This window comes from Mediterraneibacter catenae, from assembly GCF_008691045.1.
GTDB lineage: Bacteria > Bacillota > Clostridia > Lachnospirales > Lachnospiraceae > Mediterraneibacter > Mediterraneibacter ornithocaccae.
The window spans coordinates 1-50829 of the sequence record NZ_VMSO01000017.1 but is presented as its reverse complement, the minus strand read 5'-3'; the positions used below and the strand labels follow the sequence as shown (position 1 = coordinate 50829).

Annotated in this window: 50 protein-coding genes; 4 read left to right on the top strand and 46 right to left on the bottom strand. The window is 47.1% G+C overall.

Annotated elements, in window-relative coordinates:
• Window positions 1–4 precede the first annotated feature (4 nt).
• The 8 genes from FNY66_RS11925 to mtaB all read right to left on the bottom strand — a co-directional run bounded on the left by FNY66_RS11925 (window position 5) and on the right by mtaB (window position 6688).
• A complete protein-coding gene (locus tag FNY66_RS11925; RefSeq protein ID WP_087151915.1) occupies window positions 5–1228 on the bottom strand; it encodes a peptidase U32 family protein in 1224 nt (407 codons plus the stop codon).
• A 2-nt stretch (window positions 1229–1230) separates the two neighbouring features.
• On the bottom strand, window positions 1231–1881 hold the full coding sequence (locus FNY66_RS11920; protein WP_150311294.1) for an O-methyltransferase: 651 nt from the start codon (window positions 1879–1881) through the stop codon (window positions 1231–1233).
• Window positions 1882–1969: 88 nt separating this feature from the next.
• On the bottom strand, window positions 1970–3640 hold the full coding sequence (locus FNY66_RS11915; protein WP_087151917.1) for a ribonuclease J: 1671 nt from the start codon (window positions 3638–3640) through the stop codon (window positions 1970–1972).
• Window positions 3641–3732: 92 nt separating this feature from the next.
• Window positions 3733–4197 (bottom strand): Fur family transcriptional regulator, encoded by a 465-nt coding sequence (locus FNY66_RS11910; RefSeq protein WP_087151918.1) that lies wholly within the window; start codon window positions 4195–4197, stop codon window positions 3733–3735.
• A gap of 56 nt (window positions 4198–4253) precedes the next feature.
• Entirely contained in the window at window positions 4254–4514 is a 261-nt protein-coding gene (locus FNY66_RS11905; RefSeq protein ID WP_087151919.1) for a DUF1292 domain-containing protein, read from the bottom strand.
• Window positions 4515–4562: 48 nt separating this feature from the next.
• Window positions 4563–5006: a Holliday junction resolvase RuvX gene (gene ruvX / locus FNY66_RS11900; protein ID WP_150311293.1), complete on the bottom strand. Its 444-nt coding sequence runs from the start codon at window positions 5004–5006 to the stop codon at window positions 4563–4565.
• Window positions 5007–5015: 9 nt separating this feature from the next.
• A complete protein-coding gene (locus tag FNY66_RS11895; protein ID WP_087151921.1) occupies window positions 5016–5279 on the bottom strand; it encodes an IreB family regulatory phosphoprotein in 264 nt (87 codons plus the stop codon).
• 77 nt (window positions 5280–5356) lie between these two features.
• Window positions 5357–6688, bottom strand: coding sequence for a tRNA (N(6)-L-threonylcarbamoyladenosine(37)-C(2))-methylthiotransferase MtaB (mtaB, locus tag FNY66_RS11890; RefSeq protein WP_150311292.1), 1332 nt, complete (start codon window positions 6686–6688; stop codon window positions 5357–5359).
• A 116-nt stretch (window positions 6689–6804) separates the two neighbouring features.
• Between mtaB and FNY66_RS11885 the strand changes: the two genes are divergently transcribed.
• The gene (locus tag FNY66_RS11885) at window positions 6805–7038 is read left to right on the top strand and encodes an HPr family phosphocarrier protein (protein WP_087151923.1); all 234 of its coding nucleotides are present in this window, start codon (window positions 6805–6807) and stop codon (window positions 7036–7038) included.
• 105 nt (window positions 7039–7143) lie between these two features.
• Here FNY66_RS11885 and thiI read toward each other — a convergent pair whose 3' ends face one another.
• The 15 genes from thiI to FNY66_RS11810 form a co-directional block, all read right to left on the bottom strand.
• On the bottom strand, window positions 7144–8334 hold the full coding sequence (thiI, locus tag FNY66_RS11880; RefSeq protein WP_150311291.1) for a tRNA uracil 4-sulfurtransferase ThiI: 1191 nt from the start codon (window positions 8332–8334) through the stop codon (window positions 7144–7146).
• Between the two features lie 44 nt (window positions 8335–8378).
• The gene (locus FNY66_RS11875; protein ID WP_150311290.1) at window positions 8379–9536 is read right to left on the bottom strand and encodes a cysteine desulfurase family protein; all 1158 of its coding nucleotides are present in this window, start codon (window positions 9534–9536) and stop codon (window positions 8379–8381) included.
• A 28-nt stretch (window positions 9537–9564) separates the two neighbouring features.
• The gene (locus FNY66_RS11870) at window positions 9565–10317 is read right to left on the bottom strand and encodes a 16S rRNA (uracil(1498)-N(3))-methyltransferase (protein WP_087151943.1); all 753 of its coding nucleotides are present in this window, start codon (window positions 10315–10317) and stop codon (window positions 9565–9567) included.
• A 17-nt stretch (window positions 10318–10334) separates the two neighbouring features.
• Window positions 10335–11288 carry a 50S ribosomal protein L11 methyltransferase gene (gene prmA / locus FNY66_RS11865; protein WP_150311289.1) on the bottom strand — a complete coding sequence of 318 codons (954 nt, stop codon included), beginning with the start codon at window positions 11286–11288 and terminating at the stop codon, window positions 10335–10337.
• A complete protein-coding gene (locus FNY66_RS11860) occupies window positions 11275–12177 on the bottom strand; it encodes a glycoside hydrolase family 25 protein (protein ID WP_150311288.1) in 903 nt (300 codons plus the stop codon). The genes prmA and FNY66_RS11860 overlap by 14 nt, the downstream gene beginning before the upstream one ends.
• Entirely contained in the window at window positions 12170–12607 is a 438-nt protein-coding gene (locus FNY66_RS11855) for an MOSC domain-containing protein (RefSeq protein ID WP_150311287.1), read from the bottom strand. Before FNY66_RS11855 ends, FNY66_RS11860 begins: the two co-directional genes overlap by 8 nt.
• A gap of 8 nt (window positions 12608–12615) precedes the next feature.
• Window positions 12616–13620 (bottom strand): GTP 3',8-cyclase MoaA, encoded by a 1005-nt coding sequence (gene moaA, locus FNY66_RS11850; RefSeq protein WP_150311286.1) that lies wholly within the window; start codon window positions 13618–13620, stop codon window positions 12616–12618.
• Complete coding sequence (locus tag FNY66_RS11845; RefSeq protein ID WP_150311285.1) at window positions 13617–14117, bottom strand: MogA/MoaB family molybdenum cofactor biosynthesis protein; 501 nt, start codon at window positions 14115–14117, stop codon at window positions 13617–13619. The genes moaA and FNY66_RS11845 overlap by 4 nt, the downstream gene beginning before the upstream one ends.
• 18 nt (window positions 14118–14135) lie before the next feature.
• A complete protein-coding gene (gene moaC, locus FNY66_RS11840) occupies window positions 14136–14663 on the bottom strand; it encodes a cyclic pyranopterin monophosphate synthase MoaC (RefSeq protein ID WP_150311284.1) in 528 nt (175 codons plus the stop codon).
• Window positions 14664–15045: 382 nt separating this feature from the next.
• A complete protein-coding gene (locus FNY66_RS11835) occupies window positions 15046–16866 on the bottom strand; it encodes an ABC transporter ATP-binding protein (RefSeq protein ID WP_150311283.1) in 1821 nt (606 codons plus the stop codon).
• Window positions 16859–19102, bottom strand: coding sequence for an ABC transporter ATP-binding protein (locus tag FNY66_RS11830; RefSeq protein WP_150311282.1), 2244 nt, complete (start codon window positions 19100–19102; stop codon window positions 16859–16861). The genes FNY66_RS11835 and FNY66_RS11830 overlap by 8 nt, the downstream gene beginning before the upstream one ends.
• On the bottom strand, window positions 19099–19545 hold the full coding sequence (locus FNY66_RS11825; protein WP_087151932.1) for a MarR family winged helix-turn-helix transcriptional regulator: 447 nt from the start codon (window positions 19543–19545) through the stop codon (window positions 19099–19101). The genes FNY66_RS11830 and FNY66_RS11825 overlap by 4 nt, the downstream gene beginning before the upstream one ends.
• A gap of 376 nt (window positions 19546–19921) precedes the next feature.
• Window positions 19922–20650: an ATP-binding protein gene (locus FNY66_RS11820; protein ID WP_150311281.1), complete on the bottom strand. Its 729-nt coding sequence runs from the start codon at window positions 20648–20650 to the stop codon at window positions 19922–19924.
• A gap of 82 nt (window positions 20651–20732) precedes the next feature.
• Entirely contained in the window at window positions 20733–21332 is a 600-nt protein-coding gene (locus tag FNY66_RS11815; protein WP_150311280.1) for a hypothetical protein, read from the bottom strand.
• 40 nt (window positions 21333–21372) lie between these two features.
• Window positions 21373–22221: a MerR family transcriptional regulator gene (locus tag FNY66_RS11810; RefSeq protein ID WP_150311279.1), complete on the bottom strand. Its 849-nt coding sequence runs from the start codon at window positions 22219–22221 to the stop codon at window positions 21373–21375.
• A gap of 211 nt (window positions 22222–22432) precedes the next feature.
• Between FNY66_RS11810 and FNY66_RS11805 the strand changes: the two genes are divergently transcribed.
• Complete coding sequence (locus tag FNY66_RS11805; protein WP_150311278.1) at window positions 22433–22942, top strand: GNAT family N-acetyltransferase; 510 nt, start codon at window positions 22433–22435, stop codon at window positions 22940–22942.
• Window positions 22943–23059: 117 nt separating this feature from the next.
• On the opposite strand, the gene FNY66_RS11800 is transcribed toward FNY66_RS11805, so the two are convergent.
• Window positions 23060–24235 (bottom strand): DUF4317 domain-containing protein, encoded by a 1176-nt coding sequence (locus FNY66_RS11800; protein ID WP_150311277.1) that lies wholly within the window; start codon window positions 24233–24235, stop codon window positions 23060–23062.
• Window positions 24236–24619: 384 nt separating this feature from the next.
• Between FNY66_RS11800 and FNY66_RS11795 the strand changes: the two genes are divergently transcribed.
• Complete coding sequence (locus FNY66_RS11795; protein WP_150311276.1) at window positions 24620–25930, top strand: MATE family efflux transporter; 1311 nt, start codon at window positions 24620–24622, stop codon at window positions 25928–25930.
• Window positions 25931–25944: 14 nt separating this feature from the next.
• On the opposite strand, the gene pflA is transcribed toward FNY66_RS11795, so the two are convergent.
• Both pflA and pflB read right to left on the bottom strand, forming a co-directional pair.
• The gene (gene pflA / locus FNY66_RS11790) at window positions 25945–26673 is read right to left on the bottom strand and encodes a pyruvate formate-lyase-activating protein (protein WP_087151939.1); all 729 of its coding nucleotides are present in this window, start codon (window positions 26671–26673) and stop codon (window positions 25945–25947) included.
• A 249-nt stretch (window positions 26674–26922) separates the two neighbouring features.
• On the bottom strand, window positions 26923–29181 hold the full coding sequence (pflB, locus tag FNY66_RS11785) for a formate C-acetyltransferase (protein ID WP_087151940.1): 2259 nt from the start codon (window positions 29179–29181) through the stop codon (window positions 26923–26925).
• Between the two features lie 328 nt (window positions 29182–29509).
• On the opposite strand from pflB, the gene FNY66_RS11780 reads away from it, so the two are divergent.
• Window positions 29510–29995 (top strand): GNAT family N-acetyltransferase, encoded by a 486-nt coding sequence (locus FNY66_RS11780; RefSeq protein ID WP_087151941.1) that lies wholly within the window; start codon window positions 29510–29512, stop codon window positions 29993–29995.
• A gap of 48 nt (window positions 29996–30043) precedes the next feature.
• Here FNY66_RS11780 and FNY66_RS11775 read toward each other — a convergent pair whose 3' ends face one another.
• The 20 genes from FNY66_RS11775 to FNY66_RS11680 form a co-directional block, all read right to left on the bottom strand.
• On the bottom strand, window positions 30044–31714 hold the full coding sequence (locus FNY66_RS11775) for a L,D-transpeptidase family protein (RefSeq protein WP_150311275.1): 1671 nt from the start codon (window positions 31712–31714) through the stop codon (window positions 30044–30046).
• Between the two features lie 765 nt (window positions 31715–32479).
• A complete protein-coding gene (locus FNY66_RS11770; RefSeq protein ID WP_150311274.1) occupies window positions 32480–33103 on the bottom strand; it encodes a cytidylate kinase-like family protein in 624 nt (207 codons plus the stop codon).
• Window positions 33104–33132: 29 nt separating this feature from the next.
• Window positions 33133–33843: an ABC transporter ATP-binding protein gene (locus FNY66_RS11765; protein WP_087152323.1), complete on the bottom strand. Its 711-nt coding sequence runs from the start codon at window positions 33841–33843 to the stop codon at window positions 33133–33135.
• A 13-nt stretch (window positions 33844–33856) separates the two neighbouring features.
• On the bottom strand, window positions 33857–34615 hold the full coding sequence (locus FNY66_RS11760) for an ABC transporter ATP-binding protein (RefSeq protein ID WP_150311273.1): 759 nt from the start codon (window positions 34613–34615) through the stop codon (window positions 33857–33859).
• Window positions 34615–35676 carry a branched-chain amino acid ABC transporter permease gene (locus FNY66_RS11755; RefSeq protein WP_150311272.1) on the bottom strand — a complete coding sequence of 354 codons (1062 nt, stop codon included), beginning with the start codon at window positions 35674–35676 and terminating at the stop codon, window positions 34615–34617. Before FNY66_RS11755 ends, FNY66_RS11760 begins: the two co-directional genes overlap by 1 nt.
• A 9-nt stretch (window positions 35677–35685) precedes the next feature.
• Window positions 35686–36570: a branched-chain amino acid ABC transporter permease gene (locus tag FNY66_RS11750; RefSeq protein WP_087152341.1), complete on the bottom strand. Its 885-nt coding sequence runs from the start codon at window positions 36568–36570 to the stop codon at window positions 35686–35688.
• Window positions 36571–36855: 285 nt separating this feature from the next.
• Window positions 36856–37488, bottom strand: coding sequence for a cytidylate kinase-like family protein (locus FNY66_RS11745; protein ID WP_087152325.1), 633 nt, complete (start codon window positions 37486–37488; stop codon window positions 36856–36858).
• Between the two features lie 159 nt (window positions 37489–37647).
• On the bottom strand, window positions 37648–39720 hold the full coding sequence (locus tag FNY66_RS11740; RefSeq protein WP_150311271.1) for an ABC transporter permease: 2073 nt from the start codon (window positions 39718–39720) through the stop codon (window positions 37648–37650).
• Window positions 39717–40481 carry an ABC transporter ATP-binding protein gene (locus FNY66_RS11735; RefSeq protein WP_087152327.1) on the bottom strand — a complete coding sequence of 255 codons (765 nt, stop codon included), beginning with the start codon at window positions 40479–40481 and terminating at the stop codon, window positions 39717–39719. Before FNY66_RS11735 ends, FNY66_RS11740 begins: the two co-directional genes overlap by 4 nt.
• Window positions 40482–40778: 297 nt before the next feature.
• On the bottom strand, window positions 40779–41771 hold the full coding sequence (locus FNY66_RS11730) for a sensor histidine kinase (RefSeq protein ID WP_150311270.1): 993 nt from the start codon (window positions 41769–41771) through the stop codon (window positions 40779–40781).
• Window positions 41768–42466: a response regulator transcription factor gene (locus FNY66_RS11725; RefSeq protein ID WP_087152329.1), complete on the bottom strand. Its 699-nt coding sequence runs from the start codon at window positions 42464–42466 to the stop codon at window positions 41768–41770. Before FNY66_RS11725 ends, FNY66_RS11730 begins: the two co-directional genes overlap by 4 nt.
• A 137-nt stretch (window positions 42467–42603) precedes the next feature.
• Window positions 42604–43437, bottom strand: coding sequence for a PRD domain-containing protein (locus FNY66_RS11720; RefSeq protein ID WP_150311269.1), 834 nt, complete (start codon window positions 43435–43437; stop codon window positions 42604–42606).
• A 69-nt stretch (window positions 43438–43506) separates the two neighbouring features.
• Window positions 43507–45708, bottom strand: coding sequence for a PTS transporter subunit IIABC (locus FNY66_RS11715; RefSeq protein ID WP_087152331.1), 2202 nt, complete (start codon window positions 45706–45708; stop codon window positions 43507–43509).
• Between the two features lie 472 nt (window positions 45709–46180).
• Window positions 46181–46606 carry a hypothetical protein gene (locus FNY66_RS11710; RefSeq protein WP_087152333.1) on the bottom strand — a complete coding sequence of 142 codons (426 nt, stop codon included), beginning with the start codon at window positions 46604–46606 and terminating at the stop codon, window positions 46181–46183.
• A 33-nt stretch (window positions 46607–46639) separates the two neighbouring features.
• The gene (locus FNY66_RS11705) at window positions 46640–47410 is read right to left on the bottom strand and encodes an SseB family protein (protein ID WP_087152334.1); all 771 of its coding nucleotides are present in this window, start codon (window positions 47408–47410) and stop codon (window positions 46640–46642) included.
• Window positions 47411–47511: 101 nt separating this feature from the next.
• Window positions 47512–47889, bottom strand: coding sequence for a diacylglycerol kinase family protein (locus FNY66_RS11700; RefSeq protein ID WP_087152335.1), 378 nt, complete (start codon window positions 47887–47889; stop codon window positions 47512–47514).
• Between the two features lie 15 nt (window positions 47890–47904).
• Entirely contained in the window at window positions 47905–49491 is a 1587-nt protein-coding gene (locus FNY66_RS11695) for an ABC1 kinase family protein (RefSeq protein WP_150311268.1), read from the bottom strand.
• Complete coding sequence (locus FNY66_RS11690) at window positions 49488–49814, bottom strand: hypothetical protein (protein WP_087152337.1); 327 nt, start codon at window positions 49812–49814, stop codon at window positions 49488–49490. Before FNY66_RS11690 ends, FNY66_RS11695 begins: the two co-directional genes overlap by 4 nt.
• Window positions 49815–49873: 59 nt before the next feature.
• Window positions 49874–50449 (bottom strand): inorganic diphosphatase, encoded by a 576-nt coding sequence (locus tag FNY66_RS11685; RefSeq protein ID WP_087152338.1) that lies wholly within the window; start codon window positions 50447–50449, stop codon window positions 49874–49876.
• A gap of 29 nt (window positions 50450–50478) precedes the next feature.
• Window positions 50479–50736, bottom strand: a complete 258-nt coding sequence (locus tag FNY66_RS11680) for an HPr family phosphocarrier protein (RefSeq protein WP_087152339.1) — start codon at window positions 50734–50736, stop codon at window positions 50479–50481.
• Window positions 50737–50829: the final 93 nt, after the last annotated feature.

Here is a 50829-nt window from a genome sequence, read left to right as displayed (position 1 = left end):
TTTCTTACTCTTTTCTGCGGAGTATATCGTATTTTTCCGGCGCTTCGCTCAGTTCCACCCACAGTACCTGTTTCGAATGGGGCGCGCTCTCCTGCTCTTCTCCGTCCTCGTTCATGATCCGCTTTACGGTCACTTCTACATTCTGCCCGTCCGGCTTCATAATCTCGATTGTCTCGCCGACTGAGAATTTATTTCTCTGCTCGATCCTGCACAGACTGTCTTTTGTTTCGCCTACTATGCCGAGATAGGTATACTCTTTATTGTATGTGTTGCTGTCGTAAATCTGCGTGTTCTCATCCGGTTTTCCAAAGAAGAAGCCTGTCGTAAACTGCCGGTAAGTACAGTTGGAGATCTGATCCAGATACCACGGCATATTCTTGCGGTACAGCTCAGGATCTTTCTGGTAATCGTCAATCGCTTTCCGGTATGTTCGCGCTACCGTCGCCACGTAGAGGGCAGTCTTCATCCGTCCCTCGATCTTGAGGCTGTCGATGCCTGCGTCGATCAGTTCCGGAATATGTTCGATCATGCACAGATCTTTGGAATTGAAAATATATGTGCCCCGCTCATTTTCATAGACCGGCATGTACTCTCCCGGCCTTGTCTCTTCCACTACCGCATATTTCCACCGGCACGGATGTGTGCAGGCGCCACGGTTGGCATCCCGCCCGGTAAAATAGTTGCTCAGCAGGCAGCGTCCGGAGTAAGAGATGCACATTGCGCCGTGGACAAATGTTTCAATTTCCAGATCCGCGGGGATATTCGCTCTCAGCTCTTTCAACTCTTCCATGGACAGTTCTCTTGCCGACACCACACGGCTTGCGCCCTGGCGGTACCAGAAATTGTAAGTCCCGTAATTGGTATTATTCGCCTGGGTACTGATATGCCGGTCTATCTCCGGACAGATTTCTTTCGCGATATCAAATACACCGGGATCGGCTATGATCAGCGCATCCGGTTTTATTTCTTTCAGCTCTTTAAAATACTCCCTTACTCCCGGCAGGTCATCATTATGTGCAAGGATATTTGCGGTTACATATACTTTCACCCCATGGTCATGTGCAAAAGCAATACCTTCTCTCATATCATCCATAGAGAAGTTTTTGGCTTTTGCGCGCAGGCCGAAAGCCTCTCCGCCGATGTACACAGCATCTGCTCCGAAAATGACCGCTGTCTTTAATACTTCCAGGCTGCTCGCCGGAATCAGTAATTCAGGATGTCTGCTCATTTTTATATCCTTTCCTGTTTAATACTCACTGCGACGCCGTCTCCCAGCGGAATGATCGATGTCACAAGATTGTCATTGTGTTTCAGTTCATAGAGATATTCCCTCATCCTGGCATGGATCGTCCGGTCCCTGCGCTCTACGGCAAACCTCGACTCGATCACATCCCCGTCCTGCATCACGTTGTCTGAGACAAGGCATCCGCCCGGAGACAAGAGCCGGAGCACGTCCGGGAGATAATGGATATACTGTCCCTTTGCCGCATCCATGAAGATAAAATCATAGGGACCGTCCAGTGTTTTCAGCACTTCTGCCGCGTCACCCTCGAGCAGCGTGATCTGATTTTCCTTCTCCGCACGCCGGAAGTTCTCCCTGGCAATGGGAATTCTCTTTTCATAGTTTTCAATCGTTGTGATCCGGCACTCTTCCGGCACATTTTCACTCATCAGCAATGCCGAGAATCCTACCGCAGTTCCCACTTCCAGGACTTGCACAGGCTTTTTCAACATCAGCAGCACCTTGAGAAAGCTCTGCATCTCCCTGCGTATGATCGGCACATCCGCCGCCCTGGCTTCGCTCTCGATCTTCTCCAGGAGTTCACTGTTCTTCGTATCCAGTGAATTGATAAACGTGACAATACGCTCATCTACTATCATAAAATCATACCCTTATCCGACACAGATGCACAGGGAACATGCCCTGTGCATCTGATCTGTTTCCATATTTTTCTGCGCCTTTGCGGCATTATACATCTACATCCATGATGATCGGAATCACCATCGGTCTTCTCTTCGTCTTCTTCCAGATATAATCATTCATCGCGTCACGGATCGTAAGTTTGATCTTGTTCCAGTCTGTATGGCGTCCGCTCAGGCATTTGTCAAGTGCATCTGACACTGCCTTTCGCGCATCCTCCATAAGCTGTTCCGACTCTCTGACATAGACGAAACCGCGGGACACGATATCCGGTCCTGCAAGCAGCCGGTTCGTCCTGCGTTCCAGTGTAAGGACCACGATGATAATGCCGTCCTCCGCCAGGTGCTGGCGGTCTCTGAGCACGATATTTCCCACATCTCCGACTCCGAGTCCGTCCACAAGTACTGCTCCTGTGTGTACTTTGTCCACAACTCTCGCCGACTCATCGTCGAGTTCCAGCACATCTCCGGACTGGATGATAAATACATTCTGTTTCGGGATCCCGAGAGATTTTGCCACCTCGGCGTTTGCTTTCAGGTGACGGTATTCACCATGCACCGGGATCGCATACTTCGGTTTTACAAGAGAGTAGATCAGTTTCAACTCTTCCTGGCAGGCATGGCCCGACACATGGGTATCCTGAAAGATAACTTCCGCGCCTTTAGCGGAAAGCTCATTGATCACGCGGGATACTGATTTCTCATTTCCCGGGATCGGGTTAGAGCTGAAGATAATCGTGTCATTTGGCTGAATCGTCACCTTGCGGTGGACATCAGCCGCCATTCTGGAAAGTGCGGCCATGGATTCGCCCTGACTGCCGGTTGTGATAAGCACCATCTTCTCAGGCGGATAATTCTTCATCTCATCGATCTCTATCAGTGTGTTTTCAGGCACATTCAGATAGCCCAGCTCAGATGCCGTGGAAATGATGTTGACCATACTCCGGCCTTCTACAACTACTTTTCTTTTGTATTTGTATGCCGAGTTGATGATCTGCTGGACGCGGTCCACATTTGATGCAAATGTAGCAATGATCAGCCTTGTGTTCTGATGCTCTGCAAAAATGTGGTCAAATGTGATACCGACAGTCCTCTCAGACTGCGTAAATCCTTTTCTCTCCGCATTTGTACTGTCGGACATCAGCGCAAGCACGCCTTTCTTTCCGATCTCTGCAAATCTCTGGAGATCGATGGCGTCCCCGAACACCGGTGTATAATCCACCTTAAAGTCTCCGGTGTGTACGACAACTCCGGCAGGCGAATAGATCGCCAGTGCGGATGCATCCTGAATACTGTGGTTTGTCTTAATAAACTCAATCCTGAACTTGCCCAGATTGATAGACTGACCATGCTGAACAACTTTGCGCTTTGTGCTGCGCAGAAGATTGTGTTCCTTCAGTTTATTCTCGATGATTCCCATGGTAAGTTTCGTTGTATAGATCGGAAGATTGATTTCTTTTAATACATATGGCAGAGCACCGATATGATCCTCATGACCATGGGTGATCACAAATCCTTTTACCTTGGACGCGTTGTCCTTTAAATAAGTCACATCCGGAATCACGAGATCGATCCCCAGCATGTCATCCTCCGGAAAGGCCAGACCGCAGTCCACTACAACAATACTGTCCTCATACTCAAAGGCAGTGATATTCATACCGATCTGTTCTAATCCCCCCAGAGGTATGATACGCAATTTTCCTTTTTTCTCTTTTTTCAATAAATAAGCACCTCCATTATGTTTTATGTATCACATTACTTTCGGGCGCAAAAAGAACAGCAGTATATCCAGGCTGCTTTCTCAAAAGACAGTTAATTCTCTTTTTCCATGCAATCTCTGCAGAAACCGTAGAACTTCAGTTCGTGATCCAGAACGTGAAATCCTGTTACCTCTTCAATATGATGTTCCAGATCATCCAGAAGATCATCCGTAAAAGGAATTACTTTATTACATTTCCTGCAAATCAGATGATGATGATTATGCTGCGCATCACCTCTTAACAGGTGACCGATCTCGTATCGTACACATCCATCATCAAGATTAATCCTGTCTACAAGCTGCATGTCCCAGAGAAGCTGCAGTGTACGATATACTGTAGCCAGACCAATATCAGGGTAATCCTGTGACACCAGCTCGTAAATGTCCTCCGCAGTCATATGCATGCCGCTGTTCTGCTCAAGCACTGTAAGGACAAGGATACGCTGGTGCGTAACTTTCAGTCCTTTTTCTTTCAGTCTCTGCTTAAGCAGATCCTCTGTTTTTCTCTGCTGTTCCATCCGCGTTCTTTCGTCTCCCCGCAGTAAATAGATCTATTGTAAAGGCCGAAAATGCCTTACATTTCTATATTTACGTCCTCTAGCAGCTCTTCAAATACTTTCGAAACTGCCAGAAGCTCTGTCTCGTCTTCGACGATTTCATAGACGCACTCTCCTTCTCCCTTCTTTCCTGTTTCTTTCAGGATCAGGCATTCCGCGTCGTCATCTTCGGAATCTGTAACGAGTATGTACTCACTTCCATTGATCATTGTCTCTTCAAGTACAAAAAATTCGTCTTCCCCGTTTCCATCTGCAAAAGCAAATCTTACTTTTTCCATAAAATATGCCCCTTATCTTCATTCTCCTGCTCAGAATGATCTTCCATCTTATTCAGATGCCATATCTGATCTTATATGCAGATGGTCCAGATACCCCTGCAGGATAAAAACTGCCGCTATCTGATCGATATGCTTTTTACGGTTTTCCCGTCTGACTCCGCTCTCAATCAGAGTTCTCTCTGCCTCTACAGTAGTAAGTCGCTCATCCCACATGATGACTTCAAGTCCTGTCCTCCTGTGAAGCATGTCCTTAAATTCCAGCGACTTTTCTGCCCGCTCACCGATATCATTGTTCATATGTTTCGGAAAACCAAGCACGATCTTCTCCACACTATATTCACTGATCAGTTCCTCGATACGGGCACAGGTCCTTCTCAGTTTGTTTTCCTCTTTACGGCTGATCGTTTCAATTGCCTGGGCTGTAAGTCCGAGCGGATCACTGATCGCAACCCCGACGGTCTTCGTCCCATAGTCAAGTCCCATAATTCTCATAATAACAGATTATTCCCATGAATTATGTTCGATATACGCTTTTAGAAGTTCCTCGACCAGTTCATCTCTTTCTACTTTCATCACAAGGCTTCTTGCCCCGTTGTAACTGGTAATATAGGTAGGATCACCTGACATAATATATCCGACGATCTGGTTGACCGGATTGTATCCTTTTTCCTTCAGAGCCTTAAACACGATCTCAAGGATATCTTTTGCCGAGATCTGCGGTCCTGGCTCTACCTGAAAGAATTGTGTATTGCTAAGATCACTCATCGTATCTTCCTCCTTCAAAGTATTATCCAATAACATAAAATCCCTATTTACAATAATAATATAATCCCTCACAAAATTCAATGCATAATTTGTGAAGCATTTTCAATTCGGACTTTGACGATAGTATTTTTTAAGTTTTCTTCAGATTGCAGCGCAATCTTTATATACTCTTTTGTATGACCGACCTGAACGTCTTTTCCGTCCAGCTGCGCATCTTCTTCTACAAGCACCTCTACTGTTTTTCCGATGAAACTCTGTTCATAGGCTTTTCTTTTCCGCTCTCCAAGCGCGATCATTTCAGCGCTTCTTGCAGCCTTGACCTGTTCATCGATCTGCCCGTCCATCCGTGCCGCTTTTGTCCCTTCGCGTCTCGAATATTTAAAAATATGGGTTTCATAAAAATCTACCTTATCAACAAATGCAAGGGACTCCCTGAACTCCTCTTCAGTCTCGCCGGGAAATCCGACGATCACATCTGTCGTAAGCGCAGGATGCTCAAAATACTTTCTCAGAATACAGCATTTTTCATAATACTCTGCACTTGTATATCTGCGGTTCATCCTCTTCAGGGTGGCGTCACATCCGCTCTGGAGCGAGAGATGAAAATGCGGGCAGATCTTCGGTATCTGACTCAGTTCCCGTGCAAACTCTTCCGTTATAATCCCCGGTTCCAGTGATCCGAGCCGGATTCTCGTAATACCATCCACCTCGTGTACAGAGCGTATCAGATCGAGGAGGTGTCTCTCACCGTCAAAATCGATTCCGTAAGAACTCAGATGAATTCCTGTCAGCACAATTTCCTGATATCCGTTGGCGGCCAGATTTTTCACTTCCCCGACCACATCCTCCGGCCGTCTGCTGCGCACCCTCCCTCTGGCATACGGGATGATACAATATGTACAGAACTGGTTGCATCCGTCCTGTACTTTGATATATGCCCGCGTATGATCTCCCGGTCTCGTCAGATGCAGAGTCTCATACTCATGTGTCTTATTGATATCTTCGATCTCTGCTACAGCACAGCGTGTCTCCTGTCCGTCTTCTGTCTTTTCATCGCCGGTGCTTTCCGCTGCACTATACTCTTCCAAAATCTTTATGAGATCCTTTTTGTGGTTATTTCCCAGCACGATATCAATACAGGGATCGATTTCTTTTCCCTCCTGGGCCTGGACATAGCATCCTGCTGCCACCACAATGGCATCCGGATTCATCTTTCTTGCCCGGTGAAGCATCTGCCGGGATTTCCGGTCCGCGATATTAGTCACCGTACAGGTGTTGATGATGTATATATCGGCTCCTTCCTTAAAGGGAACAATCTCATAACCGGCCTTTTCGAGCATCTCCTGCATGGCCTCTGTTTCGTATGCATTTACCTTACAGCCCAGGTTGTGCAGCGCTGCTTTTTTCATAATTATTTACCTCTTTTTTTCCTCTTGTTTCTTGACTTTTCCTGATGCATCCCGTAGAATATACATAAGGCATAAAGCCTTACTTTATTGTATGATTCAAGGAGGGACTATTTAAAATGAAAACCGTACAGATTTCATTAAACTCAATCGACAAAGTAAAATCTTTTGTAAACGAGATCACAAAGTATGACAATGACTTTGATTTAGTATCCGGAAGATATGTTATAGATGCCAAATCAATCATGGGAATCTTCAGCCTTGATCTTTCCAAACCGATCGACCTGAACATCCACGCTGACGGCAATGTTGATGACATCCTTGCAGCTCTGGACGCTTACATCATCAAATAATAAGAATAATTACAGTATATAAAAAGCTGTCTCGCTGCGAGGCAGCTTTTTATATTCTGCAGAATCTATAGGGAAAGCCATCGCCCCCTATAGATTCAAGCCTTATCACTCTCCGTATGCTACGGTGATCACTTCCATTGTCTCTATAGCTGTCTGTACAAGCTCATCGATTTTCTCTGCCAGATTCAGCTCTGACTTTGCAATCCGTTCCACATTCGGTTTTGTCACCGGATGTTTTGCCACAAAGATCGTACAGCAGTCTTCATACGGCAGGATAGAAGTTTCATAGGTATCGATCTTTTCTGATATTTCTACGATCTCTTTCTTATCAAATCCGATCAGCGGACGGTAAACCGGCAGAGTACATACTGCATTAGTCGCGGCAAGGCTCTGCATAGTCTGGCTCGCCACCTGACCAATACTCTCTCCCGTGATCAGCCCCAGACACCCGTCTTTCTTTGCAAAATGCTCGGCAATCCGCATCATATATCTGCGCATGATGATCGTCAGTTCATCGTGCGGGCATTTCTCATAGATATAGAGCTGGATGTCCGTAAAGTTCACGATATGGAGTTTGATCGGCCCTGCATAAGCTGATACATATCTGGCAAGATCGACTACTTTCTCTTTTGCCCGCTCGCTCGTGTACGGCGGCGCATGGAAATAAACAGCCTCGATCTCCACGCCTCTCTTAGCGATCATATAACCTGCCACAGGGCTGTCGATACCGCCGGATAAGAGCAGCATCGCACTGCCGTTTGTCCCTACCGGCATGCCCCCCGGACCCGGAATGATCTCGGAATATATATATACCTCCTCGCGGATCTCCACATTCAGCCTGATATCAGGATGATGCACATCCACTTTCATCCCCGGGTACGCATCGAGGACTGCTTCTCCCAGTTCGCAGTTGATTTCCATGGAATTCATGGGATAGCGTTTGTTGGCGCGTCTCGCCTCTACCTTAAACGTCTTATCCCCCTCAGGATACATCGGTCCCACATATGCCACAATATCTTTTTTCAGTTCTTCGATCTCCTTGACCGGTTTTCTCACGACAGGGCAGATTCCTACGATTCCGAACACCTTCTTCAGGCTCTCCACTGTCTCTTCGTAATCGTATTCGCCCTCACAGTCCACATATACTCTGCCGTGGCATTTGTGCACAATAAACTCTCCGTCCACATCTTTTAACGCATATCTGATCTGACGCACAAGGGCATCTTCAAACATGTAGCGGTTTTTTCCTTTTATCCCTATCTCACCGTACTTGATCAAAAATGAATGAAATGTCATATTTCTCTCCTTTGTTTACACTCTCCCTGCGTACAGTTCCCGCATCAGTGCCGTGTATATCTTCTAAGCATCGGTATACAATTATATAGTGTTTCCAGCGTATAGTCAATTTCTTCTTTGGTCGTAAATTCCGACATGCTGAACCGCAGCGTCGCATCCAGGTATTCCCTTGGAGCTCCGATTCCTTTGAGCACTCCGCTCACCGCCGGGTGATTTGATGAGCACGCTGACCCTGAAGACACATAAATTCCTTTATCTTCAAGCGCATGGAGGAGAACTTCGCTCCGTACACCTGCCACTCCGAGACTGATGATATGCGGAGCGCTTCCTTCGTCTGTAAAGCCATGTACGGTCGTGTTCTCGATTCCGGATATGCCCTCGATGAACCTGCTTTTCAGTTCCCGCATCAATGCTGTCTTTATCTCCAGATCCTGATAGATCATCCTAGACGCAAGACCGATGCCTGCGATCCCCGGTACATTCTCCGTACCTGAACGGATATTTTGCTGTTGTTCTCCGCCGAACATGACAGGTCTTATCTTTACTTTGCTGTCAATATAGAGAAATCCTATTCCCTTCGGGCCATGGATCTTGTGTCCGCTTGCCGTCAGAAGATCGATCCCCATCCGCTTCGGCCAGATACGGTATTTTCCGTATCCCTGCACAGCATCCGTGTGGAAAAGGATCGACGGCTTATAGGCTTTCACGATCTGTGCCGCCTCCTGCACAGGCTGGACCGTCCCTACCTCATTGTTTACATACATGACTGACACGAGGATCGTCTCCGGACAGAGAGCCTCTCTGAGCGCTTCGAGCTTAATCTTCCCTTTTGCATCCACCGGAAGATATGTCACCCGGAAGCCTTCTTCCTCTTCCAGATAACGCATTGTATTTAAAATCGCCGGATGCTCGATCGAAGACGTGATCAGATGATTTCCATTTCTTCTGTTCGCCCGCGCACAGCCGATCAATGCCAGATTGTCGCTCTCCGTGCCGCCGGACGTGAAAAAGATCTCTTTTGCATTGACTTTCAGAAGCTTTGCTATTGTCTCTTTCGACTCCCGGATATAATGCTCCGCCTGCACGCCTTTTCTGTGCATGGAGGACGGATTGCCATAATCGCGGCACATCACTTTATATACTAATTCCCCTACTTCCGGATAACACATGGTCGTAGCGGAATTATCCAGATAAACTTCCATTGCTTTCTTTCCTTTACACTATTCTTACTTATAAATTATGATTTCTGCTCTCCAGATGATACATGAGGATCGAGAGCGTTGTCAATCCCGCAGTCTCCGTGCGCAGGATACGCTTTCCGAGGGAGACCGGCTCTGCGCCTGTCGATTTTGCCTGTTCGACTTCCTCCTCTTCGAAGCCGCCCTCCGGCCCGATAAAGATGCCGATGGACTGTCCCGGCATGATATTTTCTATCACCTGTACCGTCCTTTCCATGCCTTCTTCCAGTTCATAGGGAATCATGACAAGGTCCAGACCAGATGCCGCATCAAGAGCTTCTGCAAAGCTCTTTACCGGCTGCACTTCAGGAATCCGGCTGCGTCCGGACTGCTCAGCGGCTCCTTTGGCGATCGCCTGCCAGCGTTCCTGTCTTTTCCTGGCCTTCTTCTCATCCAGCTTTACGATCGAACGTTTTGCCGAAAACGGGACAATACTGTACACCCCGAGTTCGACTGCTTTCTGTACGATCCAGTCCATCTTATCTCCCTTCGGCAGTCCCTGAAAAAGTGTGATCTGTGAAGGAAGTTCTGCTTCCGAATCCAGTTCTTTCAAAATGTCCAGTACCGCGGCGCCTTCCTCATAGGCACTTATACAGCACAGATAGACACTCCCGCTCCCGTCACTGACGCGGACATCTTCTCCTGTTCTCATCCTCAGAACATTTTTGATATGATTCACGTCAGATCCCCGGAGATATACCTTTCCATCCCTGATCCATGACGGATCTGCAAAAAACTGCTGCATGCCGTTTTCCTCTCCTGTCAGTTTTTTCGCGCTGTCACACAGACCCATTCTCCCTGATACGTCACGTCAAGGACTTCAAGCCCAGCAGCCTTTACCGCATCGGTCACAGTCTGCTCTTTATCGTCAATAATACCGCTTGTAATATAGATACCGCCGGATTTCATCTGATTTACGACTACCGGCGTAAGCTGTACCAGGACGTCTGCGAGAATGTTGGCCACGACAATATCGTAACACCCGTATCCGACTTTATCCTGTACCGCCTTATCGTCGATAATATTTCCGATCATCACCTCATACTGATCCTTTGCTATGCCGTTTACTTCCATATTCTCATAGGTGGCTTCTATAGCACAGGGATCGAGATCTGTTCCCACAGAATACGCCGCCCCGAATTTGAGGGCCAGCATACCGAGTATTCCGCTTCCGCATCCCACATCCAGAATCCTTGTTTTCTCTGTCACGTACTTGCGGATCTGACGGATACAGAGCTGGGTTGTCTCATGCATCCCCGTACCGAACGCAGTACCAGGATCGATATGGATCACCATCTTGTCTGTATCTTCAGGTTTTACCTGTTCCCATGACGGAATGATAAGTATATCATCCACATAAAACTGATGGAAATACTGCTTCCAGTTATTCACCCAGTCCACGTCCTCTGTCTCGGACTCATCGATCCGGCACTCTCCCACATTTACATATGAAGACATTGCTTCAAGCTCTTGTCTGATCTGTGAAAGAATTTTCTCTTTATCCTCCTCGGGCTCCAGATAAAAGCTCAGATACGCAACTCCGTCGTCCGCTTCGATCTCAGGGAGAATATCTACAAACATCTGCTCCTTGTCCGACTGTGTCAGAGGCACTTTGTCTTCAATTTCTACCCCCTGGATTCCAAGATCCATCAGCATACTGCTTACGATATCCTCCGCCTCAGTCGTTGTCTTTAACCGAAATTTATTCCATTTCATTGCTTTTTTCTCCTTTCTGAAACCAGAGATTCAAGTCTACGTTTGCATTGATCCCCGGCACTGCGCCTTCCTCACTGTACTGCCATATTTTGTAGTCATACGGACACTGCGGCACATCATGGTAATCCGCATACCAGAAATCATATCCCGAAAGTTCTGACATATCAAGCGTAAATGCCATCCACTTCATATTAGAATATATCATAGGATCATACCCGGCATGTTCGACAGTGTCACAGAACACTTTACAGTAATTCGTAAATTCCTGTTTTGTGTTATTGTCAGTACGGGCAGTATCCCACTTGATTTCCTCCGTATCATACACAACAGGACCTGTAATCTCATAAGGTTTTAAATGTTCCAGGACGAAATCCGCTTCCTCTACAGCCTCCGCCGCGCTTACAGCCTGAGAGAAAAAATATACGCCCACATCAAGTCCGGCGTCAAGTGCTCCTTTTATGTTGTCCTCATACATCGCGTCAAGGACAAGCTCCCCGCTCTCTCCATACGCACGATATCCCAAGCGGATAATAACGAATTCCACTCCACTGTCACGCACCTGTTTCCAGTCGATCTCCTCACCCTGAAACTCTGATACATCGATGCCGAAACGTGCGGTCACTCCGTTCTCTTCATCATAAAAGCTCTTATATCCCGTTGTTTCATCGGTTTTGAGATGTTCAAAATCATACGTGCACTTTGGCACATCGGACAGAAGCGGAGCCTCATAAGTATTCTCTTCCACATCCTGAAACGTGTAATACGCCCCTTCCTCTGTCATATGGATATCCTCTCCGCCGTCTGCAGAGCTCTCCTCAACCTCAGCTTCACAGCCGCACATAAGAAATGCTGTTATGACAAGCAGTACGAACGACTTTAACTTACTCATCTTCCGCCACCTTCATCTCGTCCCCGATCCGGATCTTACCTCCCCGGATCACCCTGGCAAAGACTCCTTCCCTTGGCATGATACAGTCGCCCATCTTCTGGTAAATCTGACAGCTGTGATGACATTCTTTCCCTATCTGGGTCATCTCGAGAATGACTTCGCCGCAGCAAAGTCTCGTCCCTACAGGCAGAGAACGAAAGTCTATGCCCTCCACCACCAGATTTTCCCCGAAGGCGCCATCCTCCACTTCTGCTCCTCTTGCACGGAACTCCTCTATCTTATCATAAGAAAGCAGACTGACCTGGCGATGCCATTTTCCTGCATGAGCGTCTCCTGCTATACCATAATCCTCTATAAATTCAGCCTCTTTTACATTCGTCTTCTGTGTACCTTTCGCAGGACTTGTGCAGACTGTTATTACTTTTCCCATATTTATATCTATCCTCCGATCTGAGACATATCCCTCGTCTCAAGTTTTTCATCTCCACTCAAAGAGGCCGGTGTATCCGGACGTCCGTCAGCAAAATGATGGCAGGCCGGTTTCTCATATATTACACGTCTCATCTCCTGCCTTATCACTTCATCGTCCGCTCCGCTTCTGAGCAGCTTTCTCATATCTATGCCTGTTTCATACTGAAGGCATAATTTCAGACGTCCTTCCGACGTGAGCCGGACACGGTTGCATGTGCTGCAGAATTTATGCGTAACGGCATCAATAAAACCGATTTTCCCCTGAAATCCGGAAAACTGTACATATACGGCCGGTCCGTTCCCAAACTTTCCATTACAGCGCTCTGCCTCTCCAAAACGCTCTTTCAGTATATTGTATATCTCCTGTCCGCTCACTCCGCAGTACTCTTTCCCCAGTCCGATCGGCATCATCTCAATAAAACGGACATCCACATCCCGGTCCTTTGCCAGCGATGCAAGCTGTACATACGTTTCTTCCGGCATTCCCTTCAGAGGCACACAATTGACCTTTACCTTCAGAGCCGGATAAGAAAGAGCAGCGTCAAGCCCGGAAAGTACTTCCTCTATACCCCCTCTGCGGGTGATCTTATGATAATATTCCGGATCCAGAGTATCGATACTTATGTTAACTGCATCCAAGCCATTAGAAACTAATTCGTTTATATTATCTTTTAAAAGTATGCCATTTGTCGTAAGCGTAACCTGTTCTATCCCCGGTATTTTCTTCAGCATCCCGAGAAGTCCCGGCAGGCCGCGGCGCACAAGCGGCTCTCCGCCTGTCAGCTTGATCCTGCTGATTCCAAGCTCTGCTCCGATACCGCATATTCTCCTGATTTCATCGAAAGTAAGAATGTCACTGTGGCTGACGCAGGGGACACCTTCTTCCGGCATGCAGTATATGCAGCGGAGATTGCACCGGTCTGTCACAGATACTCTCATGTAGTCGATATTTCTGCCGAATTGATCTCTCATCTGGCACACTCTCCGTCCCGGCCGGTCAGAATAGCCAGGCCATGATCCAGCGACGGAAGCACCGCTTCCAGATTCTCTCTGACGGCTTTCGGACTTCCGGGCAGGTTGATGATCAGCGTCTTCCCGCGGATGACAGACACCCCGCGGCTCAGCATTGCGCGAGGAGTTATTTTAAGAGATGCAAGCCTCATTGCTTCCGCGATTCCCGGCGCGTTTCTCTGTGCGATATCCATCGTCGCTTCCGGTGTACAGTCTCTCGGCGAAAATCCCGTGCCACCTGTGGTGAAAATTATATCCATTCTTTTTTTATCACACAATTCACAAAGACATTTTTTTATTTCTTCTTTTTCATCTGGCAACAATATCGTTTCCTGCACATCGTATCCGCTCTCTGTGAGTATTTCACAAATAAGAGGACCGCTTTTGTCCTCTCTTTCTCCTGCATATCCTTTATCACTTAATGTCACAACTGCTGCTTTCCATCTATATTCAGCCATAATTTCATCTCCGTCCGCTCAAAGTATATTTAATTCTCTTTTCCCCTCCGGCAGCTTTACTTTATGAGAGTGAAGATTATTATATACATTTCCACTTTTTCCGCCCGTCTTCTGAACAAGATAGATCTCACCGATCTCCATAGTCTTGTCCATTGCTTTGCACATATCATAAATCGTAAGAAGGGCCACACTGACTCCTGTCAGAGCTTCCATCTCCACACCGGTCTTCCCTGTCACCTTCACCGTGCAGGCACAATAAATTGCGCACTCGTCTGTATCCATCTCAAAATTTATTTTGCAGTTGGTGATCGGCAGGATGTGGCACATAGGAATCAGATCAGAAGTTTTCTTGGCTCCCATGATCCCCGCTGTAGCTGCCACGCCAAGTACGTCTCCCTTGCCAACAGTCCCCGCTTTTATCGCATCAAAAACTTCGCGGTTTACAGTAATCTTTCCAGTTGCCGTGGCTTCTCTTACCGTTTCGGTTTTTGCCGTAACATCTACCATGACAGCCTTGCCGTTTTCGTCAAAATGTGTAAATCCCATGACGCTTATCCTTTCTTTTGTTTCGCGTAATATGTCGTAACAGTTTAGACTTTATATTGATCTTTTCAGAGATAACTTAAATATATCGGACTTCTGTCTGAGACATAATGTTTTGCATGTATTCTAACACACTTTTATATGAGATTCCATCCTCAATTTTGCTTCGGGTACAGTTAGCACGTCAATGCGGTTTTGTGCTCATCTCGCTGTGGGGCGTCCGCCCTATGCATGTTAGCGCGCAGGTTTGTTTCCCAATCGTCCGATCAGACCTCAGCTCGATTTCGCACTTCGTGCTTCATCTCGCTGTGGGGCGTCCGCCCTATGCATGATAAAAAGGGTGCCGCCTTCTGTAAGCTTTGCTTACAAGGCTGCACCCTTTCCATCATGCGCAGGTCTGATCTGTTGATTCAAACTGTGAATTATATAAGTCGGCGTAGAAACCGTTTTTAGCGAGGAGGGCTTCGTGTGTTCCCTGCTCGACGATATCGCCGTCTTTCATGACGAGGATCAGATCGGCGTCACGGATTGTTGACAGGCGATGGGCGATGATGAAACTTGTTCTTCCTTTCATCAGGTTATCCATTGCTTTCTGGATCAGCACTTCTGTTCTTGTATCTACGGAGCTGGTCGCCTCATCGAGGATCAGGATCTTCGGATCTGCGAGGATCGCACGGGCGATCGTCAGAAGCTGTTTCTGACCCTGAGATACGTTGCTCGCCTCTTCGTTGAGCTCCATATTATAGCCGCCCGGAAGTGTCTGCACGAAGCGGTGTACATGGGCCGCTTTAGCCGCCTGTATCACTTCTTCATCTGTGGCATCCAGTTTTCCGTACCGGATGTTCTCCATGATAGAGCCATGGAAGAGCCATGTGTCCTGAAGCACCATGCCGAACATTTCTCTGAGCTCGCTCCGGTTGAAGTCCCTGACGTCGTGTCCGTCGATCTTGATCGCTCCGCTGTTCACATCATAGAAACGCATGAGCAGCTTGATCATGGTCGTCTTTCCGGCTCCTGTAGGACCGACAATGGCAATCTTCTGTCCCTCTTTTACTTTAGCGGAGAAATCGTTGATGATGATCTTATCCGGGTTATAGCCGAAATGTACGTGATCGAACTCAACATTTCCCTGTAAACCTTCTACAGATACCGGATCCGGTACTGTCTGGTCTTCCTCTTTCTCCTCAAGAAATTCAAAGACACGTTCTGAAGCCGCAGCGGTAAGCTGAAGCATATTTGTCACCTGAGCCACCTGCTGGATCGGCTGTGTAAAGTTCCTTACATACTGGATAAAGGACTGGATATCTCCGACCTCGATCGCATTGCGGATTGCAAGGAATCCGCCGAGGATCGCGACTGCCACATAGCCGAGATTTCCGATAAACTGCATGACCGGCATCATCATCCCTGAAAAGAACTGGGATTTCCATGCGGAATCATAGAGTTTTCCGTTTATCGCATCAAACTCACCGATCACATCCTCTTCTTTATTGAATGCTTTGATGATGTTGTGTCCGCTGTATATCTCCTCAACCTGACCGTTTACATTTCCCAGATATTGCTGCTGTCCGCGGAAATATTTCTGGGAGTGCTTCATAACAAATGAGATCAGAATCACGGAGATGGGAAGGATCAGGACTGCCACAAGTGTCATCAGCGGGCTGATCGACAGCATCATGACGAGCACACCGATGAGCGTCGTCACGGAAGTGATCAACTGTGTCGCACTCTGGTTTAAGCTCTGTCCGAGTGTATCCACATCGTTTGTCACACGGGAGAGCACTTCTCCTACCGGTTTCGTGTCGAAATAATTCATCGGCATACGGTTGATCTTCTCGGATATTTCTTTTCTCAAACGGTACGTCGTCTTCTGGGAGACGCCCGTCATGATAATGCCCTGGATAAAGCTGCACAGAGCGCTGATCACATAGAGTCCCAGTGTGAGCAGGAGGATCTGTCCGATCTTACCGAAATCCATGCCGCTGCCTCCGGACACCTTACTCACCAGTCCGTTAAAGATCTCTGTCGTTGCTTTACCGAGTATCTTTGGTCCAAGGATATTGAAAACAGTTCCGCAGATTGCAAAAACTGCGACAAACAGCATATGGAACTTAAATGCATTCATATATTTGATCAGTTTCTTGATCGTGCCCTTAAAATCTTTTGCTTTTTCTCCGGCCGCATTGCCGCGCATCCCTCTAGGCATTGACAGACACCTCCTTTCCGTCTTCTGCTGCTTTTCCTGCCTTAAGCTCTGATTCGGAGAGCTGGGACGCCGCGATCTGCTGGTAGACTTCACAGTTCTTCAGCAGTTCTTTGTGAGTTCCGATTCCCGCGATCCGTCCGTCGTCAAGAACGATGATCTGTTCTGCATTCAGGATCGTACTGATACGCTGAGCCACGATCAGGACCGTGCTCTCCTTTGTCTTCTGTTTCAGCGCTTTTCTCAGCGTAACATCGGTCTTGAAGTCAAGCGCTGAGAAGCTGTCGTCAAAAATAAATACTTCCGGATGTTTTGCGATCGCTCTCGCAATGGAAAGTCTCTGTTTCTGACCGCCCGATACGTTGGAACCGCCCTGAGCGATCGGGCTTTCATATTTATCCGGTTTCTGGTCGATGAACTCTGTCGCCTGTGCGATCTCAGCCGCCTCAATCATCTCCTCCTCACTTCCGTGCGGATTGCCGAACATGATATTAGAAGCAATATCGCCCGAGAACAGGATTCCTTTCTGGGGGACGTATCCCAGCTTTCCCCTGAGTCCGTGCTGTGACACCTGCCGGATATCCACTCCGTCCAGAGTGATGCTTCCCTCAGTCACATCGTAGAACCTCGGAATCAGGTTGACCAGTGTGGACTTACCGCTTCCGGTGCTTCCGATGATAGCCGTCGTCTGTCCCGGCCTCGCTGTAAATGTGATATCATGGAGCACATTTTCATCCGCTCCCGGATACCGGAAGGAGACATGGTCGAAACGGAGCAGTCCCTTCTCCTCATTCCGGAATTCTTCCGGTTTCTCGGGATCATGGATCACTGTCTTACTGTCAAGCACTTCCTGGACACGGTCTGCTGCGACCGCAGCTCTCGGCAGCATGATCGACAGCATACACAGCATCAGGAATCCCATAATGATCTGCATTGTATACTGGATAAATGCCATCATATCGCCGACCTGCATCTCACCATTGTCGATACCGTGGGCTCCGGTCCACATGATGAGAACCGAAATACCATTCATGACAAGCATCATCACCGGCATCATAAATGTCATCGCCCGGTTTACGAACAGGTTCGTTTTCGTGAGAGCCCTGTTTGCATCATCGAAACGCTCTTCTTCATGTTTCTGCGTACTAAATGCTCTGATAACCGAGAGTCCGGTGAGGATCTCCCTCATGACCAGATTCACCTTGTCGACCAGAGTCTGCAGGATCCTGAACTTCGGCATCGCCACCAGGAACAACACAAGGATAACAAGCGCAATGATCACGACTGCCAGTGCAATGATCCATGACATTGACACATTCGTCTGGAATACCTGTATGATTCCTCCGATAGCAAGGATCGGCGCATACAGTACGATCCTCAGCAGCATGACAATGATGAGCTGAATCTGCTGAATATCATTTGTACTTCTCGTGATCAGGGAAGCTGTAGAAAAGTGGTCAAACTCATTGTTGGAGAATCCCACAACCTTGCGGAATACTCTTCCTCTTAAGTCACGGCCTGTAGCCGCACCTACGCGGGAAGCCATAAACCCTACGAGGATACTCGCCGCCATTCCAAGAAGTGCGAGCCCCGCCATCTTACCTCCTGTCGTGATAAGATAGGTGATCTGTATCTGATCCATATCCATACCGAGATTTTCATATGCACTTCCCACATAGCTGACAGCTGCCTGCTCCAGGATCGTCTCGGGGATGTCGTCCATCTGCTCTTCCATCTCCTGGATCATTGCCTCTTTCTGCTCTGCCGGAAGCATCTGCAGAATATCGAATACTTCCATGTCGTCCGATACCAGCTCCTGCGGCATAGCCGACTTTAACTGTTCTTCGATCTGCTGCGTCATATCGCTTCCCGACTCAAATCCCGCTGTCAGCATCATCGGGCCGGCAAGGATATCCGTGAGTTCTTCTGTGTCGTCCTCTGAAATATCCTCTTTCAGCACATAAGCCGCTGTATCATACGCGTCATTATCCTCTTCATAGGCATTCATCACCGTCTCCTGATTCTCAGAGGAAACAAACAGAAGCAGACGCTCCATCTCCTCCGATGAGATTGCCTCGGGTATCCGGTCTTCGATTCCTGCCTGCTGAATACCTACATTGACAATGTCAGACGTGTAGGCCGGCAGCGACAGATCGCAGTATGCCTGAATGAACAGAACAACAATGATGGCAATCAGAGACTTCCAGTGCTCCGCTGCATATTTAAATAAATTCTTCATTGTATGTCTTTCCTTTCACTAAGATTGTCTTTGATTTGAAGAAGCAATCGCTTTAAAAGCAGGATTTCTTCCCTGCTCATGCCCCGGAACATAAGCTGTTCCATCTGCTCAGCCACTGTATAGACTCCTTGGATACAGGATTCGCCTTTTTCGGTCAGCGTCAGACGCATTACCCGCTGGTCATCCTGATCCGTATGTCTTGTCAGATAGCCGTCCCTCTCCATTTTCTGGATGGAAGATGTAATGGACGGCGGCGTCACATTCAGACGGGCAGCCAGCTCTTTCTGGGACATAGAAGCGTTGCGGTGAAGAGCAAACAATATTCCTGCCTGACTTTTATTCAGGTCAAATTCCTGATACATTTCTTTTGCACGGTTCATCATCTTGTGCATTACGAGCCCCATAACTCCAAATACCGGCATCTCATTTACATCACACTGCATATTCTACTCCTTTCCATGTCAAATTAGTTAGTTAACTAAACAGTATATTAGTACTATTATACAATTGAGTCAAGTAATTTTTGTATAATTTCACAGTTATTTTATACTTTATTCACAAATATGTGCGATTAAATTATTAATGCGAATATCTTTTAACGCAGAAAAAGACTGCCGTATCTATGATTTTCTGATCATTGATGCGACAGTCTCTATTTCAGAATAACTATTCTTGCAGCACACCTGCGGCTCTTAATTTTTCAAGAAATCCTTCCAGTCCCTTTTCTGCTTCACTTCTCCCCATATTATACGTTTCTTCCATAGCGTTGGAGTACCTTTTCCAGTCTGAACTATATTTTTACTTTCTGTCAGTTCAACTTTAAAGTTCGCTGATCACTTTCCCGTCCGTGGAGATCACCGCGACCGACCACGGAATCAGCTTCCCGCTGTCTTTAAGAGCGGTCTTTACCGCGTGTTCCAGGCCGCCGCAGCACGGCACTTCCATGCGCACGACCGTCACGCTGCTGATCTCGTTCTCCCTGATAATCTCCGTCAGCTTCTCCGCGTAGTCCACAGCATCCAGTTTCGGACAACCCACGAGAGTAATGTGATCCTTGATAAACCGCTCATGGAATCCGGCATATGCGTACGCAGTACAGTCAGCGGCAATGAGCAGCTTCGCACCGTCAAAATAGGGGGCCTTCACAGGAGCAAGTTTGATCTGAACCGGCCACTGTGTAAGACGGCTCACCGGCTCTGCGGCTCCGCTGCCGGCTACGGCGGTATTTACACGTTCCTCAGAGTGTTCGATCGTCCGGGCACGGGAACCGGGACAGCCGCCGGAAAGCGTCTCTCGCTCCGCCTTCATCTTTTCCTCTTTATTCTTCATTACAGCCTCATGATCATAAGCTGCCGCCTCACGCTCCACAAAATGAATCGCATCTGTCGGGCAGGCCGGAAGGCAGTCCCCTAATCCGTCACAGTAATCATCTCTTAAAAGTTTCGCATTTCCGTTCACCATGCCGATCGCGCCCTCGTGGCAGGCAGCAGCGCAGGCTCCGCATCCGTTGCATTTTTCCTCATCAATCTGTATGATCTTGCGTATCATGTTGATTCTCCTCTCTGACGTTTATGGCTGAAGTATAACACGAGAAGAACTATATTTATGTTGTTTTTACAACAACTTTTAATCAACATTTCAGTCCGATCAGTCCGCCTTTTTCCTCATACCCTGTGTCCCACAGATCTCTGAGCAAGAAAGTATACATCTCCCCATATGTCGCGACCGTAATCCACAAGCCGTCTTCCCGCTCCTCATATCCATAACACAAAAACCAGTGCCAGACAAAGTCTTTGTAGTATGCTTTCCTGTGTCTCAGCATGAGATAAGGCACGGGATATCCGCTGTCGACCTGCTGTCTGATAAAGAGTTCTGCCGTCCGGATATCCTCTGTTCCCGGCAACTCTTCCATCTCTATGCCGGTCTCTCCGACATCTTTCAGATAATTTTCAAAGCCCTCCGTGAACATCCAGAGCTTATTGACCCCGTTCACTCTTGGCCTCAGATACGGCTTCATCTTCATGGAAAAGTCGATATAGTCCTGCTTCGTCAGCGCATGGACGTCGTACGGATACAAATGTTCCATGCCCCGGCGCAGAGCCAGATAGATACAGCAGTCACAGGCTGTCGCCGCCGCACAGCCGCCGATGTACATAACTACATTTTTGAACCATTCCTGATTGCCTCCGACTGCCCCGTCTACTGAAAAATAGTTTAAAATTTTCTTCATTCTTTCATTCACCTGTTTCATTTATATTATATGGCAGATATCATCTATTCTTCTGATGCCATCGGATCAGTATTCCGATATAAACAGCAAATGCCAGAAGTGGAATGATAAGTGCTCCTGCATTTCCTTTCCAAGAATACACGCCTCCCACAATGATCAGCAGAAAGAAACACACATTGACTATGCGATAAATCCTGCGGACACGATTGTATCTGTCCTCGGACATATCTGCCGGAATATAATCCTCCGGATGTTTCATCTCACACCCGATAGTAATTCCATATCTTCCGGAAAACCGGTATGCCGTGTACTCGATCCCGTCTATCGTAAATTCCGGATTCATGCCCTCTTTCGTGATCACGAGATTCAGATCATTTTCATTGGCGTATTTACACAGTTCCAGCGTAAACTCCTCCGGCTTCCCGCACATCGTGTCAGGATGGAATCCAAAAGACCGTTTCGTTTCCGCCAAAGCTGTCTTTTTATAATCCTCTGCGAATTTCCCGAAGACTGCGCCCCTCTTCTCTTCCTCTTCCATCGATTGAAGACAGCGGTCCACATCCATCTCCTCGAGACTTGTGTCATGTATCTTCTTTATAAATTGTCTGGATGCTTTCAGATGTTCAGCTTCCACTGCCAGACGGCGCTCCTGTTCCTCCAGAGCCTGCATAAGATCCACATCTCCCTCCAGCAGACGCCGTATTTCATCTAGCGGCATCCCCAGTTTGCGAAACAGTCTGATCTGCTTGAGCCGCAGGATATCCTCATCCGAATATTCCCTGTAAGAGTTCCGTTTATTTCTTGCAGGATGCAGAAGCCCCTGCTTCTCATAAAACCGAATGTTCTGACGGCTGATGCCGGTTGCTTCTTCCGCTTCCCTGATTCCCATATGCCACCGCTCCTTTCATGTTCCCCCTAATTATAAAGGTTATACATAGTATAAGGTCAAGAGTTTATCAGCACATCTGTCTGCCGGTCGCCGGATTCTTATGCAGGCATAAATTCGTCTCCTGGCATCAGATGGCTGAACTGTTATATTTTACATATTACTCCCCTGGCGGTATAATAGTAAAATGAATTGGGAAAGGAGAGATTTACAGATGAACGTACGTATGGCTGAAGAAAGAGACATCCCGAGGATCCACGATCTGCTCTCGCAGGTTGCACTTGTGCATCACAAAGGACGTCCCGACCTGTTTAAATACGGACAGAGAAAGTATACCGATGAGCAGCTGATGGAAATCCTTCATGACAAAAAGCGTCCCATCTTTGCCGCTGTAGATGAGAATGACTGTCTGGTGGGATATGCATTCTGTATTTTCCAACAGCATTTAGATGACAATATACTGACAGATATCAAGACATTGTATATCGATGATCTCTGCGTGGATGAGACAAAGCGGGGAATGCATATCGGAAAGACACTCTATGAAGCAGTGCTTGATTTTGCACGGAAGCAGGGATGCTACAACGTGACTCTGAACGTATGGAGCTGCAATGAGAGTGCGATGAAGTTCTATGAGAGCTGTGGGCTGAAGCCACAGAAAGTGGGGATGGAAGTGATACTGGATGCTGCGGACGACACATCAGCTGCAGCTCCGGAAAAATAAATGCCTGCAGGATATCTATATAAAATAGCGGAGAAAGGAAACGGCACTGTTGTTTAATGTGCCGGATCACTTTCTCCGGTATTCTTATTCAATACAAATTTATCTTCTGGCAGTTTTCTACTCTTCTGGCAGTTCAGACATCTCTTCCCTGTCTGAATTATCCTGCCGTTTCATCGTCCTTACATTGATCCCGTTCACTTCAATATGGTCATCAACCGGAATCACAAGGCACTGGCGTCCATCAATGATCCTCGTCTCGATCAGATCCGCCCGGTCGGGATTAACTTTAATGACTACATCCGGCGTCTCAATATTAAACTTCTTCGTCTCCGCGATATTCGAGGCCAGAAGTGTTGCTTTCTCCCCTGCATTCTCCTCGAAATTGCGGTCGAAGTTCTCCATCTTCTCTGTATCCACACCGCTCTGTTCAAAGACTTTTCTCATCTCGATCTTATCGAGGGCGAGCGGTTCCGGCTCTTCTTTATGTTCCTCTATCAGATCGTTGAGCGTCTCATGGATATTGCGGACAGTCTCATAATCCCCGTCTTCGCCGAGCGTGTCTTCTATGATCATCTGGAATGTCTCTTTCTGATCGTCGGCCGACATCGGCATCTTGGCGCCGAGAAGCTGATCGATCATCTCCGGCTGAAGTTCTGACGACTTCTTCGTATAGTAAAGCACACTGTGAAGATCTGTTCCTCTGTCATTAAACGCCGGGAAGAGAAATCCTTTATCCGGCATGTCTACGATCCAGTCCCTGATCCGATCCTCGATCCGGTTATCCTCCGCGTTATAGCAAAGTCCTGCTTTGGACAGCGAAACAGGACAGATACTCATAAGAAGATACTCGTACACTTCATCCGAAGCATCAAACATTTCCAGATCATCCGAACCCTTTCCCGGGATATCATACATCGCATGAATCAGAATGATATAATAATTCTCTGCATACTCATATGTAGCGATCACTTTATCATAAAACTCCTCCAGAAGCATATCGTCTTCCAGTTTACTGTTGCGCAGCTTTAAAAGGAACTCCTGCGTCCCGCCCGGCATCTCCGCGTCAATCGGGAACTCCATATTGAGCATATTCTTTCCGACGGTCCCCGAAAGTGTCTTTTTAAAGATATCGAAATATTTGAAGGCTTCCTCTTCGGGGAGCGAGAGAAAGGCATCCTTCGACTCCAGTTTTTTATTCTTTTCATGATCCACATAGCACCCGCAGATCCTCGTGATCGCACAGTTTGCGGGCGTAAATTGCTTACGGATCTCAAGTATTTCTTTCTTGTTCATGGCTATACTCCTCTCTTGAAATCTGTAATAGCTCAACCCGCGCCATTCGCAAAGCTGAACTGTTACTAAAATCTTACTTAGCGTCAGTGTACAAGGGGCAATACGCTCCAAACCGCATAATTTCGGCGATTTTCTTTGTTATCCTCAATCGGCGTACAGAGACGTACGCGGAGGGAAAGTAACGCGGAAGGAGCCCAAATCAGCCCTTCAGCGACCGTATTGTCCCCTTATACACTGACGCTATCATACCGCAGAACACAGATTAAGTCAAAAAGAGAAAATAGAAGCAATTGATTATCCCGCCATTTTGTGGTAACATAGCCACGCATCATATGATCCTGAGCAGAGACAGGTAAAAATTTATTATCTCACGGAGTAAATGTCATGAAAGAAAGAATCGGCAATCTTTTTTTGAAATATGTATCTGCAAACGTGCTTGGCATGATAGGCTATTCCTGCTACATCCTTGCCGACACATTTTTCATCGCCAGGGGAATCGGAGCTGATGCCCTCGCGGCGCTGAATCTCGTGCTTCCCGCCTACAGTCTGATGAACGGGACGGGGCTGATGATCGGTATGGGAGCCGCCTCAAGATATACGATCTCCTCGACAAAGCCGGAAGGGACGCTGCACCGCACAATCTTTACCCAGGCCTTGTATCTCGCCGCCTTCGCTGCCGTGATCTTCTCCTCGGCCGGAATCTTCCTTCCGGACAGGATCGCCGCGGTTCTCGGAGCCAACGCTGATACGATCGGATATGCAACCGACTACATCCGCATCCTGCTGATATTTTCCCCTCTGTTTCTTGGGAACAATCTGCTGCTCAGTTTTGTGCGGAACGATGGTGCTCCGCGTCTTTCCATGACAGGAATGATCGTCGGCAGCCTTACAAATATCGTTCTGGATTATGTATTTATCTATCCTCTGGGAATGGGTATGACCGGAGCCGCTCTTGCGACCGCAACTGCCCCGGTCGTCAGTATGCTGATCATGTCCGTACACTTTATAAAGAAAAGAAATCACTTCCGGCCAGTCCGGACAAGGCTTTCCCTTGTCCGCTGGGGCGACATCTGCACACTGGGAGTCTCCTCTCTGGTCACGGAACTATCGTCGGGTGTCGTGATCATCGTATTTAACTATCTGATCCTTGGATTAAACGGAAATACAGGTGTGGCGGCATACGGCATTCTGGCAAACATCGCTCTTGTGCTCGTATCTATCTACACCGGAATCGGCCAGGGCGTACAGCCCATCGTAAGCCGGTATGCAGGAAAAGACGGAGAAGAACAGCGCCGGAGTCTGCGCCGGTATGCACTGGCAACCTCCCTGAGCTTTGCGCTGCTGTCTTATTTGCTGATTGCTGTCTTCGCAGTACCGCTGGCAGATCTGTTTAACCGCAAGCATGATCCGATCCTCACTGATATCGCTTCAAATGGAATGCGGATCTATTTTGTCAGCCTGTTCTTCTCAGGCATCAATATCGTTGCTGCAGCATTTTTAAGTTCGGCGGACCGTCCGAAACAGGCCTTTGTCATTTCCATCCTTCGGGGATTTGTACTCATCATCCCGGTTGCCTGGATCTTATCTGTACTGTTTGGACTAACAGGCATCTGGATGGCGGTTCCAGTAACAGAAGCGATTGTGTGCGCACTGGCACTTATTTTCTTATTCAGAAAGGACGGGGCTCTTTCATAGCCCTGTCCCTGATCTTACTGTCCCGTATGCAGTATTCTGTTAGCGTTTTCAATCCGTTCCTTCGCCGGAGGTTCGATTCCTGCCAGAGGATACTCATATCCGAGTTCTTTCCATTTGTATTCTCCGAACGTATGATACGGGAGAACTTCTGTCTTTTCCACATTTTTTAACGTACTTATAAAATCATACAGCTTTTCAAGATATTCGTCTTTGTCACTTCTCTCCGGGACAAGAACATGCCGGATCCATACAGGCTTCCCGATATCCGACAGGTAACGCGCCATGTCCAGGATATTGCTGTTTGTCCGTCCTGTCAGAAGCTTATGCTGTTCGTCATCAATATGCTTGATGTCGACGAGCAGAAGATCTGTATATTTCATAAGCTCGTTAAATTTCCCGAAAAACGGTTCCTCTCTCGTAAAAGGCGCCCCGCTCGTATCGATCGTCGTATTGATACCCTTTTCTTTTGCCTTTCTGAAAAGTTCTATCATGAAATCCATCTGCATAAGTGGCTCCCCGCCGCTTACCGTAATCCCGCCGCCGTCTTTCCAGTAAGATTTATAACGCAGCGCCTGCGCAAGGAGGTCCTCGGTGCTCCTCTCTTCTCCCACCTGCATGTTCCATGTATCCGGGTTGTGGCAGAACTGACAGCGCATCGGACATCCTGAGACAAAAATAACAAAACGGACACCCGGTCCGTCGACAGAGCCAAAACTCTCTGTTGAATGAATATAACCGTTCATACTTTCTCCTTTCGGGGACGTAGTAAAATCCAATTTGTCTACGTCCCGAATTAAAAATATCCCTGTCCCCTTTTTTAATTTATCGTGTCCCCTATGGAAGAATCACTAAAATCATCATCAAGACATATGTTTAAATCGTTTGTCTTTTGTGCAATCTTCTAATGGGGACAGGGTAATTTATAAAAAGGGACAGGGTAAATCCTGATCGGGGACGTAGTAAAATTCGATTTTACTACGTCCCCGAATATATTACATTCTGTCGTGGCAGGTTCTTGCAATTACATCAAGCTGCTGCTCTTTTGTCAGGTCGATGAACTTCACAGCGTATCCGGATACACGGATTGTAAAGTTCGCATACTCTTCTTTCTCCGGATGCTCCATAGCATCGATCAGTTTCTCTGTACCGAATACATTCACGTTCAGGTGATGTGCTCCCTGATCAAAATATCCGTCCATCACATGGACAAGGTTGTTCTTGCGCTCGTCATCATTATGTCCCAGTGCTCCCGGGCTGATCGTCTGTGTATTTGAGATTCCGTCAAGTGCCTGCTCGTACGGCAGTTTTGCCACGGAGTTCAGCGAAGCAAGAAGTCCGTTCTTCTCTGCCCCGTAAGACGGGTTTGCTCCCGGTGCCAGCGGCTCGCCTGCTTTTCTTCCGTCCGGAAGTGATCCTGTAGCCTTACCATATACAACGTTGGATGTGATCGTAAGGATGGATGTTGTCGGTTCGGAATTTCTGTATGTGTGGCACTTCTTCAGTTTGCTCATAAATGTGCGGAGCAGCCATACCGCAATCTCATCTGCACGGTCGTCATCATTTCCGTATTTCGGGAAATCACCCTCAACTTCAAAGTCTGTTGCCACGCCGTCCTCATCACGGATCACTTTTACCTTCGCATACTTGATTGCACTTAATGAGTCAACTACATGTGAGAATCCTGCGATACCTGTCGCAAATGTACGTCTCACATTTGTGTCGATAAGCGCCATCTCAGCAGCTTCATAATAATATTTGTCATGCATATAGTGGATCATGTTCAGTGTATCTACATACAGCTTGGACAGCCACTCCATCATCTGGTCATATTTCTCCATGACCTCATCATAGTCAAGATACTCTGATGTGATCGGTCTGTACAACGGAGATACCTGCTGTTTCGTCTTCTCGTCAACACCGCCGTTGATCGCGTACAGAAGGCATTTTGCAAGGTTCGCACGCGCTCCGAAGAACTGGATCTCCTTGCCTGTCTCTGTTGCAGATACGCAGCAGCAGATAGAGTAGTCATCACCCCATACCGGACGCATCACATCATCGTTCTCATACTGAATGGAACTTGTCTTAACAGAAATATATGCTGCATATTTCTTGAAGTTCTCCGGCAGGTGTGAAGAGTACAGGACTGTCAGGTTCGGCTCCGGTGACGGTCCCATGTTCTCCAGTGTATGGAGGAAACGATAGTCATTCTTTGTAACCATGTGGCGTCCGTCCATTCCGATTCCGGCCATCTCAAGGGTAGCCCATACCGGATCTCCTGAGAACAGTTCATTGTAAGACGGGATTCTTGCAAACTTCACCATTCTGAACTTCATTACCATATGGTCGATGAGTTCCTGCGCCTGCTCTTCTGTCAGGATTCCCTTCTCCATATCTCTCTGGATATAGATATCAAGGAATGTAGAAATACGTCCCACACTCATAGCCGCACCGTTCTGAGTCTTGATTGCTGCAAGGTACCCGAAGTACAGCCACTGAACAGCCTCTTTTGCGTTTGTCGCCGGTTTGGAAATATCATAGCCGTAAGCCTCTGCCATCTCTTTCATTCCGTTCAGAGCGCGGATCTGATCCGCAATCTCCTCACGGAGACGGAAATCTGTTCCCTTCATTCCGTGTCTCTCATACTCAACAAAGTCAGACTGTTTCTTCTCGATCAGGTAATCAATACCATAGAGAGCCACACGGCGGTAGTCGCCTACGATACGTCCTCTTCCGTATGTGTCCGGAAGTCCTGTGATGATCTTGTTGTGACGGGCTTTCTTCATCTCAGGTGTATAGATATCAAACACAGCCTGGTTGTGTGTTTTATGATATTTTGTAAAGATTTCATGCAGTTTTTCACTCGGAGTATATCCGTAAGTCGTACAAGCCTGCTCCGCCATCTTGATTCCGCCGTACGGCATGAATGCACGCTTTAGCGGCTTATCTGTCTGAAGTCCTACTACCTGCTCCAGCTCTTTCATATCTTCATTAATATATCCCGGTCCGTATGCTGTCAGTCCGGAAACAACCTCTGTCTCCATATCGAGAACGCCTCCTTTAGCGCGCTCCTCTTTCTGAAGCCTGGAGAGTTCTCCCCAAAGTTTATTTGTCGCCTCTGTGGGATCTGCAAGGAAAGACTCATCTCCGTCATACTGAGTATAGTTGTGCTGAATGAAATCGCGCACATTGACTTCCTCTTTCCAGAGATGTCCGCCAAAACCTTCCCACTGGTCAAAATTTGCTTTTGCCATTTTCTGAAAACCTCCTCTGAAATCTTTGAATCCATTAATCCTTTTATTGCCATGCGCTAGTATAGCATTACAACTGTAAAAATGCAAGGCTTATCTTGATAATAGTTATCATTTTTTGCTTTGTATCTCATTTTATACAAAACAAGCTCATTTTCACAATATATTGTGCTATATATAAAACCAGAATACTTTTTATAGTGGATTGATACTATTTTCACATTCTGTTATAATACATCGGAGAAGCAGGTAGTAATAAAATCAAATCATTTTTTTAATATCCTGCACACATGTATAAATTTCCATGTAATTCGAAAGGCAGAATACCGGTATGATAATACGCAAAACACGTCCAGACGAGCTGGATTTACTCATGAAAATGTACGAACACGCCCGCCTGTTCATGGCAGGTCACGGGAATCCCGCACAATGGGGGCAATCCTATCCCAAGCAGACACTTATCGCAGATGATATTAATTCGGGCTGTTCTTATGTCTGCGAAGAACACGGACAGATCATTGCCACCTTTTATTACAAAGAAGGACCTGATGACACTTACCGCAGGATTTACAGCGGCGACTGGCTGAATCAGCGTCCTTACGGCGTAGTCCACCGCATCACTTCCGACGGAACGGTAAAAGGGGCCGCTTCGTTCTGTCTGAACTGGGCCTTTGAACAGTGCGGCAACTTAAAGATCGACACACATAAAGATAACCGGATCATGCAGCATCTTCTCGACAAAAACGGATTCACATACTGCGGCATCATCTATACTGATGACGGAAGTGAACGTATGGCATACCAAAAGGCGGAGTGACATTCACCCCGCCTTTTTCGATATCTTTCATCAATTCGTCACTAATTCCTAATAATGGATAACGACCGGTGTTCCCATTTCGAGCATATCATACAGCGCCGCTGCCTGATCAAGCGGCATATTGATACAGCCATGTGATCCTCTCCCCGGTATCTGGTTTAAAGTACCGCCAAATGCCGGCTGCCAGGTAGCATCATGCAGGCCGATACCTGACCATGTCACCCTCATCCAGTAGGACACCGGTGTCCGGTACGAAGGTTCTCCGGTGGAAGGATCGATGGAACCTACAAGCACCTGATTTCTTCCTTTTTCCAAAATCGAATAGGTTCCCTCAGGAGTGATCCTCTCCGGGATCGGCTGTCCGGTCACCACATCTGTCTCAAGGGCAATGCTTCCGTCCACCACATACCACATATGCTGTGCACTCAGATCAATATCAACATATGTATCGCCCCAATCCGGCATCGCATGGGCTGCCGCAGTGCCGCCTATATAATATTCCGGCTCTCTTTCCAGAGATTTCCCGTTTTTAACCGCATCTATGATCACATCAAACTCAGCATCTTCGTTGATCGACCAGCCGTACGTACCTCCGCTCACCGTTGCCTCTTTTCCGGCAGGAGTCTTGAAAGTCCTTGTTATTCCCACGGTATCGTATTTGTCACCGAACTCTTCCAGCCAGAGTCTGACCGCCTCTTCATCGATCTTAACCTGCATTTTATCATTCACAGTGATCCAGCCGGAAATAACAGGAGCATCCACGACAACTTCTTCATTCATCGGGTAGACTATCCTTGCACTGCAGTGCTGATTCATCAGATCACACGCATCCTTTACCTCCTTGGATGTAGAAAGATACGCCGGATCCGCATAGCATTTCTCTGCTTCAAGATCAAGTGATCCCTCCAGTTTTTCAATTGCACCTGCAATCTTCTCCTCGAGCACATCTCTCTGTATAGCAGTTCCATACTGCTCCGGTTCGATCACATACTGTTTCCCGTCAAATTTAGGATAAGCCGATACCGGGGGCGTCTGCTCTCCTGTAACCGCATGCAGTGAATCAATCTTTTCGCCCAGCTTATCCGCATCATAAGCCACTTCTATCTCCACCTCATCCGTACTGCTCCTGAACAGTGCACGCGGCCATAAAAATATATCCTGACTCTCCATATTCCGCTGCAGTCCTGCCGCACTTTCATACATAAGGCCGGCTTCCCCTCCACTTATCGTCTCACTGCTGCCGTCTATTTCTTTTAATTCCAGCACATATTCATCGATATCTTCTTTCAGCAGTTCTTCCGCCTGCTTCACCGTCTTTCCGGTCATATCATGCCCGTTTATCTCTGTATTAAAAAGATAATGGCTGCTGAAATAAGCAGCAATCCCCAGATACACAAAAACAAGCGCCGCCACGCACCCTGCTGCTATGTATAAGATTTTTCTCCGCCTTCCGTTCGTTTTCTCAGCGGTATCCTCTCCGGCTCCCTCACCTGTCGTCTCATCGCCATCTGCCGTCTTGTCTGTATCTGCCGTCTTGTCCGTCTCTGCCGCCGTTTCTTGACATAACGCTTCCGGAGCATCTTCCGTGTTTTTTTCATTTTCAGCTTCTGTATTTTCTTCCCGCGTTATATCCTGTTCGGATTTTCCGCTTTTTTCAGCAGCCTCTGCCTCCGCAGTTTGTATATTGTTTTCAATTTCTTTCTTTTCCGGTTCTTCCATATCCCCATCCTCATTTCCAGTTTTATCACTGCATACAGTGTCACATTCCTATCTTATAAATATATAGCAGAGATTTCAAGCATATTTACTCAAAATTGAAAACTTCGGATTTATCGTACTGGCTGATAGTACGGAAAACGTCCGAAATACAGTAATATACAGCCCCCCGACTCACGTGTACGCAGGCGGAGAAAAAGGTTGATTCCGGCTCCGGTTACAGGAAATAACTCAAAGTAACAAAGCAGGAAAATGGTTAAAAGCAAGTGAAAAAATGACGAACTCGCAAGCTCAGACAGCATCATTTTTTCACTTAACACCATTTCCCTGCTTTTAACTTTTCCTAATTTCCTTCCAAAGTCGCCGTTCTCAACCTTTTTCTCCCTCTACGTAAGGTGCATCCAAACGTCTGTAATCGTCCATTTTGACGTTTTACCGACTAACAAACCAATCCGAAAAATCCTCATACAAACAAAAAGAAGTGGGAGCTTTATTGTAAATGGCTGATAACTCTACAATTATTTCCCGAATCTTTTTAAGTCAGATGGATAACCGGCCTTGTTCCTTCCGTTTGAAATTCGATTTTCGGGATGGGAAATAAAGCAGCCGGGAGATATGTATTGTGTACGCACCGTTGGAGCGGCGTCGGCACTTAGAGCGCGTCTTCTGCGCTCTTATGTACCGTTACGCCGCGACCGAGTGAAAACGTGTGCGCTAACAATACATACCTCCCGGCGGACTCTTTCTCAGTCAGATAAATCCGGAATTTCACTCTCCAAAGCGGATCTTTTTATACGCTTTGATTTCTTCCACGCATTTCTCGAATCCCAGTTTTCCACTATTCAGACAAAGATCATAATTTCTTGCATCCGCCCATTCATGACCTGTATGGTAGCGGTAGAAATCACCTCTGTATGCATCCGTCTTTTCAATATATTTCTGCATCTCTCTCTCAGTCATACTGTGGCGCTCCATCGCACGTTCCAGACAAAACTTTTTATCTGCGTGAATAAACACACTCATCACATGGGGATAATCCTGGAGCACATAGTCTGCACATCTTCCAACAATAACACAGGATTCTTTCGCTGCCAGTTCTTTGATCACTTTAGCCTGATAATTAAACAGATTATCATCTGACGTAAAACCTTTATCTTCCGGAGGAAGCAATTCCCCGTCATAAGGGCGGCTCAGGATGCGGAACCATGATGCATGGCGGACCTTCTCATCTGTCATGCCGAAGAGTCTTTCGTTGATACCGCTGTCCTCTGATGCCATACGCAGGATCTCCCTGCTGTAACAGTTAATCCCCAAGTCTTTGGCAAGCATTGCGCCAATCGTCTTTCCTCCACTTCCATACTGTCTTGAGATCGTGATGACAATATTTTTCATAATAGATGCACCTCCTCAAATCATAAATATCACTCGCCCAGATAAGCTTTCTTGATAGAATCGTCCTCAAGAAGGTCTTTTGCATTTCCTTCCAGCACGATTTTTCCTGTCTCAAGTACATACGCCCTGTCAGCGATAGACAGCGCTTTCTTCGCATTCTGCTCTACAAGAAGAACTGTAGTCCCGCTCTCGCTCACAGAACGGATGATATCAAAAATTTCATTGACGAGGATCGGGGAAAGTCCCATGGACGGCTCATCCATAAGGATAATCTTCGGCTTCGACATCAGCGCGCGTCCCATAGCGAGCATCTGCTGCTCACCACCGCTCAATGTTCCTGCCATCTGGTTCTTTCTTTCTTCCAGACGCGGGAACCTCTTATATACATTTGCAAGGCTCTCTTCAATCTCGTTTTTATCCTTTCGTGTGTAAGCACCCATCTTAAGGTTCTCATACACACTCAATTCCGCAAATACACGGCGTCCCTCGGGGACATGAGCCATTCCCATAGATACGATCTTATGCGCAGGTACTTTCGTAATATCTTTGCCCTCAAAGATGACCTGCCCCTTTTTCGGAGTGAGGAGACCTGTGACCGTGTGAAGTGTCGTTGTCTTGCCTGCACCATTTGCACCGATCAGGGCGATAACCTCGCCTTTATTTACTTCAAATGAAATGCCTTTGATCGCCTGGATAACCCCGTAATATACCTCCAGATCCTTAACTTCAAGCATTGCCATAACCAGATTCCTCCTATTCTCCGAGATATGCAGTAATAACCTGCGGGTCGTTCAGTACCTCGGACGTCGTACCCTGACAGAGCACTTCTCCAAAGTTCAGCACTGTCAGTTTCTCACAAATACCGCTTACAAGTTTCATGTCATGTTCGATCAGAAGGATCGTCATATGGAAATTCTTACGAACAAAGCGGATCATATCCATCAACTCGCCGGTCTCGTTCGGATTCATTCCCGCAGCCGGCTCGTCCAGAAGCAGAAGTTTAGGCTCCGTTGCCAGTGCCCTCGCGATCTCCAGACGTCTCTGCTGGCCATAGGGAAGGTTGGACGCTTTTCTGTGTGCTGCGTCTTCCAGATTGAACACTTTCAGTAGTTCCATAGCCTGCTCATCCATCTCTTTTTCCACTTTTCTGTGGTTCGGAAGGCGTAAGATCCCCTCAAGAGTGGAGTAATGATGCTTGTTGTGCAGCCCGACTTTTACATTATCCAGAACGCTCAGCTCTTTAAAGAGACGGATATTCTGGAATGTCCTCGCAATACCCGCCTTGCTGATATCGATAGTCTTCTTTCCTGTAATATCTTTCCCGTCCAGGATCACTTTTCCAGTATCCGGCCGGTACACTCCCGTCAGAAGGTTGAACACAGTCGTCTTCCCTGCTCCGTTCGGTCCGATCAAACCATAGAGTTCTTCCTTTTCTATTAAAATATCAAATGCATTCACTGCACGGAGACCGCCAAATGAAATGCCCAGATTCTTCACTTCCAGTAATGCCATTATTTCACAGCCTCCTTTTTCTTTCTTCCAAAAGAGAGATATTTCTCTCTCCACTCGATCGCCTTTGGTGCCCAGTTAAAAAGCATCATCGCGATCAACACGATAGCGTAAATCAGCATACGATAATCCTGCAGTCCTCTTAAGAGTTCCGGAAGAAGTGTCAGAACCACCGCGGCAATAATTGATCCCCTGATATTTCCGATACCGCCGAGTACGACAAATACAAGGATCATGATCGACTGGTTGTATCCGAAGTTATTTGTGTTCGCTGTCAACGTGGACAGATTGTGCGCATAGAGCACGCCCGCTCCGCCTGCCAGGGCTGCAGAAATCGTAAACGCCATCAGTTTATATTTCGTTATATTAATCCCTACGGACTCTGCCGCAATGCGGTTGTCTCGAATCGCCATGATCGCACGTCCGTCTCTGGAATTGATCAGGTTGAGCACGATGAACAGGGTAATCAGAATCATGATAAATCCGATCAGGAATGTAGAATCCTGGGGTGTCCCGGTTATTCCCTGCGGTCCGTTTACAATAACGGTTCCGTCCGGCTCCATGTTCAGAGCCATCACATCTTTCGTGGAAAAATGGAAGCCATTTGAATCTTTCCCGATAAATAATACATTCACCAGATTCTTAATGATCTCGCCAAATGCCAGTGTAACAATGGCAAGATAGTCGCCTTTCAGCCGCAGTACGGGAATTCCGATCAGGATTCCAAACACTGCCGCTACCACGATACCAATAAGCATGGCAAGGAAGAACCGGAGTGCACCGTTCTCGATCACATCTCTCATACATTTTGAAAAAAATGCACTGGAAAACGCCCCAACACACATGAAACCGGCATGGCCGAGACTCAGTTCACCGAGGATACCGACCACAAGGTTCAGTGATACTGCCATAATCACGTATATACAGATCGGCACCATAATTCCCTCCAGAAGACTGGAGATGCTTCCTGTACTGATCAGTGTCTGCATGACGACAAAAGCCACAATGACAATACCATATGTGATAAAATTACTTTTTGTAGTTTTATTCATTTTCTTTAACATACCGTCCACCTACACTTTCTCCTGAATCTTCTTGCCTAAAAGTCCCGTAGGTTTCACTAAAAGTACGATAATGAGCACGGCAAAGACAAGTGCGTCCGCAAGCTGTGATGTAATATATGCTCTTCCGAAGATCTCAATAATCCCGAGGATAAGTCCGCCGATAAATGCCCCCGGAATCGATCCTATACCGCCGAACACAGCCGCAACGAACGCTTTGATGCCAGGCATTGCCCCTGTATATGGCGTTACGCTCGGATAAGCTGAGCAGTACAGAACACCTGCAACTGCTGCGAGAGCAGACCCGATTGCGAACGTCAGCGCAATAGTCGCATTCACATTGATTCCCATAAGCTGTGCAGCACCTTTATCCTCTGATACTGCCCTCATTGCCTGTCCGGGCTTTGATTTCTGCACAAATGCGACAAGCACGACCATGATTACAAGGCAGACACCAATCGTGACGACCGTAACCCCTGAAATATTAAGCTGACCGTCAGCCAGCGTGATCCCGCTCCATTTGATCACTGACGGGAATGTCTTTGCATTTGATCCAAACGCGAGAAGCGCGATATTCTGCAGCAGATAACTGACACCGATTGCCGTGATGAGAACCGACAGCGATGAAGCAGCATTCCTGAGCGGCTTATACGCGATCCTCTCGATCACAACGCCGAGCACGGTACATACTACAATTGCGATCAGCACCGCGATGACCGGCGACATTCCGGCCTGAGTCATGGCAAGCAGAGCCATGTATGCTCCGATCATGATAACATCGCCATGCGCAAAATTCAGCATTTTCGCAATACCATAGACCATGGTATATCCAAGAGCGATGATCGCATAGACACTTCCCAGACTTAATCCGTTGATTAAATACGATATAAAGCTCATATTCCTTCCCTTCCATTCCTGTTGTTTAGTCTGTATAGCGCGCATTCTTTATAACCGGCGGCATTACCGTCTCCTGTCCGATATCAGACGGCGCTATTAACGATATCATCTGATTATACCATACATGCATAAGACTAATCAATAAAAAAATCGAGCACACTCGGTTTTTAATTCAACAGTTCAGCCATCTGATGTCAGTCGCCGGATTTATGCTTGCATAAAAATCCGGCGACTGACAGTCAGAATAAAAAGAGGGAGCTTTCGCCCCCTCAGGATTTCACATTTTCACTCCCGGTTTTCCCACTTGCGGTATATCGCCTCCAGCGCGTCTACCACGCCGTCAATTCCGAGCAGGCTTGCATTAAACATCATACTGTTCGCGTCTATGCCGCCCCACTCTCTCTTCGTGCGCGCCTCATAATAATTCTTTCTGTCCCGGTCCGTCTTTCTGATCTTATCGGCCGCCTGTTTCTCCGTCAGCTTATAGAGCTTCATAATCCGGCGGATACGGTCCTCTTTATACGCATAAATAAAAGTATTGATGCAATTGGTATAATCTCCGAGTACATAGTCTGCACATCGTCCGACGAAGATACCCGGACCTTCCTCCGCCAATTTACGGATGATCGCAGACTGCCTGTCAAAGACACGGTCAGTCAATGTCTTCCCTGCTTCATCGCTGTTCATGAACACCCGGTACTCAAGACTGCTTGAAGCATAAGCTGACAAAAACCGTCCCAGAATCGTCTCATCCACCTTTGTCGCGTCCTCATTGCTGATGCGAAGCTCCTGCGCCGCCATGCGGATCAGATTGTGGTCGTAAAGCGGGATATCCAGTCTCTCGGACAATTTATTTCCGATCTCGTGTCCTCCGCTGCCAAACTGTCTTCCGATCGTTATGATCGTATGCTGCATCATATGTGTCACTCCTCTCTGCGAAACGCTTTACGAGCGCTGTATTTTTCGCACCGGAAGCTCTCAGCCTATGTTGAACCCCCGGTCTTTTATTCACAGTTAGATTATACCATCATTCTGCACAAATTGGACAGTATTTTAAAGATGTTTTTGTTAAATTTTCTATCTATTTTCTTTTCCACTGACAATTGTGTAGTACCCTTTCGATGTAATCACATATACAATCACATAGAAGAGCGCAAACACGAGATAGCAGCATACAGTCACAAGGATCAGAAGCTTCTCTTCCGTAGCAGAAAGAAGGAGCAGAATCTTGGAGATCAGCGGGTATGCAAAAGCAAGGTGGATACCCGCAGTAATAAGCGGCAGGAAGAATACGGTCAGCACCTGTGAATTGATACTCTGTTTTACTTCCTTTCGCGTCATTCCCACTTTCATCAGGATATCAAAGCGGTTCTGATCCTCATATCCTTCCGAAATCTGCTTGTAGTACATGATGAGCACTGTGCCGAAAAGAAATACCGCACCGAGCAGTACGCCAAGGAAGAAGAGTCCCCCGTTTATAGCGATAATATCTATCCTCCCGGCAGCCTTGGATTCAATGTAATAAGACGGATAATCCACGGCCGTCTCTGTTCCGTCTGATATACTTTTCTCTCCGTCGGTCAGTTCACTGATCCTTTCAAGGATCGTATTATAAATCTCAACCTGTTTCTCGTCGTCGCAGGACAGGTCAAAGCCATAACTCTCACTGATATAATCCGGCACCATGCTCTCATCCTGTTCAGCGAGCGTATTTCTATACTCTTCTATCCGCTGTACTACAGATATATCTTTCACAACGATAAAAAACGCGCCCATCATGTTCGTCTGCGCAGTTCCTACCGGGAACGGCTGCTCATCCATCAGATCAACCTGCCATGTACCACAGTCACCGATCGTAATTGTGTCATAGTCATATCCCGTCTTATAGGGATAGAGAAAGAGTTCGTCTTCGTCAAGCGCTCTATACTCGCCTGTAATCCGGTTGTAATCGTCAAGGCAGATCATATAGACGCTCCTGATCGACTCGACTTCTCCTGTTCCTGTCTCCGCAAGCCCGCCCATACTCAGACGGAGGTTATCCCTGAGCTGGAATCCCGCAACACTGTACATATGGAATTGTTCTACATCTTCCGCCTTTTCACCGTACTCGTCGAGCACCTCCGCCGTAATCTCCCGATACGGTTCTGTCTCACTGTAATCTGACGAGGTCAGATCCATAGAAATGTCATGCGGATATCTGTTCTGTATGCTGTCCTCTGACTGGGCATAAAGGCACATCGTAGACGAAAGCGTGACAAGCACCATAGTAGAAAGGATGCAGATCGATGCAAGTCCTGCGCCGTTGCGCTTCATTCGGTAGACCATGGATGAAAGCGAGACAAAATGCTTCGTTTTGTAATAATATTTCTTATTCTTCTGAAGAAGTTTACACATCGCTACTAATCCGGCAATAAACAGCAGATATGTGGCTATGATGACCATAATCACCGCAATAAAGAACATAAAAAGCGCTGATGCCGGGTCTATTACCGCAACTGCCAGATAGTAAGCCCCTGCCAGTAATACGGCTCCGATAACTGCCAGAATCCAGTTCGCTTTCGGCGGCTTCTCACCTACATTTTCACTTTTCAGCATCTCAACCGGACGCAGCCGGAAGATATAAAATATCATCCGCAGCATGATCAGCAGGAAAAGTACCAGAAAAAGTGCCGTAGTCACTATGATCGTTTTCGGGTCAACCTTGATAGCGAATCCTGTCTCGCCGCCCAGAATGTGAAGTGCGGCAAGCTCTGCCAGTTTGGAAAAAAGAATGCCTGCCATAAGGCCCGCGGCAATCGAAATCACCGCCGTGAGGATATTCTCCCACACGAGTATTTTTACAAGACTTCTTTTCCCCATTCCGAGGATGTTATAAAGGCCGAATTCTTTTTGCCGTCTGCGGATCAGAAATGAATTCGTATAGTAAAGAAAGATCAGTGCAAAAATTGCAATAACAAACACGCCCAGGCTCAGGAAGGACTGGAGCATATCTCCGCCTCTCACTTTCGCAAAATCCGCACTCAGTCCCAGATAATAAATGATATAGAACATCATGATCATGCAGATACAGGTCAGGATGTAAGGGAAATACAGTTTCTTGTTCTTTAATATCCCGTCTTTCGCCAGTCTGATATAAAATCCGCCCTTCATCGTCTGTCACCACCTGTCGCGAGTATTGTAAGCGTGTCAGATATCTTCTGATAGAGCTGTTCATCCGACATATTGCCTCTGTAGACCTGATGGTATACTTCTCCATCCCGGATAAAGAGAACTCTTCCCGCTCTGCTCGCCGCCTTGACCGAATGGGTCACCATGAGGATCGTCTGCCCTTTCTGGTTGATCTTCGCAAACAGCGCGAGAAGCTCATCCGTAGACCGGGAATCAAGCGCTCCTGTCGGCTCATCGGCAAGGATAATGCGCGGATCTGTGATCAGTGCCCTTGCCGCCGCCACTCTCTGCTTCTGTCCGCCGGAAATCTCATAAGGATATTTCTCCAAAAGAGGCGCGATACCAAGATCTTTTGCAATAGGCATGAGTTTCTGCATCATCGCCTTATAATTCTCCCCCTTGAGCACAAGCGGCAGCAGAATATTATCTTTTACGTTGAACGTATCGAGCAGATTGAATTCCTGGAATACAAAACCAAGATTGTCACGCCGGAACTCAGAGATATTCTTGTCTTTTATTGATGAAAGCGGTTTCCCGTCCAGATAAACTTCCCCCTCCGTCGGCTTATCAAGAGCTGCCAGCATATTAAGAAGCGTCGTCTTACCACTCCCGCTCTCTCCCATGATTGCTACATATTCTCCCTCTTCCACAGAAAAATTCACACATGAGAGAGCCTGTACCTGAGTCCCGCCGAACCGGGTACGGTATATCTTTTTTAAATTCTTTACCTCTAAAACAGTCATGAAACTGACCTCCTTTAAGTTTTCTGGACTCAGTATAGCAAGGCGGCCGGAATGCCGACATCGAATCCTGTGACATTCCGGCCGCCTCATGTGACACTATTGTCACACCAGCTCACGCACACAGGAACAGGCTCGGCTTTGTGCTTGCACAAGAAGCCGAATCTGTTCCTGTGTGCAGGGAGCGCCGCTCAATGAGCAAAAAAGCCGCGCATGCGGCAGTTAGTACCGCAGGTACGATTTTGCGAATTGTCTGTAGCGGCGCGGGTGAGCGGACGGGCTTCGCACTGTGATCGCCGCTCACTCCGCCTGAAACGGATACATATCCAAATCCACAATAAACCTGCTGCCCTTCCCCGGCTCTGACTGCGCCAGCAGCCTGTGTCCAAGCTTATCCGCCGCAGTCCTGCACAGATACAGGCCGATACCGGTAGACTTCTTATCCAGCCGTCCGTTATATCCCGTATATCCCTTCTCAAAAATACGCGGCAGATCTTCCTTAGAGATACCGATTCCTGTGTCCGTGACCACAAGCTGTTTTTTATCATCTACTGTGATCGTCACTGTTCCGCCTTCCGGCGTATACTTCACTGCATTGGAGAGAAGCTGTTCAATGATAAATAAGAGCCATTTTTCATCTGTCAGCACACGCACATCCGTCCCGTTATATACGAGCCTGATCTTCCGTCGTATAAACTGTCCTGCAAATTTGCGCACAGCTTTACGTATAATATCATCCAGATCATACTCCTGGATAACGAGATCGGATGAGCCTTCTCCCAGCCGCACATAGCAGAGCGCCATTTCCACATACTGTTCAATGCGGAAAAGTTCTGCCGCAAGTTCCCTGTTCTCCTGGGTATCAGTCTGCTGGAGCATAACACGCATGACTGCAATGGGAGCCTTGATCTGATGTACCCATGCGGCGTAGTAATCATTCATATCCTTTCGTGCACTGTCCCACGCTTCCTTTCCCGCACGGTTCGCCGCTTCTTCTCGAAACACAAGTGTCTGATAATCCCGTTCTGTAAGGCTGTCCGCCCTCGGAAGATACTCTGCACACGGCGCTTCCTCCGGGTTAAGGCTGTTCAGCCCAAGATGCTTCTTCCGGTATCTAAGGAAGCCGAGCACAAGAAAGATCAACCCGAATATCGCGCTCATCAGGAGCGGATACCCGACAGCACCTGCCGGAATCCCGTACAGGGCAAACACTATCGAAAATACTGCCCCGCTCAGCAGTGCCCACAGCCACACATAACGGCAGTCATAGAGATATCTGAAAAACTGTTTCATAGCTTCGTCTCCCCTTTTGTCTCCGCTGTGACAATATATCCTTCTCCTACTTTCGTCGTGATAAACTCCGTAAGCCCTGCCTTCTCCAGTTTTTTCCTCAGTCGCGCGATATTGACAGTCAGTGTATTCTCCTCGATATAATCATCTGTTTCCCACAGCTTTGTCATAAGTGTATCCCTGCTCACAAGACGCCCTTTGTTCTCCATCAGCGTCTGCAATATGCGGAACTCGTTTTTCGTAAGATCAATCTTATTTCCATCATATGTAAGTGTTGTATCATACAGGTTCAGTATCGCTCCCCGGTGTTCCAGCACAGGAATTTTTCCCGCCAGATCATACGTCCGTCTCAGCACTGCCTGTACCTTCGCCGTAAGCACACTCAGGTCAAATGGTTTCGCCACAAAGTCGTCCCCGCCCATGTTGACCGCCATGATGATGTTCATATTATCAGCGGCAGATGAGATAAATATGATCGGCACATTGGAAATTTTACGTATCTCGCTGCACCAGTGATAGCCATTATAAAATGGCAGTGTGATATCCATGAGCACCAGATGCGGATCATATCCCGTAAATGCAGAGATTACATTCTGGAAATCCTGCACATATTCCGCCTCGTTCCCCCACATCTCCATCTCTTTTTGTATTGCCTGCGCCATAGGCAGGTCGTCTTCCACGATAAGTATCTTGTACATAAGCCCTCCCTGTCAGTCATGATCTTAAGAAAATATCGCCATAAATCCTGCGCCGTATCTGCCTGAAACAGACAAATCGGCATACGGCAGCCGGACAACTGCCATACACCGATCAGTATATCAACATTCTTCTATTTCTACAACGTTTCCGGAGATATTACCCTTTGAATATGGATCGCCAGAAATCCGATTTCCTCTTTTGCAACAGGTTTTTTCAGCTCGTTTCCCATATAGCTGCAGACCATCTCCGCCACCCGGCCCGTCTCAGGATAATTTGTAAAGATAAAGTCATTAAAATCTACCTTTGTAGACTCCCCGTTTCTTGTCCGCGCCACCATATAGTAAAGGTGGCTCATCAGACGAGTATACGCCAGTGAATCCTCCTGGAGTTTCCGACTGAACCCTTTTTCGATCATCCGTATTCCCTCGTTGATGATTCTCGTGGTATCCAGCGTCACAGATACCTGTTCATCCGACAAACCTGCATGAATATGGAGTGTGAGGAACCCGACCTCATCGTCTGATATCTCATACCCCATCATTTCCCGGATGATATCCCGGCCGCGCATAGCGACTGTGTACTCTTTAGAGAAGAGCACACGGATATCCGGAGTAAACGGATTCGGGATCTGACGATTCTCTTTTGCCCTCTTAGCCGCAAGAGCGATATGATCTGCCATAGGAAGCAGGATTTCATGATTCACTTCGCTGAATACTTTCTCCGCCTCTTCGATGATGCGGCCGGCTGCTTCGATAAACCCCGGCTGTATACCGTTGACTACTTTTAATACGGACTGCTGTTTCTGTCTTGTGACAAGGGAATAAACTTTCGCACCGGGCATATCTTCGATCTGTTGTGTCGGTTTCTTTCCGAAACCGACACCATTTCCCATCAGAATCAATTCTCTTCCTGTTTCATTGTGATACACAAGGATCCCATTATTGTTCAGCACTTTTATGATTCGATACATACCCTCTCATAACCTTTCCCGCTCAGTAGATAACCGTTATTTTCCCCGTGCGAAATCTTCATAAAACAATCAGTTAAAAGTAATAATCTCCGCCGCTTCATCCAGAGCATTTACTGCTCCTGCTTTTGCAAGGCGGATCTCCTCACCCTCCTGAAGACTTGTAAATACAATAATGCACTCGTCGGACTTCGCATGTTCCTTTATATATTTTATATCAAAACCAATGAGCTTGTCACCTTTTTTCACACGGTCTCCGTCTTTAACAAACGCCTCGAATCCCTCACCATTTAAATTGACTGTATCAACCCCTATGTGGATCAGGTACTCCACTCCGTCGTCACTAAGCAGCCCGACCGCATGTTTTGACGGAAATACAAACGATACCGTTGCATCCTCCGGAGCATAAACCATCCCCTCTTCCGGTCTTACAATGTATCCATCTCCCATCATCTTTCCGGCAAATGCCTCATCGGACGCCTCAGTGATCTCTGCTGCTTCTCCGAGCACCGGGGAGCAGAGGACCTTCTTTACCTTACCTCCGGTGTGCGTGTCTTCCGTCTCTTTCTTTGTACCGTCTTCCTTGTCCGCTGTCCGAATCTGAGCAGCATTTTCCTCTGGCGCCTCATCCGCGATATACTCCTCATTCGGGGCTGTCTCAAGATAATCCTCCAGATTTGATTTGATCACTGCTACTGACGGTCCGTAAATAATCTGAATTCCTTGTCCTTTGCGGATAATACCTGACGGAGATGTTGCTTTTAAGATACTCTCGCTTACAAGCTCCGGTTTTACGACCGTGCATCGCAGTCTTGTCGCACAGCAGTCTACATCAGAGATATTCTTCTTTCCTCCGAGTCCCTGTGTGATCAGGATGCTCTTCTCATCATCGCCTGCCTGAGAGGCGGCACCTGCAGCTGTTGCCCCCTGTTTTGCACGGTAATCTGCCTTTGTGAACAGCTTTGTCTCTTCGTCATCCTCCTCACGTCCCGGTGTCTTCAGATTGAATTTCTGGATCAGGAATTTGAAGATAAAATAGTACAGCAAGAAATAAATTACTCCCACAGGGATAATAAGCAGCCAGCTCGTCTTGTCATTGCCCTGCAGAATACCAAACAACAGCAGATCCAGAAAACCTCCAGAAAATGTAAGTCCCACTGCAATGTTCAATATATGCGCGATCATATATGCCGCTCCTGCAAGAATGACCTGCACTACAAACAACATCGGTGCTACAAACAGGAAAGAAAATTCGATCGGCTCTGTAATACCTGTCATCATTGATGCAAGTGCTGCAGAGAGCAAAAGTCCACCCGCCTGTTTCTTTTTCTCCGGTCTTGCGCAGCGGTACATCGCCAGAGCCGCTCCCGGAAGCCCGAAGATCATAAAGATAAACTCACCAGAGAAATATCTTGTTGCATCCGCACTGAAATGTACTGTATTCGGATCAGCAAGCTGTGCAAAGAAAATGTTCTGTCCGCCCTGAACAAGCTGTCCTGCCACTTCCATTGTACCGCCCACTGCAGTCTGCCAGAACGGAAGATAAAATACATGATGAAGTCCAAACGGAATCAATGCACGTTTGATAATACCAAAGATCAGTGTTCCGAAATATCCGGTACCTGTGACAAGTCCGCCCAGCGCATAGATTCCTTCCTGCACATATGGCCATACAAAATACATGAGAATTCCCACGCCGACATAAGTGATAGTAGAAATAATCGGTACAAATCTTGAGCCGCCGAAGAATGACAGTGCGTTTGGAAGCTGGATCTTATAGAATCTGTTGTGCAGCGCCGCTACCCCCAGTCCTACTACAATTCCTCCGAATACACCCATCTGCAGTGACTGAATGCCGCACACACTGGTGATCGTACCGTCCAGTACATGTTCCGCAATCGTGCCGTCAGCCAGGATATCCCCCTGTATCTCCAGCATCGCATTAATGCAGATATGCATAACGAAGAATGAAATCATTGCTGCAAGTGCTGCAACCTCTTTCTCCTTTTTTGCCATGCCAATGGCAACGCCTACTGCAAAGATCAGCGGCAGATTATCAAAAATAACATTTCCTGCACTGCTCATGATCGTAAGCAGCGCATTCAGAATTGTCCCCTCGCCCAGGATGCTCTCGAGCCCATATGTCTCGATCATAGTTGCATTGGTAAAAGAACTTCCGATCCCGAGCAGAAGTCCGGCCACGGGAAGGATTGCGATCGGAAGCATAAAGCTTCGTCCGACTCTCTGCAAAACTCCGAAAATCTTGTCTTTCATTTTCTTTCCTCCTTTAACTCTCATCTCTGAATGCGTCCTTTCCTGTGTTCCATATGAGTCGCGGGCTGGCGCCCTGCACTTTCCAGCCGTGCTGCGCACCTCGATTCCGCCTCCGCTCCATCTCGGTCGCAGGCTGGCGCCCTGCACTTTCCAGCCGTGCTGCGCACCTCGATTCCGCCTCCGCTCCATCTCGGTCGCGGGCTGGCGCCCTATACCTGAGTGAGAAAGAGCCTACGAAAGCAAGCTTTCTTTCCTCTTTCTTCACTCAGGTGCACGGCTTGTAGCTTTCACGCAAAAAAAGCATAAACTAATCCTTTTATTTCTGTTAAAAGGATAGTTTATGCCTGATATACAGTAACACACTATCTGACGTATTCATTTTCCGTATTTAGTATATACAGTTTTTGTCTCAATAGTCAACTCAGCAATATTGCCTAAATTTCTTTTCAAAATCTGTGCAATTTATACATAGTTATTGTACCTCTATAATTTTCATAGCAATATCGCCGTCTCCACTGATTGAAAAACCGACTTTCTCATAAAACCCTGCCATCAGCTCGCGATACTGATCCGGCCCGGTATAGCCGAGCGGTGCAAGTTCATAGCCCGTCGGCGCAGTGATCAGCGTGACACCTTTTTTGCCGAGCTGATCAGCTATCTCATTCATGCATACAGTACCGTATCCTTTTCCCCGCAGGGTAAAATCAGTCAGATAAAACTCCATGATCTGTGCTTTTGTCTTGCTCTCAAGGATATATTCCATATGGAACACCTGATATCCGTCTTCAAACACATCCACTGTCTGCGGACGGTACTGGAATTCCAGAATATGCGCGCTCTTATCTGAAATAGTGACAGCACGGAAATATTCTTTTCTTATGTATACTGCTATTGCCATATTCTCCTCCTGTTGATGTGAAGGACTTCCCGGTCACGCATCTGCAGCCGGTTTCTTTTTCTTTGCTACCTGGAGCTGTACATTGACCCCCAGGGGGTTGATTACTACGCCCTTCGCCGCGCTGACCAGAATATCCGGAATCTTTGATGCCGGAATGACTGCCGTCCGCATCTTCTGCCCTTTGCTGAATTTCTGAAGTTCCAGAAGATCAGTAAAGATCGGCTGATAGATATCGCCGTTTTTCTGTTTTAATATCGGAATCTGCTTATCCTCCTGTACTGCTATGATAAAAGACGCCTTACTGTAGTGGGCAAGCAGCTCTTCTTGCAGTTCTTTCAGCTCCTCCGTCGGCTGGGGTTTCTCCTGTCGGCGCATCTCCTGCATAAAATAGATCGCAGTCAACTGCAGCGCCGGATTTTCGATCAGTTTCTTTCCATCATCCAGCTGCGCCGGATTTTTCCTCACAACCAGTTCTGAAAGCTGAATACTGATCTGAGTATCTGTCCCGTGATTTACAGCCAGACAGTTCACTCCTATCGTATACAGGCTTGTATAAAACGGGAGAAGCTGCTTATCCTCCAGTTTTGCCACCGCTGTCAGATACCTGTCTTTTAAGAGCTCCTGCGCTTTTTCTTTTGCGTCATCCGCTCTGTAATACAAAAATATTTCATCATCATATGTCTCTTCATCACATTTTACAAAAGGGAGTTTTGTCACCGCTGACATAACCACATAAAGTTCTCCCGGATTCCGGAGAGCAGCAAGCGTCTCCTGTTTTGTGACTGATGTACTGTTATCACTCATATTATGTCTTTCCTTTCCATGTGCCGCATTTTATATCTGGTGTAATATTGATATCGGTTCTTCCGGATGTGCCCCGACAGCACACCTGCCCTGTTATTGTATCATATCTTCTCAAACAGTTCCAATACATATGGCAGGAAAATAATGCAGCCTATAATCACCGATATTATCGCGGCAAAAAGCACGGCTCCTGCAGCCGTATCCTTCGCAATCTTTGCCAGTGGCTTTTTCTCTTCCGTAACAAGATCGACAACTGCTTCGATTGCCGTGTTTACAAGTTCCAGAGCCGCAACCAGAGCAAACAGCAGAAGGCAGATACACCACTCCATGGCAGTGATCTGAAACAAAGTACCTGTCAGCGTGACGACAATAATAGCAAGACAATGTATCTTCATGTTCCTCTCATTGCGGATACCGGTCCATATTCCCTCAAATGCATATCCGAAACTCTCTGTCAGCGGATTCTTTTTATTCTTCATAGCCTTTTCTCCGGTTTATTTTTTACGTGTCAGGACATGTCTTATAAATACATACATCATGATAAGAAATGCCAGCAGATACCCGAATGCCCCTAATGCCGGAATCCCGAGGATCTTCGGCGTCATATCGGTTGTGCATATGATACTCGAACTGATGAGCAGAGCCATCACCCACAGTCCCATAACGATATTTCTTACAAGACGGCGCAGAAGACGCGCCAGTTCATCTGTCACCTGAAGATCCAGATTGACTTTCGCCTGACCTTTCAGATAGCCGCTCATCATATCTGATACCATAGACGGAATATCCAGAGCTTTCCTGAATGACTTAAGCACACTCTTGCCGCTGCTTTTCAATTCTTTTTTCAAATCAAAGTTGCGGAAAAACTCTCCTGACATGTGAGCCGTAGCAATCTCGACCATGTTGATATCCGGAGCAATATTTGCCAGTACACCTTCCATATGTGTCAGTCCGCGCGCCAGCATCGTAAGACCATGAGGCATCTTGATCTTGTTATTTTTCATGACATCCATCAGATCTGTAGTGATTGCCGCCACATTGATCTGCCCCATCTCAGTATTGCCGTATTTCATCAACAGCCCCTCGATATCCTCATAAAGTTTTCTCTGATCCGGTCGTTCCTTGAACTCGCCAATGGCAAGTACCGCCTGCTGGATCAGACCGACGTCATTTAACGCAATGCCCTGTACTGCTTTTCCGATCATCTCCCGGTCGTGCTCAGTGAGACGCCCCATCATCCCCATATCAATCCAGATGATCTTTCCATCCCTGATCTTCACATTGCCGGAATGGGGATCAGCGTGGAAAAATCCATCGTCCATCACTTGTTTTATATAATTATCGACCAGTTTGCTTCCAATCTCTTTGAGGTCATATCCGTGCTCAATCAGTGCCTCTTTGTCATCAATCCCGAATCCGTCAATATATTCCATGACCAGCACATTAACTGTCGTGTACTGCTGATAGAGAATCGGAGTCCCCACAAAGGTAACATCCTTATTTCTCCGGGCAAACTCTTCCATATTTGCCGCCTCTGTAAGGAAATTCATCTCATCTCTCGTCACAGACCACATCTCATCGAGTACAAGGTCAAGATCAGCCATGCCCTTGATACTTATAGGCGGCATTAGTTTCACTGCCTTGTGGAGGAGATCTATGTCTCTTGCCATCTTCTCATAGATGCCTTTTCTCTGGACTTTTACTACAACTTCTTCCCCGCTTTTCAGCACGGCTCTGTGAACCTGGGCAATAGAAGCAGAGCCCTGTGGCGTCTCTTCTATGGAAGAGAATACTCTCTTCCATGAGCGGCCATAGGACCCTTCGATCACAGAGATCACTTCATCAAACGGCATGGGAGTCACTTCCGAACACAGCAGCATCAGCTCATCACAGTAACGCTTCGGCAAAATGTCTGAATGCATGGACATGATCTGACCAAGCTTGATAAACGTCGGTCCCAGATCCTCCAGGATAGCCCTCAGTTTCTTCGGAGTAACTCCCCTCGTAATATTATGTTTCCGCAGTACGGCAGTGATCTCGCGCAGTCTCGAATTATATTCGATCGGCTCTATCGTACTCATTCGTTTTTGCCTTCTCCTGCTGTTTCTTTCTCTGCAAGTTTCTCCTTGAGTGCTGCAAGCTGCTCCGGCGTCATCCGACTTATCAGATCTGAAATATCACTGTCAGATACAGTCTTATCTGCTTCTTTTTTATCTGCCGTCTCCTTCACCGTCTTTTTGATATTATGTTTCAGCTCCTCGTTAAGCACTTTTCCCTGCTCCACAGTCAGCTCGCCTTTCTCGACCATCTCGTCCAGCAGGTCTTTTGACTTCTCCGCTGTAACGGCTACCGCACCGATTCCGGCCAGTATAACTTTTTTAATATTATCGCTGAATTTTTCCATAATATAAAATCTCTCCCTTCATTTCTTATGTAATACTTGATGCCCGTCTGTATCAGAGATTATTTTTCTTCCGTATTATCCCCAGCCACAGCATTCTCGGCCTGAGCTCCGTATTTCTCCTTATACCTGTCGATACACTCTTCAATCACCTGAACAGCACCGAGAGCCCCCTCAAACTCGTTCACAGCAGTCTTCTTGCCTTCCAGATCTTTATACACACTAAAGAAGTGACGGATTTCATCGAAAATATGTTTCGGCAGTTCCGAGATATCTGTATAAGCCTCATAAGTTGGATCAGCCCACGGGATTGCAATAATTTTCTCATCCCCTGCTCCGCCGTCTGTCATCTTCATAACGCCGATCGGGTAACATCTTACCAGCGTCATCGGCTCCAGCGGTTCCGAACACATGACCAGCACGTCCAGAGGATCTCCGTCGTCGCCCAGGGTGCGCGGTATAAATCCGTAGTTCATCGGATAATGTGTAGAAGTATAAAGAACCCGGTCAAGAATAATAAGCCCGGTCTCCTTATCCAGCTCATATTTCTTCTTGCTTCCCTTGGAAATCTCGATCACTGAGATAAAGTCCGTTGGGAAAATCCTGTCTTCATTGATATCATGCCATATATTTCCCATAACATCCTCCTGTTTTTTCTGCAGTTTTCCTACAGATTTTCCTTTAACACTTTTTCCATGGCAGCACAGGCTTCTTCTTCATCCGGTCCCTCTGCTGTCACACTGATTTCTTCGCCGCCCTTCACTCCCAGTGACATAAGCTGCATCAGTTTCTTGGCATCAGCCTGCTTCCCGTCCTTGTAGATAAAAATCTCTGACTGGTATTTCTGCGCCGTCTTCACGACGATTCCGGCAGGCCTTGCATGAATCCCCACCCTGTCGGTGATAACATAAGCAATCGATCTCATAATGTTATCTCCTTTCCTTTGAATATGCTATAATTTTACATCGAATAGAGAGCTGCGTCCAGAGGAAAATTCGTATTTATCGGTCTGAGAAAG

What these genes read in the sequence shown, in the direction of transcription:
- FNY66_RS11700 (WP_087152335.1), bottom strand. Translation starts at nt 47,889, where the DNA reads ATGAAGAATAAAAAGAATCCGCTGACAGAGAGTTTCGGATATGCATTT.
- FNY66_RS11780 (WP_087151941.1), top strand. Translation starts at nt 29,510, where the DNA reads ATGATAATACGCAAAACACGTCCAGACGAGCTGGATTTACTCATGAAA.
- FNY66_RS11820 (WP_150311281.1), bottom strand. Translation starts at nt 20,650, where the DNA reads ATGATACGCAAGATCATACAGATTGATGAGGAAAAATGCAACGGATGC.
- FNY66_RS11870 (WP_087151943.1), bottom strand. Translation starts at nt 10,317, where the DNA reads ATGCAGCAGTTTTTTGCAGATCCGTCATGGATCAGGGATGGAAAGGTA.
- FNY66_RS11885 (WP_087151923.1), top strand. Translation starts at nt 6,805, where the DNA reads ATGAAAACCGTACAGATTTCATTAAACTCAATCGACAAAGTAAAATCT.
- pflB (WP_087151940.1), bottom strand. Translation starts at nt 29,181, where the DNA reads ATGGCAAAAGCAAATTTTGACCAGTGGGAAGGTTTTGGCGGACATCTC.
- FNY66_RS11815 (WP_150311280.1), bottom strand. Translation starts at nt 21,332, where the DNA reads ATGAAGAAAATTTTAAACTATTTTTCAGTAGACGGGGCAGTCGGAGGC.
- FNY66_RS11800 (WP_150311277.1), bottom strand. Translation starts at nt 24,235, where the DNA reads ATGAACAAGAAAGAAATACTTGAGATCCGTAAGCAATTTACGCCCGCA.
- pflA (WP_087151939.1), bottom strand. Translation starts at nt 26,673, where the DNA reads ATGAACGGTTATATTCATTCAACAGAGAGTTTTGGCTCTGTCGACGGA.
- FNY66_RS11770 (WP_150311274.1), bottom strand. Translation starts at nt 33,103, where the DNA reads ATGAAAAATATTGTCATCACGATCTCAAGACAGTATGGAAGTGGAGGA.
- FNY66_RS11925 (WP_087151915.1), bottom strand. Translation starts at nt 1,228, where the DNA reads ATGAGCAGACATCCTGAATTACTGATTCCGGCGAGCAGCCTGGAAGTA.
- FNY66_RS11755 (WP_150311272.1), bottom strand. Translation starts at nt 35,676, where the DNA reads ATGTTAAAGAAAATGAATAAAACTACAAAAAGTAATTTTATCACATAT.
- moaA (WP_150311286.1), bottom strand. Translation starts at nt 13,620, where the DNA reads ATGAGAGATCAATTCGGCAGAAATATCGACTACATGAGAGTATCTGTG.
- FNY66_RS11920 (WP_150311294.1), bottom strand. Translation starts at nt 1,881, where the DNA reads ATGATAGTAGATGAGCGTATTGTCACGTTTATCAATTCACTGGATACG.
- FNY66_RS11835 (WP_150311283.1), bottom strand. Translation starts at nt 16,866, where the DNA reads ATGCCTAGAGGGATGCGCGGCAATGCGGCCGGAGAAAAAGCAAAAGAT.
- FNY66_RS11695 (WP_150311268.1), bottom strand. Translation starts at nt 49,491, where the DNA reads ATGAGTACGATAGAGCCGATCGAATATAATTCGAGACTGCGCGAGATC.
- FNY66_RS11680 (WP_087152339.1), bottom strand. Translation starts at nt 50,736, where the DNA reads ATGAGATCGATTGCTTATGTTATCACCGACAGGGTGGGGATTCATGCA.
- moaC (WP_150311284.1), bottom strand. Translation starts at nt 14,663, where the DNA reads ATGGGATTTACACATTTTGACGAAAACGGCAAGGCTGTCATGGTAGAT.
- FNY66_RS11775 (WP_150311275.1), bottom strand. Translation starts at nt 31,714, where the DNA reads ATGGAAGAACCGGAAAAGAAAGAAATTGAAAACAATATACAAACTGCG.
- FNY66_RS11730 (WP_150311270.1), bottom strand. Translation starts at nt 41,771, where the DNA reads ATGAAACAGTTTTTCAGATATCTCTATGACTGCCGTTATGTGTGGCTG.
- FNY66_RS11825 (WP_087151932.1), bottom strand. Translation starts at nt 19,545, where the DNA reads ATGCAGTGTGATGTAAATGAGATGCCGGTATTTGGAGTTATGGGGCTC.
- FNY66_RS11910 (WP_087151918.1), bottom strand. Translation starts at nt 4,197, where the DNA reads ATGGAACAGCAGAGAAAAACAGAGGATCTGCTTAAGCAGAGACTGAAA.
- FNY66_RS11830 (WP_150311282.1), bottom strand. Translation starts at nt 19,102, where the DNA reads ATGAAGAATTTATTTAAATATGCAGCGGAGCACTGGAAGTCTCTGATT.
- FNY66_RS11690 (WP_087152337.1), bottom strand. Translation starts at nt 49,814, where the DNA reads ATGGAAAAATTCAGCGATAATATTAAAAAAGTTATACTGGCCGGAATC.
- FNY66_RS11720 (WP_150311269.1), bottom strand. Translation starts at nt 43,437, where the DNA reads ATGTATCGAATCATAAAAGTGCTGAACAATAATGGGATCCTTGTGTAT.
- FNY66_RS11750 (WP_087152341.1), bottom strand. Translation starts at nt 36,570, where the DNA reads ATGAGCTTTATATCGTATTTAATCAACGGATTAAGTCTGGGAAGTGTC.
- ruvX (WP_150311293.1), bottom strand. Translation starts at nt 5,006, where the DNA reads ATGAGAATTATGGGACTTGACTATGGGACGAAGACCGTCGGGGTTGCG.
- prmA (WP_150311289.1), bottom strand. Translation starts at nt 11,288, where the DNA reads ATGAAATGGAATAAATTTCGGTTAAAGACAACGACTGAGGCGGAGGAT.
- FNY66_RS11810 (WP_150311279.1), bottom strand. Translation starts at nt 22,221, where the DNA reads ATGGGAATCAGGGAAGCGGAAGAAGCAACCGGCATCAGCCGTCAGAAC.
- FNY66_RS11765 (WP_087152323.1), bottom strand. Translation starts at nt 33,843, where the DNA reads ATGGCAATGCTTGAAGTTAAGGATCTGGAGGTATATTACGGGGTTATC.
- FNY66_RS11685 (WP_087152338.1), bottom strand. Translation starts at nt 50,449, where the DNA reads ATGGGAAATATATGGCATGATATCAATGAAGACAGGATTTTCCCAACG.
- FNY66_RS11725 (WP_087152329.1), bottom strand. Translation starts at nt 42,466, where the DNA reads ATGTACAAGATACTTATCGTGGAAGACGACCTGCCTATGGCGCAGGCA.
- FNY66_RS11735 (WP_087152327.1), bottom strand. Translation starts at nt 40,481, where the DNA reads ATGACTGTTTTAGAGGTAAAGAATTTAAAAAAGATATACCGTACCCGG.
- FNY66_RS11855 (WP_150311287.1), bottom strand. Translation starts at nt 12,607, where the DNA reads ATGGGAAAAGTAATAACAGTCTGCACAAGTCCTGCGAAAGGTACACAG.
- FNY66_RS11745 (WP_087152325.1), bottom strand. Translation starts at nt 37,488, where the DNA reads ATGATGCAGCATACGATCATAACGATCGGAAGACAGTTTGGCAGCGGA.
- thiI (WP_150311291.1), bottom strand. Translation starts at nt 8,334, where the DNA reads ATGACATTTCATTCATTTTTGATCAAGTACGGTGAGATAGGGATAAAA.
- FNY66_RS11845 (WP_150311285.1), bottom strand. Translation starts at nt 14,117, where the DNA reads ATGGCTGAATATAGATGGAAAGCAGCAGTTGTGACATTAAGTGATAAA.
- FNY66_RS11760 (WP_150311273.1), bottom strand. Translation starts at nt 34,615, where the DNA reads ATGGCATTACTGGAAGTGAAGAATCTGGGCATTTCATTTGGCGGTCTC.
- FNY66_RS11710 (WP_087152333.1), bottom strand. Translation starts at nt 46,606, where the DNA reads ATGGCAATAGCAGTATACATAAGAAAAGAATATTTCCGTGCTGTCACT.
- FNY66_RS11895 (WP_087151921.1), bottom strand. Translation starts at nt 5,279, where the DNA reads ATGAGTGATCTTAGCAATACACAATTCTTTCAGGTAGAGCCAGGACCG.
- FNY66_RS11805 (WP_150311278.1), top strand. Translation starts at nt 22,433, where the DNA reads ATGAACGTACGTATGGCTGAAGAAAGAGACATCCCGAGGATCCACGAT.
- FNY66_RS11740 (WP_150311271.1), bottom strand. Translation starts at nt 39,720, where the DNA reads ATGAAGGGCGGATTTTATATCAGACTGGCGAAAGACGGGATATTAAAG.
- FNY66_RS11715 (WP_087152331.1), bottom strand. Translation starts at nt 45,708, where the DNA reads ATGAAAGACAAGATTTTCGGAGTTTTGCAGAGAGTCGGACGAAGCTTT.
- FNY66_RS11905 (WP_087151919.1), bottom strand. Translation starts at nt 4,514, where the DNA reads ATGGAAAAAGTAAGATTTGCTTTTGCAGATGGAAACGGGGAAGACGAA.
- mtaB (WP_150311292.1), bottom strand. Translation starts at nt 6,688, where the DNA reads ATGAAAAAAGCAGCGCTGCACAACCTGGGCTGTAAGGTAAATGCATAC.
- FNY66_RS11795 (WP_150311276.1), top strand. Translation starts at nt 24,620, where the DNA reads ATGAAAGAAAGAATCGGCAATCTTTTTTTGAAATATGTATCTGCAAAC.
- FNY66_RS11705 (WP_087152334.1), bottom strand. Translation starts at nt 47,410, where the DNA reads ATGAGTGATAACAGTACATCAGTCACAAAACAGGAGACGCTTGCTGCT.
- FNY66_RS11875 (WP_150311290.1), bottom strand. Translation starts at nt 9,536, where the DNA reads ATGGAAGTTTATCTGGATAATTCCGCTACGACCATGTGTTATCCGGAA.
- FNY66_RS11860 (WP_150311288.1), bottom strand. Translation starts at nt 12,177, where the DNA reads ATGAGTAAGTTAAAGTCGTTCGTACTGCTTGTCATAACAGCATTTCTT.